The 40,826-nt window shown below is 63.1% G+C and carries 31 protein-coding genes, 1 tRNA gene and 1 pseudogene; 16 read left to right on the forward strand and 17 right to left on the reverse strand.

From position 1 onward, the window contains the following. Positions 1-131: 131 nt before the first annotated feature. Positions 132-1,097: a bile acid:sodium symporter family protein gene (locus ACPZMI_RS22220; protein WP_186719006.1), complete on the reverse strand. Its 966-nt coding sequence runs from the start codon at positions 1,095-1,097 to the stop codon at positions 132-134. Between the two features lie 120 nt (positions 1,098-1,217). Then, complete coding sequence (gene rdgC, locus ACPZMI_RS22225) at positions 1,218-2,138, reverse strand: recombination-associated protein RdgC (protein WP_054890921.1); 921 nt, start codon at positions 2,136-2,138, stop codon at positions 1,218-1,220. A gap of 274 nt (positions 2,139-2,412) precedes the next feature. Between rdgC and ACPZMI_RS22230 the strand changes: the two genes are divergently transcribed. Both ACPZMI_RS22230 and ACPZMI_RS22235 read left to right on the forward strand, forming a co-directional pair. After that, positions 2,413-2,489: transfer RNA gene (locus ACPZMI_RS22230), tRNA-Asp, on the forward strand. A gap of 257 nt (positions 2,490-2,746) precedes the next feature. Further along, the gene (locus ACPZMI_RS22235; protein ID WP_186666771.1) at positions 2,747-3,625 is read left to right on the forward strand and encodes a DUF2242 domain-containing protein; all 879 of its coding nucleotides are present in this window, start codon (positions 2,747-2,749) and stop codon (positions 3,623-3,625) included. Positions 3,626-3,863: 238 nt separating this feature from the next. On the opposite strand, the gene ACPZMI_RS22240 is transcribed toward ACPZMI_RS22235, so the two are convergent. Together ACPZMI_RS22240 and ACPZMI_RS22245 are read right to left on the reverse strand one after the other, a co-directional pair. Continuing rightward, on the reverse strand, positions 3,864-4,904 hold the full coding sequence (locus tag ACPZMI_RS22240; RefSeq protein ID WP_426353088.1) for an AraC family transcriptional regulator: 1,041 nt from the start codon (positions 4,902-4,904) through the stop codon (positions 3,864-3,866). A 4-nt stretch (positions 4,905-4,908) separates the two neighbouring features. After that, positions 4,909-6,027 carry a nitrilase-related carbon-nitrogen hydrolase gene (locus tag ACPZMI_RS22245; protein WP_288375333.1) on the reverse strand — a complete coding sequence of 373 codons (1,119 nt, stop codon included), beginning with the start codon at positions 6,025-6,027 and terminating at the stop codon, positions 4,909-4,911. 186 nt (positions 6,028-6,213) lie between these two features. Here ACPZMI_RS22245 and ACPZMI_RS22250 point away from each other — a divergent pair, with 186 nt between their 5' ends. The 3 genes from ACPZMI_RS22250 to ACPZMI_RS22260 all read left to right on the forward strand — a co-directional run bounded on the left by ACPZMI_RS22250 (position 6,214) and on the right by ACPZMI_RS22260 (position 13,195). Beyond that, complete coding sequence (locus tag ACPZMI_RS22250; protein WP_411384085.1) at positions 6,214-8,250, forward strand: oxidoreductase; 2,037 nt, start codon at positions 6,214-6,216, stop codon at positions 8,248-8,250. 69 nt (positions 8,251-8,319) lie between these two features. Next, positions 8,320-12,261 (forward strand): dermonecrotic toxin domain-containing protein, encoded by a 3,942-nt coding sequence (locus tag ACPZMI_RS22255; protein ID WP_426353089.1) that lies wholly within the window; start codon positions 8,320-8,322, stop codon positions 12,259-12,261. A 34-nt stretch (positions 12,262-12,295) separates the two neighbouring features. Further along, the gene (locus ACPZMI_RS22260) at positions 12,296-13,195 is read left to right on the forward strand and encodes a 1-aminocyclopropane-1-carboxylate deaminase/D-cysteine desulfhydrase (RefSeq protein ID WP_426353104.1); all 900 of its coding nucleotides are present in this window, start codon (positions 12,296-12,298) and stop codon (positions 13,193-13,195) included. Here ACPZMI_RS22260 and ACPZMI_RS22265 read toward each other — a convergent pair. Continuing rightward, on the reverse strand, positions 13,186-13,731 hold the full coding sequence (locus tag ACPZMI_RS22265; protein ID WP_186666766.1) for a cytochrome b: 546 nt from the start codon (positions 13,729-13,731) through the stop codon (positions 13,186-13,188). The two genes, ACPZMI_RS22260 and ACPZMI_RS22265, sit on opposite strands and share 10 nt — an antisense overlap. A 151-nt stretch (positions 13,732-13,882) precedes the next feature. After that, a complete protein-coding gene (locus ACPZMI_RS22270; protein WP_426353090.1) occupies positions 13,883-14,917 on the reverse strand; it encodes a DUF1853 family protein in 1,035 nt (344 codons plus the stop codon). Here ACPZMI_RS22270 and ACPZMI_RS22275 point away from each other — a divergent pair. Genes ACPZMI_RS22275 through pepN form a run of 6 tightly spaced genes read left to right on the forward strand, consistent with a single transcriptional unit; the run spans position 14,916 to position 21,428 of the window. Further along, a complete protein-coding gene (locus tag ACPZMI_RS22275) occupies positions 14,916-15,806 on the forward strand; it encodes an NAD(+) kinase (RefSeq protein ID WP_054893119.1) in 891 nt (296 codons plus the stop codon). The genes ACPZMI_RS22270 and ACPZMI_RS22275 overlap by 2 nt on opposite strands. Beyond that, positions 15,806-16,777 carry a metallophosphoesterase gene (locus ACPZMI_RS22280; protein ID WP_186666765.1) on the forward strand — a complete coding sequence of 324 codons (972 nt, stop codon included), beginning with the start codon at positions 15,806-15,808 and terminating at the stop codon, positions 16,775-16,777. Before ACPZMI_RS22275 ends, ACPZMI_RS22280 begins: the two co-directional genes overlap by 1 nt. Continuing rightward, positions 16,774-17,652 carry a rhomboid family intramembrane serine protease gene (locus ACPZMI_RS22285; RefSeq protein WP_426353091.1) on the forward strand — a complete coding sequence of 293 codons (879 nt, stop codon included), beginning with the start codon at positions 16,774-16,776 and terminating at the stop codon, positions 17,650-17,652. Before ACPZMI_RS22280 ends, ACPZMI_RS22285 begins: the two co-directional genes overlap by 4 nt. Before the next feature lie 14 nt (positions 17,653-17,666). Beyond that, positions 17,667-17,927 carry a YeaC family protein gene (locus ACPZMI_RS22290; protein WP_065861159.1) on the forward strand — a complete coding sequence of 87 codons (261 nt, stop codon included), beginning with the start codon at positions 17,667-17,669 and terminating at the stop codon, positions 17,925-17,927. Further along, on the forward strand, positions 17,924-18,754 hold the full coding sequence (locus ACPZMI_RS22295; protein WP_186666763.1) for a DUF2797 domain-containing protein: 831 nt from the start codon (positions 17,924-17,926) through the stop codon (positions 18,752-18,754). The genes ACPZMI_RS22290 and ACPZMI_RS22295 overlap by 4 nt, the downstream gene beginning before the upstream one ends. Before the next feature lie 13 nt (positions 18,755-18,767). Continuing rightward, the gene (gene pepN, locus ACPZMI_RS22300; protein ID WP_426353092.1) at positions 18,768-21,428 is read left to right on the forward strand and encodes an aminopeptidase N; all 2,661 of its coding nucleotides are present in this window, start codon (positions 18,768-18,770) and stop codon (positions 21,426-21,428) included. A gap of 85 nt (positions 21,429-21,513) precedes the next feature. Here pepN and ACPZMI_RS22305 read toward each other — a convergent pair whose 3' ends face one another. The 6 genes from ACPZMI_RS22305 to ACPZMI_RS22330 all read right to left on the reverse strand — a co-directional run bounded on the left by ACPZMI_RS22305 (position 21,514) and on the right by ACPZMI_RS22330 (position 28,240). Then, positions 21,514-21,783, reverse strand: a complete 270-nt coding sequence (locus ACPZMI_RS22305; RefSeq protein WP_426353093.1) for a PAAR domain-containing protein — start codon at positions 21,781-21,783, stop codon at positions 21,514-21,516. Positions 21,784-21,907: 124 nt separating this feature from the next. Further along, positions 21,908-22,846, reverse strand: a complete 939-nt coding sequence (locus tag ACPZMI_RS22310) for a hypothetical protein (RefSeq protein ID WP_426353094.1) — start codon at positions 22,844-22,846, stop codon at positions 21,908-21,910. A 1-nt stretch (position 22,847) separates the two neighbouring features. Then, positions 22,848-24,731, reverse strand: coding sequence for a hypothetical protein (locus ACPZMI_RS22315; protein WP_426353095.1), 1,884 nt, complete (start codon positions 24,729-24,731; stop codon positions 22,848-22,850). After that, the gene (locus ACPZMI_RS22320) at positions 24,724-25,566 is read right to left on the reverse strand and encodes a hypothetical protein (RefSeq protein WP_411384092.1); all 843 of its coding nucleotides are present in this window, start codon (positions 25,564-25,566) and stop codon (positions 24,724-24,726) included. Before ACPZMI_RS22320 ends, ACPZMI_RS22315 begins: the two co-directional genes overlap by 8 nt. Beyond that, entirely contained in the window at positions 25,563-26,138 is a 576-nt protein-coding gene (locus tag ACPZMI_RS22325) for a DUF4123 domain-containing protein (protein ID WP_426353096.1), read from the reverse strand. The genes ACPZMI_RS22320 and ACPZMI_RS22325 overlap by 4 nt, the downstream gene beginning before the upstream one ends. Then, positions 26,135-28,240: a type VI secretion system Vgr family protein gene (locus ACPZMI_RS22330; RefSeq protein ID WP_426353097.1), complete on the reverse strand. Its 2,106-nt coding sequence runs from the start codon at positions 28,238-28,240 to the stop codon at positions 26,135-26,137. The genes ACPZMI_RS22325 and ACPZMI_RS22330 overlap by 4 nt, the downstream gene beginning before the upstream one ends. A 359-nt stretch (positions 28,241-28,599) precedes the next feature. Between ACPZMI_RS22330 and ACPZMI_RS22335 the strand changes: the two genes are divergently transcribed. The 5 genes from ACPZMI_RS22335 (at position 28,600) to ACPZMI_RS22355 (ending at position 33,829) form a co-directional block, all read left to right on the forward strand. Then, positions 28,600-29,622: a WD40/YVTN/BNR-like repeat-containing protein gene (locus ACPZMI_RS22335; RefSeq protein ID WP_426353098.1), complete on the forward strand. Its 1,023-nt coding sequence runs from the start codon at positions 28,600-28,602 to the stop codon at positions 29,620-29,622. Positions 29,623-29,642: 20 nt separating this feature from the next. Next, the gene (locus ACPZMI_RS22340) at positions 29,643-32,015 is read left to right on the forward strand and encodes an efflux RND transporter permease subunit (RefSeq protein ID WP_411384457.1); all 2,373 of its coding nucleotides are present in this window, start codon (positions 29,643-29,645) and stop codon (positions 32,013-32,015) included. A gap of 126 nt (positions 32,016-32,141) precedes the next feature. Further along, on the forward strand, positions 32,142-32,432 hold the full coding sequence (locus tag ACPZMI_RS22345) for a DUF5629 family protein (protein ID WP_186666759.1): 291 nt from the start codon (positions 32,142-32,144) through the stop codon (positions 32,430-32,432). Next, positions 32,398-33,528: a lactonase family protein gene (locus tag ACPZMI_RS22350; RefSeq protein WP_426353099.1), complete on the forward strand. Its 1,131-nt coding sequence runs from the start codon at positions 32,398-32,400 to the stop codon at positions 33,526-33,528. The genes ACPZMI_RS22345 and ACPZMI_RS22350 overlap by 35 nt, the downstream gene beginning before the upstream one ends. 121 nt (positions 33,529-33,649) lie before the next feature. After that, positions 33,650-33,829 (forward strand): hypothetical protein, encoded by a 180-nt coding sequence (locus ACPZMI_RS22355; protein ID WP_288375321.1) that lies wholly within the window; start codon positions 33,650-33,652, stop codon positions 33,827-33,829. A gap of 126 nt (positions 33,830-33,955) precedes the next feature. Here the strand turns inward: ACPZMI_RS22355 and ACPZMI_RS22360 are convergent. The 5 genes and pseudogenes from ACPZMI_RS22360 to ACPZMI_RS22380 form a co-directional block, all read right to left on the reverse strand. Then, positions 33,956-34,096 (reverse strand): annotated as a pseudogene (locus ACPZMI_RS22360) (glutathione S-transferase family protein); the annotation flags it as partial. Positions 34,097-34,141: 45 nt separating this feature from the next. After that, positions 34,142-34,879 carry a ribonuclease T2 family protein gene (locus ACPZMI_RS22365; protein ID WP_426353100.1) on the reverse strand — a complete coding sequence of 246 codons (738 nt, stop codon included), beginning with the start codon at positions 34,877-34,879 and terminating at the stop codon, positions 34,142-34,144. Between the two features lie 203 nt (positions 34,880-35,082). After that, positions 35,083-35,676, reverse strand: coding sequence for a glutathione S-transferase (locus ACPZMI_RS22370; RefSeq protein ID WP_426353101.1), 594 nt, complete (start codon positions 35,674-35,676; stop codon positions 35,083-35,085). Further along, the gene (locus ACPZMI_RS22375; RefSeq protein ID WP_426353102.1) at positions 35,673-39,317 is read right to left on the reverse strand and encodes an AAA family ATPase; all 3,645 of its coding nucleotides are present in this window, start codon (positions 39,315-39,317) and stop codon (positions 35,673-35,675) included. The genes ACPZMI_RS22370 and ACPZMI_RS22375 overlap by 4 nt, the downstream gene beginning before the upstream one ends. Beyond that, positions 39,314-40,549, reverse strand: a complete 1,236-nt coding sequence (locus ACPZMI_RS22380; RefSeq protein WP_426353103.1) for an exonuclease SbcCD subunit D C-terminal domain-containing protein — start codon at positions 40,547-40,549, stop codon at positions 39,314-39,316. Before ACPZMI_RS22380 ends, ACPZMI_RS22375 begins: the two co-directional genes overlap by 4 nt. Positions 40,550-40,826 lie beyond the last annotated feature (277 nt).

The raw sequence follows: 40,826 nt of genomic DNA on the forward strand, positions 1-40,826 counted from the left end.
CGTGTTCGCGGGACAAGCCCGCTCCCACAGGGATTGGGCTGGCCTTTAGATTTTGAACAAGACAGTTGCTCCTACAAGGTATCCAGCTGTCTTGAGTGTGGGAGCGGGCTTGCCCGCGAAGAGACCCCCGCTCAGTGCCCGACTTGCGCCTGTTCCTCCCCAGCACCGCGGGGCTCTTCCATGCGCCTGAACCAGGTCGAGAGCAAGGCCCCGGAAATGTTGTGCCAGACACTGAACAGCGCGCTGGGCACCGCCGCCAGCGGTGAGAAATGCGCCGCTGCCAGGGCCGCGCCCAGGCCCGAGTTCTGCATCCCCACCTCCAGCGCCAGCGACTTGCGCTGCGCCAGGGGCAGCTTGCACAGCTTGCCGGTCAGATAGCCCAGCAGGAAGCCGAAGCTGTTGTGCAGGATCACTACCGCCATGATCAGCAGGCCGGACTCGGCGATCTTCGCCTGGCTGGCCGCGACCACCGCGCAGACGATCATCACGATGCTCACCACCGACACCAGTGGCAGCACCTGCACCGCCACCTGTACGCGCGCGCCGAGCACCTTCTGCGCCAGCACGCCGAGCACGATCGGCAGCATCACCAACTGCAGGATCGACCAGAACATGTCCATGAACGAGACGGGCAGCCAGGCCGAGGCCAGGAACCAGATCAGTGCCGGGGTCAGCAAGGGGGCGAGCAGGGTGGTGACTGCGGCGATGGCCACAGCCAGTGCCAGGTCGCCCTTGGACAGCCAGACCATCACGTTCGAGGCCGTGCCGCTCGGGCAGCAGCCGACCAGGATCACGCCCACGGCGATTTCCGGTGGCAGGTGAAACAGTTGGCACAGCAGCCAGGCAACGCCCGGCATGATCACGAAATGCGCCACCACTCCCAGCGCCACGCGCCAGGGTTGACGGGCGAGGGCGGCGAAATCGTCGAGCTTGAGCGTAAGCCCCATGCCGAACATCACCAGCCCCAGCAGTGGCACGATCGCCACCTTCAGGGCGATGAACCATTGCGGTTGCAGGTAGGCCAGGCAGGCGAACACCAGGACCCAGAGGGCGAAGGTGTTACCGACGAAACGGCTGAAGGCGGCGAGGGCACGCATGGGGGATTCCTTTTCTATTTATAGCTTTGTGGCATTCACTGGCCTCTTCGCGGGCTTGCCCGCGAAGAGGTCGGTACTGGCGACAACACAACCACCCCAGCACCGGCCCTTCAACTTGAATCAGACCCCCTGCGGAATCTCTTCCCCACCCAGGGCCTCGAACAGCACCGGCAGGAATTCGTTGAGGGTCATCATCATCAACAGGAAGCTTGCGTCGAACTGTTGCGCGGCTTCGTCGCCACCATCCTGCTCGGCCTGCTCCTGCAGCAGTTCCTCGAATTTCAGGCGCTTGATCACCATCTTGTCGTCGAGCACGAACGACAGCTTGTCCTGCCAGGCCAGGGCCAGTTGCGTGACCAGCTTGCCGGTGCTCAGGTGCAACTGGATTTCCTCGCTGGCCAGGTCCTGGCGCTTGCAGCGCACGATGCCACCGTCTTCGGCGGTGTCGCGCAGCTCGCATTCATCCAGTGGATAGAAGCCTTCGGCAGGCTGCTGCGACTTGACCCAGTCGGTCATGGTCGCGGTCGGGGCGATCTTCACGGTGGCCGGGCGCACCGGCAGCGAGCCCATGACTTCACGTAGCGTGGAGAGCAGGTCTTCGGCGCGCTTGGCGCTGGCCGAGTTGACCAGAATCAGGCCCTGGCGCGGGGCGATGGCAGCGAAGATCATCGAGCGGCGGATGAAAGCACGCGGCAGGAAGGCCTGGATGATCTCGTCCTTGATCTGGTCGCGTTCCTTCTTGTAGACCTTGCGCATCTGCTCGGTCTCGATCTCTTCGACCTTCTCCTTGACCGCATCGTTGACCACGCTGCTGGGCAGGATACGTTCTTCCTTGCGTGCGGCAATCAACAGGAATTCACCGCTGACGTGCACCAGGGGAGCGTCTTCGCCCTTGCCGAACGGAGCGACGAAGCCGTAAGTGGTCAGCTCCTGGCTGGCGCAGGGGCGGGCCGGCTTGCTGGCCAAGGCGGTCTCCAGCGCTTCAGGCTCGAACGGGACATCCTGGGTCAGGCGGTAGGTCAGCAGGTTCTTGAACCACATGAGGGGGAATCTCTCCTTAATGCATAAGGCGGGCATTATTCTCCGAGCAGTGGTTGCAGGCCAACCCTGTCAGAGGGCCAGCAGTGACTTATTCATAGGTCTTTGAAAGATCAGATAAAAAATTTGAAAAAAGTGCTTGCCAGGGTACAGGGTCCTCCGTAGAATGCGCGCCACACCGAGACGAACGGTGATTAGCTCAGCCGGGAGAGCATCTGCCTTACAAGCAGAGGGTCGGCGGTTCGATCCCGTCATCACCCACCACTCGATGTATAGCGCAGCGGTAGTTCAGTCGGTTAGAATACCGGCCTGTCACGCCGGGGGTCGCGGGTTCGAGTCCCGTCCGCTGCGCCATATCCGCTTCGAGGTCACTGAACACCTCGAGGCACAAAGAAAGCGACCTTCGGGTCGCTTTTTTTGTTTCTGTGGCCTGGTGAATGGCTAGTACCCGCCTTTATATCAATCACCAGTGCTGTTAGACATCGGCGTGGAGCTGACAGGGTCAGTTTGAACATTTACCTGATGCTGACAGACTCTTCACCGACCAGCGGTTTCAGCGACCCAGCGATGTGTTGCACAATAGGCACCATTCGTTCTTCCCGGAATTGACAATGTCCAGATCTACCGTCTCAGTAGCGCTCGGGCTGGCCCTGGTGCTGGCGGGTGTTTCCGGCTGTTCCTCGAAAAAGGCAGCGATCTACGAACACGAGAACTTCGACGACTCGGGGACGTTCTCGCGCAGTTTCCAGGTCAGCGATGCCGGATCGTGCGAAGCCGCGCGCCGGGCATTGTTGAGCCAGGGCTATATCATCACCAGCAGTGACGCGAGCCAGGTGGCCGGCAACAAGAGCTTCCAGCAGAACGCCGAGAACCACCTGCAGATCAGCTTCAACATCACCTGTGCTCCCGACAGCAGCGACGATCAGCGCTCGACGATCTTTGCCAACGCCTTGCAGGATCGTTACACCCTGAAAAAATCCAATACCTCGGCCAGCCTCGGAGTGGGCATCCTCGGCTCGGTGTCGATGCCGATCGGCTCCACCGACGACTCCATGGTCAAGGTGGCCAGCGAAACCGTGACTTCGCCGCAGTTCTACGAGCGTTATTTCTCCCTGGTCGAAAGCTACCTGCCAAAGCCGAAGAAGCAGAAGAAGGCCACCCCTCAAGTGGAGCCGCCCAAGCCTGAAAAACCGGCGCAGGAGTTGGGCTTGCCCGAGCCTGCAGCATTGGCCCCGGCCGTTCAGCCAGCGGCGGTACCGGTGTCTGGCAGCGCGCCACAGGTCGAGCCGGCAGCGCCGGTGACTCCTTCGGAGCAAGCGCCATCGCCGACCGCTGCAGCACCAGCCGCACCAGCCGCCAGCGAGGCGCCAGCGGCGCCTGTGGTCGACGATAGCCAGGGCTCGCAGCCTATCGCGCCGCCGGTCGAAGCTGCGCCGATCCAGGTGCAGCAAGCAGCACCGACCAGCGAGCCGGCCCCCTCGTCACTCTAGGTAAATGCTTCATCCGCTGTTACACAAGAGCTGCTGTTAACGACTCGAACGCCTGCTACGTTTATTCCTCATGGGGATGTCATGATTCCTTCATCCGGCCCGCATAGCTTGATGGCCAGACCCGTGAAAAAATGAATGCAAGAGGACGCAGGCCAATGGACGATTATCAGGAAGAGCTTCTCGAATTCCAGGCATATGAACTGGACACTCCGGAGCCGGCAGAAGACGCCACCGAGCTCTAGCCCACTTGCCGCTGATGGCGGCGAAACTCCCCCGGTGTCAGCCTCGTCCAGCGCTTGAATGCGCGCTGGAAGGCTTCGGCTGATGCAAACCCCAGCAGATAGGCGATCTCACCGAAGGCCAGCTCCGTGTCACGGATGTAGGTTTCGGCGAGGTCGCGTCGGGTGTCGTTGAGCAGGCCGCGAAAGCTCGAGCCTTCCTCGGCCAGCTTGCGACGCAATGTCCAGGTGGGCAGTTGCAGATGGTGTGACACCTCCTCCAGATCAGGTTCCCGTCCGCCGTTGAGCAACGGGCCGAGCAGATGAGTGATGCGCTCGCCCAGGCTGCGCACACGCGTGCGCTGTGCCAGCTCCGCTTCGCACAGCTGCAGCAGGTGCTGCCAGGTGCTAGGGCAGTGGTGTGGGTTACCCAGCGCGAGTGCGGCCTGGCCGAGGCGTAGCTGGTTGCTGGCAGCGCCGAACTGCACGGGCGTGCTGCACAACCGTTGATACAGGGCACTGTAGGCGGGTGCTTCGAACTCGATCTCCATGCGTTCTGCCAGCACCGGCGTGCCGGCCAGCCCCGACAACTGTGCCAGCCAGCCGGCCAGCAACGAGTCGACCACGAAGCGGTTGTAGGTGTTGTACGGGCTGATCGAGTAAAAGCGCAGCCAGGCTCCTTGGGCGTCTTCGATGAAGGCCGAGCTGCCACGATAGTTGGCAGCGTACAGCGGCTCGAAGCGCAGCAGAGTACGCGCAGCCTCCCGCACGTTCGGGGCCTGTGCTGCCGTCACGCCCGCCAGGCCGGCCTGGGCCAGGCGGCTCAGGCGTCCCATGCGCAGCCCCAGTGCGGGCTCGGCGCTGAGCTCGATGGCTGCGTGCCCCAGGTGCATGTAGCGGGGAATCGACAGGCGGGCACAGGCTTCATTCACACGCGCGGCATCCAACCCATAACGTTGCAACAGCGGCGTCGGGTCATGACCCAGTTCCTGCAGGGCTTCGGTCAGCGGCTGGACGAAACCTACCGAGAGGTCACCCAGGCGCACGCGTGGCTGGCGCATGCCCTTACAGCCACAGGTTAAGCAGGCGGGCGCCCTGGCTGGGATTGCCAGCCAGTTGTGCGCCCGCCTGGTTGACAAAGCCTTGGCCGTCGCTGCCCAGCTCCCAGAACTGGCCGCGCAGGAAGACACTGATGCTTGGCAGCTTGGGGTTGGCGGCAAGGATCAGTTGACGCCAGGCCGCCTCTTCGCTGACTTCGCCTTTGCTCAACGGCAACTGGTTGGCCGCCTGTTGGTGGCGGTTGCCACGCCAGGGTGCCTGCCAACTTCCCTTGCCACTGAGAAACACCGGATTGGCGATCAGTTGCACCGACTGGCGAGCCAACAGCTCATGGTTGCGCGGATACCAGCTGTCGCTGCCCACCAGCACACCCAGGCGTCCGGCCGGGGTCTGCACGACCTGCAGCGGCTGGGCCTGGCCATCCTCGATGAAGCGACGGACCTCGCTGTCGGCGTATTGCTGCAACTGTGGCTGGCCAAGTGGTGTGCCATCGCTGGCGAACACCAGGCTGCTGTTGAACAGCGGTCCTTTGCCGACATGCAACTGACCCTTTTCGACATAGGGCGCCGGCAGCACGATGGAGCCGGCCACCAGGGTGACACCGAACTCGCGGGCCAGGCCGCCAAACAGCTGCTGGTAGTCGGCGGCCATCTGCCGCGCCTTCATGCGCAGGTGCGCGTCGGAACGGCGGTCATCGCCAGTGGCCGCTAGCATGGCCAGGCCGTAGCGCACGGGATTGCTCAGTTCCAGCCACTGCCAGGCTTCACGGAACTGGGTGACCTGGTACAGCTCCTTTTTCTCGCCGCGGGCCCAGAGCCAGGTGCCGATATGCTCGGGCAGCACCACCACCGTTCGCGGGTTGACCAAGCCTTGGGCGCGGGCCTGTTCCAGATAGGCCGAGAGCTTGCGGTGCAGGCGCTCGAGGTTCTGGTAGTCGCTGGGGTAGAGCAGCGGCTCGATGCCCAGCAGGTTGCCGTGTTCGCCGGGAACGCCCTGGTTGAGCGCCAGTTGGATGCGCAAATCGGATAGGTAATGACCTTCCGGGCGCTGCTGGGTCCAGAAGCCATAGCTGAACAGGGCGGCGATCATCACCAGCGCCAGGGCGCTTGCCAGGAGTTTGCGCATGAAACGGTACGGCATCTTTAGGCCAAGGGTGTCCTAGGGTAGTCCCGCTGTGCAGCAGGATCAATAAGTTGTCAGTTTCGATCATTGAGCCGGTTCAAACGCCTGTTTAATGTCGACGGCAGACAAACGACGGGGCCCGTGTGAGGCACCCGCATTCCGTGATCACGCCTCATCTGGAGTCCCTCCATGGCTGCCGAACGCTACCCACACCTGCTGGCCCCGCTCGACCTGGGCTTCACCACCCTGCGTAACCGCACCCTGATGGGCTCCATGCACACCGGGCTCGAAGAGCGCCCGGGGGGCTTCGAGCGGATGGCCGCCTACTTCGCCGAACGTGCCCGTGGCGGTGTCGGCCTGATGGTGACCGGCGGTATTGCACCGAACGACGAGGGTGGCGTGTACTCGGGCGCGGCCAAGCTCAGCACCGAGGAAGAAGCCGACAAGCATCGGATCGTCACCGAGGCGGTGCACGCGGCGGGAGGCAAGATCTGCCTGCAGATCCTGCATGCTGGTCGTTACGCCTACAGCCCGCGGCAGGTGGCGCCCAGTGCCATCCAGGCACCGATCAACCCGTTCAAGCCCAAGGAACTGGACGAGGCGGGTATCGAGAAGCAGATCGACGACTTCGTCAACTGTTCGGTACTGGCCCAGCGTGCCGGCTATGACGGCGTCGAGATCATGGGTTCGGAAGGCTATTTCATCAACCAGTTCCTCGCCGCGCACACCAACCACCGGACTGACCGCTGGGGCGGCAGCTACGAGAACCGCATGCGTCTTGCAGTAGAGATCGTCGGGCGCGTACGCAAAGCGGTGGGCCGCGAGTTCATCATCATCTTCCGCCTGTCGATGCTCGACCTGGTCGAAGGTGGCAGCAACTGGGCGGAGATCGTGCAGTTGGCCAAGGCCATCGAGCAGGCGGGCGCCACCCTGATCAACACCGGCATCGGCTGGCACGAGGCGCGTATCCCGACCATCGCCACCAAGGTGCCGCGCGCGGCGTTCAGCAAGGTCACCGCCAAGCTGCGCGGCGCAGTGCAGATTCCGCTGATCACCACCAACCGCATCAACACGCCCGAAGTGGCCGAAGCGGTGCTGGCCGAAGGCGATGCCGACATGGTGTCGATGGCTCGGCCTTTCCTTGCCGACCCTGACTTCGTCAACAAGGCCGCCGAGGGCCGCGCGGACGAGATCAACACCTGCATCGGCTGCAACCAGGCCTGCCTCGACCACACCTTCGGCGGCAAGTTGACCAGTTGCCTGGTCAACCCGCGTGCCTGCCACGAGACCGAGCTCAACTACCTGCCGGTACGTGCGGTGAAACGCATCGCCGTGGTCGGCGCAGGGCCTGCTGGCCTCGCCGCGGCGACGGTCGCCGCCGAACGTGGGCACGAGGTGACCCTGTTCGATGCCAGCGCCGAGATCGGCGGGCAGTTCAACGTGGCCAAGCGCGTGCCCGGCAAGGAAGAGTTCTTCGAGACCCTGCGCTACTTCGCCAACAAAGTGAAGAGCAGCGGCGTGACGTTGCGCCTGAACACCCGTGTCGGTGTCGACGACCTGACGGCGGGCGGATTCGACGAGATCATCCTGGCGACCGGCATCACCCCGCGTACGCCGACCATCCCCGGCGTCGAGCATGCCAAGGTGCTGAGCTACCTCGACGTGCTGCTCGAGCGCAAGCCAGTAGGGGAGCGAGTTGCCGTGATCGGTGCCGGAGGTATCGGTTTCGACGTCAGTGAGTACCTGGTGCACAAGGGTGTTGCGACCAGCCAGGATCGTGCGGCGTTCTGGAAGGAGTGGGGTATCGATACCCACCTTGAAGCCCGCGGCGGTATCGCGGGGGTCAAGCCTGAGCCCCATGCCCCGGCACGCCAGGTCTATCTGCTGCAGCGCAAGAAAACCAAGGTCGGCGACGGCCTGGGCAAGACCACTGGCTGGATTCACCGCACGGGCCTGAAGAACAAGCAGGTGCAGATGCTCAACAGCGTCGATTACCTGAAGATCGATGACGCTGGTCTGCATGTGCGCATTGGCGAAGGCGAACCGCAGCTGCTGGCGGTGGACAACGTGGTGATATGCGCCGGCCAGGAGCCCCAGCGCGAGTTGTATGAGGGGCTGCTGGCGAACGGGCAATCGGTGCACCTGATCGGTGGTGCGGATGTCGCCGCCGAGCTCGATGCCAAGCGTGCGATCAACCAGGGGTCGCGCCTGGCGGCAGAACTCTAGGCAGACATAGTTAGTACCGTGTGTTCGCACGGTGGCGGCAACCTCTCGGTTTTCAGAGAGATTGCCGCCATGACCAGTACCTCGCAGCCCCAGCCGCTTACCGCCGAACTGCCTGATCAACTACCTGAAATCGACACGCTGCCCACGCTTCGGGCAGCAGCCCTCGCGTTGTTCGAGGAGCACTTGCCGGGCCTGCTGGCGCGTACGCCGCACCTGTTGCAATTCACCGGCGGCGATGGCGCTGCTGAACGCTCGCTTGCCCATGCGCATGCCCTGACAACCTTGGTCGAATCCGCACGATTGGGACAGACGAAAGCCGACCTCTTCGATCCGGCGCAGGCGGTGCTTTCGTCGAGCGCCAGTTCGCTGGCCGAAGATGATCTGCTCGTTGACGTGACCCTGAAGCAGGTGCTCGACGCCTTGCAGCTTATCGACGCCAAGGCTGTGCTCAGCCGTTTCGAGGACGATGCGCAAACCTACTGGGAGGTGCCCCCGCAGTTGTCTTCGGCTCCTCGAAAATTGGCCATGGAGCAGCAGGTGCGCTCGAGCCTGGCGGACGATGTACAGCTGCTGGAGAGCGTCGGAACGCTCACTGCCGAAGCCAGGGCACTGATCGAAGACATCGTCGAACACCCTCGTTTCTCCGACCGCAGCCTGGCACGTGGCGTCTACGACCTGACAGTCCACACCGGTGGCGCGGCGAAGTCCTTCTCCCTGCCAGGTATGTTGGTTCTCACCGAAATCCCGGCCGGCTACGATCCGGCACTTTCCTATGTGACCGAGCGGCAGGCCCTGACCGGCGAAGCTGTGTTGTATTGCAGCGGATATCTTGGGTTTGTCCTTCGTCACGACAACCTCCAGGCCACCCTGGATGAGGTGCGCAAGGCGCTGTTGGAGGACCGCGCCTGGGGCCTGGCCTTGTTGATGCGCCTGACACCGCAGGCGCAACGGGACTTGCTCGAGGAGTGGGAGCGTGAAGGTGCAAGCTTCGAGGTACGAGCCGGGTTGATCGAGGGCAATCCGTTCGAGCATCTGGCCAAACAGCAACGTGACTCCTGGTATGCCAGCGCGACCAGCGAACATTCTGGTGTATGGGATGACCGCAACGGTCTGGATGTGTCACGCGCACGCTCCACGCGGGTGTTGCTAGCGTTCGAAGCCGAGCGCCAATTGCTGCGGGCACAGTTGCCGGAAGGGCTGCGCAACCTCGCTCAAGCGCAGCAGAAGGTACTGGATGGTATGTTGCTCGACATTGCCCGGCAGCAGAGCCTCGCCGAAGGCTATTGGAAGGAGTTGCCCGCGTTCGAGGATTTCGCCCGTGATCGGATCCGCGCCGAGTTGCGCGAGGAAGGGCAGGATCTGGACCCCCGGGCAGTCACCGTCGAGATCGAAATCGTTGAATACAGCCCTGAATTGCCGGAGGTGGAACTTGCACCGGGTGTCACCCCTGATCTTGCACAGTCGCAAAGCGTGCAGAGCGAGTGCTCGCTGGTCGAATACATTGCCATGCGCATGGACGCCAGGGCCGACGCCAGTTGGACGGTCGGTTTCAGTGGCGTGACGCAGGCACAGTCGCGCTATCTCTCCAGCACGCGGCTGACGGCCCTGAGCCGTCGACTGGACCTGCAGAAGCACTATCAGCAAGCAATCAACAAGGCGTTGACGACACCCGCTGCTGGCGAGACCAAGGATCTGCACCAACGGCGCCGCGATGCCGCGACAGCCCTGTTCGAGAAACGCCTGCGGCTCGATGCGTTTCTGGCCCATGCCACGGGTGATCTGGACGATTCCGGGTATCAGGCTATCCAGGATGTTCTGGATCATCCATCGCCTGGCAAGCGGCCTCTGCGCGAAGGACAACGCGCTGAGTTGCAAGTACTCAAGCTGGGTGGCAACTCTTTGCGTGACGTGCTGATCTTCCATGAAACCGGCGAGTCGTCGCTGGTTTGCTACACCCCCGGCCATCCGTCCGGCAAGCCGTTCAGGCGCCACAGCTCCCGCAGTACCCTGCGCGCCGTGATGACCCGGGAGCTCGAAGGCATCCGAGATCCGGCGCAGTGGAGCGCAAGCACCGAGTACTGGGTGTCGCGGTTCGGGCGTCATCAGCTTGGGCAGGCCTTTCCTTTGTTGCTTCGCATCGCGGATGGCAAGGCCGGCGCAGACCTGGACACGCAAACCCTCAGCCAATCGGTGGGCATGGCTGTTTTCGATTATCGGATCGCTTATCTGCTGGCCGAAGGTAACAGCCTGGCGGTATCCGATGCCGAGTTGCGACTGGAGCGTGGGCTGGACATCGCTGTCACCGTGTTCCGCGTGTTGAGTACGTTGATTCCCGCGCGGGTCATGACCATGCTCGACCTCGCAGAGCTTGGTTATTACCTGTTCAACAGTTACGCGGCGCTAGCCAGTGGGGAGCGTGAGCAGGCCGGAGCCTATGCCATCGAGTTCTTGAGCAGCATGAGCGGACTGGCCAATGCCAAGTTCTACAGGTTCAGGGCACCCGTCGCCTCGGGAGTGCCGCTGCGCCTGGCGGGAGGCAGTGGTACGCGGACGGTCGCTGCGATCAGCGAGGCGCCCAAGCCACAGGGCTCACCCTTTGCCATTTCTGAGGGGCCGCGGCAGGGGTTGCTGGTCTTCGACGGCCGGTTGAACGTGTCTTTGCAGGGCCGTTACTACCCTGTCTATGAGGTGCGTGACCCGCTGCAACGGACCTCGAGTTTCCATATCGGATCAGGCGGCGACACTCAGAGCCGCTCGCTGTTTTCCAATCCCGATCCGAGGATCGAACGTGATCCGCGCACAGGTGACTGGCTGATCGTGCGCCGTCCGGGGCTGCTGGGGGGGATGGACCAGCCACTGCCGGTTCGGACGATGCCGGTGAACGCGCTGCGTGGGGTCAGTGAAAGCGCCGATGGCAGTGGCCGGGTTTTCCGCATCATGGACGGCGCCCAGGAACTGAAGGTGATGTTCGATCTGGAGTACTGCTGTTGGTACTCGTCGTCCAAACGCTTGTACTACCGGTGGGATGAACAGACAAGCCGCTATGTGGGCGCTGCCGATCCTGGCCCGAAGGCGTCTCGAATGGTGCGCCAGCAGGCGCGTCTGGAGCTGGAGTGTCCCCAGCGGCCAGTGCTGCCGGAGCAGCCGCCGAGCAGTGGGCTGGAGCCGCTACCCAAGGATATCCACCAGATCTGGATCGGAAGTGCAGACGCTCTGATAGAGGCGCACGACGCTACGCTCAAGGCCAACATCGAGATGGCACAACAGGGCGGTTACAAATTGCATCTGCACTTCCTGGGCCTCAGTAGGTGGGGGTTGGGCAATGTGGTGCAGTTGCGCAAGCTGCGCTCGCGCTACCCGGGAGCGACCTGCACGGCGGTGAGGCAGGAGGTGTTCTTCAAACCTTTCGAAGATAGCCCGCAGGGCGAAGTGTTCAAGTTCTTCCTCCGGCCGGAAACCCGTAACTACGCAGCGGCCTGCGACGCCTTGCGCTACAGGTTGATACACGAACTGGGCGGTGTGTACATGGACATGGACGATGTACTGCTCAGCCCGCTGCCAGGCTTCATGCTGCAGCCCGGGCAACTGGCGGTAGGCGGGGTGGTGAGCAACATGACCCTGCAGCTCTACGGCCCCAACAACAGCCATTTCGCCTCGCTCAAGGGCAACCCGTTGCTCGATGCGGTGTTGCGTGAAATGTCCAAGCGTTTCAGCGAGAGCCAGAAGCTTGGCTATCGCCCGAAGTTCTCCGACCCGGGTTTCACCGCGTACATGCGCGAGATATCCAGGGTGACCGGCCCCGATCTGCTCAATTCCGTGCGGCATCGGGCCAGTGCGATCGATAAGGCCTTGACCGAAGCGAAGATGTATATCTTCGAACTACAGGACAACGGTGTGCGTCCCGAGATTTCGGTATCAGCATGGGTGAAACGCGTCTCTGCACTGCTGACGCCGCTGGAGGACTTCATCGATACCGGCAATGCCCACAGTTGGAAGACGGGGCGCCGTTGACCTGCTAACGTGCAGGTTTTTCGGGATGCTGCAGATGTTCGATGGATTTCCCGGCTCCACCGCCGCGCCCCTGCAAAGCCTGCACCTGCCCTGGCTGGTGCAGGCTGGCGTGGCGTGCGCAGTATTGCGCCTGGACCTGATCGACCCACTGGTCAGTGGCAACAAGTGGTTCAAGCTGCAGCACCACCTGCGTGCTGCCCAGAAGGCAGGTGCACCCGGCTTGATCAGCCTGGGCGGCAACCACTCCAATCATTTGCATGCCTTGGCCGCTGCGGGCAGGCGCTTCGGCTTCGCCACCGCTGGGTTGTTGCGTGGTCAGCGGCAAGACACCCCGACCGTCCGTGACCTGGAGGCGCTGGGCATGACCTTGCACTGGTTGGGCTACGGTGGTTACCGGGCGCGAAATGAGCAGGGCTTCTGGCAACCCTGGCAGGCGCGCTATCCAGGCTGGCATTGCATCCCCGAGGGAGGGGGCGGCGTGGAGGGCGCCTTGGGGTGTGGGCAGATCGTCGAGCAGGCGCGGGCGCAACTGGCGTCTATCGGTTGGGACGATTACCACGCCTGGTGGCTGGCGGTGGGCACCGGCACCACGCTGGCAGGCCTGGTGCTGGCCGAGCAGGGCGCGCATCCGGTGCATGGCGCCCTGGCGGTGCCGCGCGACCATGGTGTGGAGCAGGGCATTGCGCAGTTGGCGGGTACAGCTGGCTATTGCCTGCACGACGCCAGCCGCGCTGGATTCGCCCGGCGCGATGACGCGTTGCTGGCATTCATTGCAGACAGCGAGCGTTACAGCGGTCTGCCGCTCGAGGCGATCTACACGGGGAAGGCGCTGCTGGCCCTGCGTGAGCAGGTCGAGGCCGGGCGATTTTCGCCCGGCACCCGCCTGATCTTCGTTCATACCGGTGGCCTGCAGGGGCGGCGCGGTTACTTGTAGGGCAGCATGCGCAGCAGTGTGTTGTCCCGGCGTATGTAGTGGTGGTAAAGCCCGGCAATGGCATGCAGCCCGATCAGCCAGTAGCCCCAGGTGCCGATGCGTTCATGCCAGCCCTTGATGAACTTCGCTTGGTCCGGATCCTGGCCGATCAGTGCAGGCAGCTCCAGCCCAAAGAATGGTATCGGCTTGCCCGCAGCGCTGAGGATCAGCCAGCCGGCCAACGGCATGCCGATCATCAGCAGGTAAAGCAGCACGTGAACCAGATGGGAGAGGCCGGTCTGCCAGGCGGGTGGCTTGGGCACGATCGGCGGTGTCGGGCGTGTCAGGCGCATGGCCAGGCGTAGCCATACCAGCACAAACACTGTGAGCCCGAGCATGAAGTGCAGGCTCTTCATCAGGTCGCGCTCGGCACTGTCCTTGGGGAATAGCCCGCGTAGCTCGATGCAGGCATAGACGGCGGCGAGCAGCACCAGCATCAACCAGTGCAGGGTGATGGACAGGCGCGCATAGTGGGGCTCGGGAGTGGATGAAACCATGGTCGGTCCTCGTCATCAGGTTGGGTGGGCGCTCTTGCTGGCGCCTGGTGTGGACTTTAGCGCGTCGATTGGTAATTTTTCGTTGTTTCAGGTCGGTTGTTTCGATGATTTTTGGGCTCGGAACGGCATTTTCTCGAGCACTGGTCCTGGGTCATCCCGATAAGTTTGGCCAGCTGTCACGCACCAGAAACACTCGCTCCGCCTCTTGCCAGGCGCCTTCACCATCCTCCTCCAACCTCACCAGCAATTGTGCCGCGGCTCCTTCCTCCAGGCGCCACAGCCAGGCTGCAAAACCCGCCGCCCCCCAGCGATCCCCAGCCTCGACCCGTGCAGGTGCCAGCCAGGCATGGCGTTGCAGCGGTTGCCAGAGTGCCGTCGGGTGAGCGCTGGCATACTGCGCCCACTCGCGTCGATGCAGCCAGCGCCCGCGCAGGTGCGCAGGGTTGGCCCCGAAGGGGGATGTGGTTTGTCCCGGCCATGGATGAAAAAGATAGCCGCCCAGCCACAGGTGCGACTGCACATCGCCCACCTGCAGTTGATTCAGGGCTTCGCGGCTTTCGGCCCGAGCCGAGATCGGCAACTGATGTGCGACCAGATGCGCCAGCTTGCTGCCCAGCCGGTCGTGGCAACCTGGACCCAGCCACTGCGCCGGGTCGCGGGCATCAGCCTGATCCGGCCCGAGGTAGAGCTTGATCGCCAGTTCCAGGTGATGGTCGCCCGTGCGATCGCGCAGCAGGATATCCAGCTCACCCAAGGTTTGCCGGCCCTGGCGGATTGCCAGGTTGGCGGCCAGCAGCTCGACGCCGGGTGCCTGCTGCAGGGCGAATTGCCAGAGGCTTTCGTAGTACAGCCCCAAGCGCCGGCTGGTGAGGCGCGCCAGCCACGCCTGCAAGGGCTGCGGATCGCGGTCGAGGGCGAGCAGCCAGTCGCGCAACTGCCCGGGATCGTCCGCCCAGCCGCTGGCCGCCAGCGGATGGCGTTGCGGGCAGGGCGGTTCGCTCAGCAGCGGCGACGACAGCAGCGTCCACGCCAGATCGCGCACGCCAGAGTGGCGTAGCTGGCGGGGCAGGGCATGGAGGTCGGTGAAGGGCGTCATCCTGCGAGCATAGCCGGTTTGCCGCTGGCCGGTCGTTTCGCCCATAATCCAGGCATTGTCACCCGCCGCAGAGCCTTGCAGGAGCCCCATGGAGCAATTTCGCAATATCGGTATCATCGGACGCCTCGGTAGCTCGCAGGTGCTCGACACCATTCGCCGACTGAAGAAGTTCCTGCTCGAGCGCCACCTGCACGTGATCCTCGAGGACACTATCGCCGAAGTGCTGCCCGGCCACGGCCTGCAGACCTCCACGCGCAAGCTGCTGGGCGAGGTCTGCGACCTGGTCATCGTCGTCGGTGGCGACGGCAGCCTGTTGGGCGCCGCCCGAGCGCTGGCCCGGCACAACATCCCGGTGCTGGGTATCAACCGCGGCAACCTGGGCTTTCTCACCGACATTCGCCCCGACGAGCTGGAAACCAAGGTCGCCGAGGTGCTCGACGGCCACTATCTGGTCGAGAACCGCTTCCTGCTGCAGGCCGAGGTTCGCCGCCACAACGAAGCCATTGGCCAGGGCGACGCGCTCAACGATGTGGTGCTGCACCCGGGCAAGTCGACGCGGATGATCGAGTTCGAGATCTACATCGACGGCCAGTTCGTCTGCAGCCAGAAGGCCGACGGCCTGATCGTCGCCACGCCCACGGGCTCCACCGCCTACGCGCTGTCGGCCGGCGGCCCGATCATGCACCCCAAGCTCGATGCCATCGTCATCGTGCCGATGTACCCGCACACCCTGTCTGGCCGGCCGATCGTGGTCGATGGCAACAGCGAGCTGAAGATCGTGGTCGCCAAGGACCTGCAGATCTACCCGCAGGTCTCCTGCGACGGGCAGAACCACTTCACCTGCGCTCCAGGCGACACCATCACGGTGAGCAAGAAGCCACAGAAGCTGCGCTTGATCCATCCGCTGGATCATAACTACTACGAAGTCTGCCGCACCAAGCTTGGCTGGGGCAGTCGTCTGGGGGGCAGGGACGACTGATGCTCGATCCGGCACGCAGTTTCGACATCATCGGCGACGTTCACGGTTGTGCGTTGACCCTCGAACGCCTGCTCGACACCCTTGGCTACACGCGCACGGGTGGTGTCTGGCGCCATGCGCGGCGCCAGGCACTGTTCCTCGGCGACATCGTCGATCGAGGCCCGCGCATCCGCGAGGCGCTGCACATCGTCCATGACATGGTCGAAGCCGGCCAGGCCCACTGCATCATGGGCAATCACGAGTACAACGCCCTGGGCTGGGTCACGCCGGCGCTTCCCGGCAGCGGCAAGGCCTTCGTGCGCGAGCACACGCCGCGCCATGCCCGCCTCATCGACGAGACCCTCACCCAATTCGCCCAGCATCCCGGCGACTGGCATGATTTCATCCAGTGGTTCTACACCCTGCCGCTGTTCGTCGACGCCGGGCGTTTCCGCCTGGTGCATGCCTGCTGGGACCACCAACTGATCGCACAACTGCGCGCCCAATACCCGAACGGCCGTATCGACGAGCACTTCGTGCAGGCCTCTGCGGTCTCGGGAAGCTTTGCCTCGACCGTGTGCAACCGCCTGCTGCGCGGCACCGACATGCGCCTGCCAGACGGCCTCACGCTGACCGGCGGCGACGGCCTGACCCGCGCCTTCTTCCGCACCAAATTCTGGGAGGAAGACCCGCAAACCTATGGCGACATCGTGTTCCAGCCCGATGCGCTGCCCGAGGAAGTGGCCCGCGCGCCGCTCAGCCACAGCCAGAAGAACGCGCTGCTGCGTTATTCGGAGGATGAACCACTGCTGTTCGTCGGTCACTACTGGCGCAGCGGCCACCCCGCGCCGATCCGCGCCAACCTGGCCTGCCTGGACTACAGCGCGGTGCTCTACGGCAAGCTGGCCGCCTACCGGCTGGACGACGAAACCCGCATCGATCCGCACAAGTTCGTCTGGGTCGATGTCGACCGACCGCAGGCCAGCCAATGAACGTGATCGAAGTGATGCGTCTGCCGCTGGGTGTCGACCTCAGTGGCTTCGTCACCTTGTTGCGGCGCCTCGAGGTGCCGCACCGGGTAGTCGAGGAGGGCAGTGAGCAAGTGCTCTGGGTGCCGCCCGCCATGGCCGCGCAGGTGCTCGAGCTCTATCGCCGCTACCCTGACGGTAATGCCGATGCGGATTCGCTCGTGGGTGCGCAAACGCCCGCGAGCGAGCCGACCCGGCCCCCGCTGAAGGAGCAGTTGCGCGCCTGCAAGGTCACCGCTGCGATCCTGCTGCTGTGCATTGCCGTGGTCGGCTTGACCGGCCTTGGCGAAAACCTTTCGACCCTGAGCTGGTTCACCTTCCAGGACTACCAGGTACAGGGCGACTACCTCTACTTCGTGCCGCTGGCCCAAAGCCTGGGTGAGGGCCAGTGGTGGCGCCTGGTGTCGCCCATGCTGCTGCACTTCGGCGTCCTGCACCTGGCCATGAACGGGCTGTGGTACTGGGAGCTGGGGCGGCGCATCGAGTTGCGCCAAGGGCCTTGGGCGTTGCTGGCGCTGACCCTGGTGTTCAGCCTGGTGTCGAACCTGGCCCAGCATTTCATCGGCGGCCCAAACCTGTTCGGTGGCCTGTCCGGAGTGCTCTACGGCTTGCTCGGTTACCTCTGGCTCTACCAGTGGCTGGCGCCCAACCCCTTGTTCAGCCTGCCCCGCGGCGTGCTGGTGATGATGCTCATCTGGCTGGTGATCTGCCTGAGTGGCGTGGTCGGCCAGCTCGGCTTCGGCCAGATCGCCAATGCCGCCCATGTCGGCGGGTTGCTCATCGGATGCCCGACAAGCCTCTTGGGTGGACTGCTGGCCCGGCGTAAACTGTCGGCTTGATTTAGGAGACGCTCATGTCCACTTTCGCGCAAATGATCGAAAACATCACCCCCGAGATCTACCAGAGCCTGAAGACGGCGGTGGAACTCGGCAAATGGTCCGATGGCCGCAAGCTCACCGCCGAGCAGAAGGAGCTGTCGCTGCAGGCAGTGATCGCCTGGGAAATCCAGAACCTGCCCGAGGAAGAGCGCACCGGCTACATGGGGCCGCAGGAATGCGCCTCCAAATCCGCGCCGATCCCCAACATTCTGTTCAAGTCGGACTCGGTACATTGATCGAACTCGCTCGTGGCTCCTTGAGCAAGATGGCGGTGCGTCTCGAAGCACCGGTCGTGCAGTACAGCTTTCGCCTCGGTGAAGAGCAGGTGCCGGTCAACCCGTTGATCGGCCAGTCGCTGCGTCTGGAATACCTCGGTGCGATCCACTGCACCCATTGCGGCAAGCGCACCAAGACCAGTTTCAGCCAGGGCTACTGCTACCCCTGCATGACCAAACTGGCCCAGTGCGATGTGTGCATCATGGCCCCGGAACGTTGCCACTACGATGCCGGCACCTGCCGCGAGCCGTCGTGGGGCGAGCAGTTCTGCATGACCGACCATGTGGTGTACCTGGCCAACTCGTCGGGCATCAAGGTGGGAATCACCCGTGCCACGCAATTGCCCACCCGCTGGCTCGACCAGGGCGCCAGCCAGGCACTGCCGATCATGCGCGTGGCCACCCGCCAACAGTCGGGCCTGGTCGAAGACCTGTTGCGCAGCCAGGTACCGGATCGCACCAACTGGCGCACCCTGCTCAAGGGCGATGCCGAAGCGCTGGACCTGGTCGCGGTGCGCGAGCAGATCTTCGATGCCTGCGCCGAAGGCTTGCGCGAGCTGCAAGGCCGCTTCGGCCTGCAGGCGATCCAGCCACTGCCCGATGCCGAAGTGGTCGAGATGCGCTACCCGGTCCAGGCCTACCCGAAGAAGATCGTCAGCTTCAACCTGGACAAGGACCCGGTGGTGGAAGGCACGCTGCTGGGCATCAAGGGCCAGTACCTGATCTTCGACACCGGCGTGATCAATATTCGCAAGTACACGGCCTACCAGCTGGCCGTGCTCCAGTAAAAGGATCGTCACCATGCGTACCGAACAACCGCAAGTGATCTACCTCAAGGACTATCAGGCGCCCGAGTATCTGATCGACGAGACGCACCTAACCTTCGAGCTGTTCGAGGACCACACCCTGGTCCATGCGCAACTGGTCATGCGCCGCAACCCCGAGCGCGGTGCCGGCTTGCCGCCACTGGTGCTCGATGGCCAGCAACTGGCGCTGCAGCGCGCCGCGCTGGACGACCAGGAGCTGCACGCCGATGAGTACCAGCTCGATGACAGCAGCCTGACCCTCCACCCCAAATCTGAGCGCTTCATCCTCGACACCAGCGTGAAGATCCATCCGGAAAGCAACACCGCGCTGGAAGGCCTGTACAAGTCCGGCAAGATGTTCTGCACTCAGTGCGAAGCCGAAGGTTTCCGCAAGATCACCTACTACCTCGACCGCCCGGATGTGATGAGCACCTTCACCACCACGGTGATCGCCGAGCAGCACCGCTACCCGGTGTTGCTGTCCAACGGCAACCCGGTCGGCAGCGGCCCGGCAGAAGACGGCCGCCACTGGGCAACCTGGGAAGACCCGTTCAAGAAGCCGGCCTACCTGTTCGCGCTGGTGGCGGGCGATCTCTGGTGCGTCGAGGACAGCTTCACCCGCCAGTCGGGTCGCGATGTGACCCTGCGCATCTACGTCGAGCCCGAGAACATCGACAAGTGCGACCACGCGATGGTCAGCCTGAAGAAGTCCATGCGCTGGGACGAGGAGGTCTACGGCCGTAAGTACGACCTGGACATCTTCATGATCGTCGCGGTCAACGACTTCAACATGGGCGCCATGGAAAACAAGGGCCTGAACATCTTCAACTCCAGTTGCGTGCTGGCCCGCGCCGAAACCGCCACCGATGCTGCCCACCAGCGCGTCGAAGGGGTGGTCGCCCATGAGTACTTCCACAACTGGTCGGGCAACCGCGTGACCTGCCGCGACTGGTTCCAGCTGTCGCTCAAGGAAGGCTTCACGGTGTTCCGCGACGCCGAGTTCAGCGCCGACATGAACTCGCGCACGGTCAAGCGCATCGAGGACGTCGCCTACCTGCGCACCCACCAGTTCGCCGAAGACGCCGGCCCCATGGCCCATCCGGTGCGCCCGGACAGCTTCATCGAGATCTCCAACTTCTACACCCTGACCGTGTACGAAAAGGGCGCCGAAGTGGTTGGCATGGTCCGTACCCTGCTGGGCGCCGAGGGCTTCCGCAAGGGCAGCGACCTGTACTTCGAGCGTCACGATGGCCAGGCGGTGACTACCGACGACTTCATCAAGGCCATGGAAGACGCCAACGGCGTCGACCTGACCCAGTTCAAGCGCTGGTACAGCCAGGCCGGCACGCCGCGCCTCGAGGTCAGCGAAGCCTATGATGGCGCGGCGCAGACCTACAGCCTGACCTTCCGCCAGAGCTGCCCGCAGACGCCGGACAAGCTCGACAAACTGCCGTTCGTGATCCCGGTAGCATTGGGCCTGCTCGATGCCCAGGGCAATGACCTGCCGCTGCAACTGGCCGGTGAAGCGGCTGCCAACGCCGCGACCCAACGCGTACTTTCGGTGACCGAAGCCGAGCAGACCTTCACCTTCCAGGGCATCGTCGCCAAGCCGCTGCCGTCGTTGCTGCGTGGCTTCAGTGCACCGGTCAAGCTGAGCTTCCCCTATGACCGCGACCAACTGATGTTCCTCATGCAGCACGACAGCGATGGCTTCAACCGCTGGGAAGCGGGCCAGCAGCTGGCCGTGCAGGTGCTGCAGGAGCTGATCGGCCAGCATCAGCGCGGCGAAGCGCTGAAACTCGACCCTCGGCTGACCACTGCCCTGGGTACGGTACTGGGCAACGAGTCGCTGGACCCGGCCATGGTCGCCGAAATGCTGTCGCTGCCAGGCGAGGCCTACCTCACCGAAATCAGCCAGGTGGCGGATGTCGACGCGATTCATGCGGCCCGCGAGTTCGCCCGCAAGCAGATCGCCGAGCAGCTGTTCGATGCGCTGTGGGCGCGCTACCAGGCCAACCGCGAAGTGTCGCGCAACACCGCTTATGTAGCCGCAGCCGAGCACTTCGCCCGCCGCAGCCTGCAGAACATCGCGCTGTCGTACCTGATGCTCAGCGGCAAGGCGCAGGTGCTGGAGGCTACGCTGGAGCAGTTCGAGCACGCCGACAACATGACCGAGCGCCTGACCGCGCTGGCCGTGCTGGTCAATTCGCCGTTCGAAGCCGAGCGCGCCAAGGCGCTGGAGGCCTTCGCCGAGCACTTCAAGGACAATCCCCTGGTCATGGACCAGTGGTTCAGCGTGCAGGCGGCAAGCAGCCTGCCGGGCGGGCTGGCGCGGGTCAAGGCGCTGATGCAGCACCCGGCCTTCACCCTGAAGAACCCGAACAAGGTGCGTGCGCTGGTCGGCGCCTTTGCCGGGCAGAACCTGGTCAACTTCCATGCCGCCGACGGCTCGGGTTATCGCTTCCTGGCGGACCTTGTGATCGAGCTCAACGCGCTCAATCCGCAGATCGCCTCGCGCCAACTGGCGCCGCTGACCCGCTGGCGCAAGTACGATGCCGCGCGTCAGGCACTGATGAAGGGCGAGCTCGAGCGGATCCTCGCCTCCGGGGCGCTGTCCAGTGATGTGTATGAGGTGGTGAGCAAGAGCCTGGCTTGATCACATGGACCTTATCGTCGACCAACCTGAGTCCAGTCGAGCAGGTAGGTCGGCGATGAGGCGGACACTCGCGCCAATGCTCCGTTCAGCGCTTGGCATATCCCGCCGAGCAACTGGACCTGACCTGGCAGCCACAGTCCAGCTTGGCTGGCTCGAACATCAAGGGTCTGCCGTTGGACTTGATGCTGTCCTCCCCGCCCGAAACAAGTGCGAACACCCCGTTGTGAAGTGGGCATTCTGCTCGATCCCCGAGTACACACTGCGCACGACCGTTGATCAGCATACCGCTGGCCTCGATCATCCTGCCTCCTCCTGCGTGGACGTCATCCATGCGAATGGCACCGCGTCTGCTCATGCTTCAGATCTCCTTTGGTTCTTGGAACCCTCTCCTCGGTGCAAGCGCCGCTGAACCGTTGGCCATGATGCTCGGATCCTCGACAGCACCGAGGGCGCTGCCACTGCTTCAGAGCAAGCATGTGTCAACGTATCGCGCCCGTTTCGCGCACAGCTTCATACAACCCCTCAGGAACGGCTTCAGGGTTGTAGCGGCAGGCAGCTTTCATGAATTGCTCCAACAGTTCGTCGTGCTCCAACGGTGTGTTTGGCGGCAAGGTCAACATGGCGTAGGGGCTTTTCATCAACGGATGATCGATGGAGGGAGTCTCCAGGCCGAGCGAGCGGCGCAGGTTTTTGATGGCGAGGATTTCGGCGGGGTAGACGGCCTCGAAGGGTGAGCCGAACTCGAAATTGCCGGAGTCGACTTCGCGTGAGTTCAGGGCAATGCGTTCGACGTGGGTATCGCAAGCGGCTAGCAGGATTGGGAGGAGCTTTTCGGGATCGGGTTCGCGCCAGTGTGCGACCAGTTGGCCCCAGGCAGGGTCGCGGGGGAGCGCGTGTTTGTCGAGGTCGAGAGGTTTGCCGAGCCAATCACCGATGATGGTGAGGCCAAAGGCGGCATAGCGTAGGGTGGTGCCTATGGGCAGATTGTGGCCGTCGTGAACGCCGTAACCACCGTTTAAACCGAAAAAAACAGTTTGATGGAAGGGCTCGATCCGACTGAGTTGGCCGGTGGAAATCGCACAAAACATGACATGGGTAATGCCGTCCAAGTCATCAAAACTCGTTGTATTGGTTTTCCGTAAGCGCTCAATCATTATCGCGTCTGATACAAGTAGTTCTAGAGCTCCAAGGGCGAGTTGTACTGTTTTGGTTCTGCACCCATAGTGTGGGGTGTTATGCATGGCATCTGCAATTTTCGCCATTCCTCTCGAGAAAAACTCATCGGCGGCCATGCTAAATGAATCGTTGCTCTCCAAATATCTTGTGATGTGATCGATGTTTAAGGTTGGCTTGTTTTTGGCCCAGAAGTCTATTAATTTTAAACTTTTTGTTAATCGTAAGCTTGTTTCTATTTTCATGTTAGTTCCAGTGGTTTAGTTGGATGCCGTTAGCATTTTTTATCAGCGTACTTGGTTGGCCTTTAGGGTCAAAGAAGACCTGGGCGTGTATGTGAAGTGTCTTGCCTTCGAGCGTGCTCTTTCGGATGGCAGTCAATTTTGATGTGAAGTCAGGATCCATTGCTTTCAAGGAAGCTTCTTCCCATCCCTGACGCTGTTTTCTTATGAGGCTTTCGATTCGCTGCATGTTTTGTTTGCCTCCTCTTGCCTGCGTTTTTAAAAAACCAGGCGTCCTACTCTTCCCCAGCGTCGTCTTCACCTCGATCACCAACAACGTCCCTTCCTCGAACCTCAACTCTTCCACCGGTGCCGTCCCTTTGATCCCATCGATGTGATGGCGCATGGCCCCGGTAGTGGGATTCCTCACGGTCATCGACGGCGGTGGCGGCACGTATACCAGCATGTCGATGCCTTGATCGCTCCTGTTCTTCAGCCCGAACTGGCTGGCCTTGCCGGGTTGGGTGCTGAGCCCGAGGATGTTCTCGGGCTTGACCTTCCAGTGACTGACCAACGCCGCTGCCAGGGCTTCTTCGCCGGCATCGGCGACCACCCGGGTCAGGCTGCCGCCCATGCGCACCGGCCCGACGCTGTGCTGGATCAACGCCACCAGGCGGTCGCGCAGGGTGGTGGCCATGTACTGGTAGTCGGCCTTGCCGCCGGTGACGTCCAGGCCTACCAGGCTGGCGTTGCGCTCCACTGAATGGAGCTCGCTGGCGCGCACTGGCAGGCCGCCGTCAACCACGCGTCGGTCGATACGGGTTTCCAGTACGTTGATTTCGCCCGCCGTGCGCCTGCCCAGCCGTCGGACCGCGTCTTCGCTCAAGGCGGTGTCGTCCAGGCGCACAGTGGTCACGCTGCCGGGGCGGACCTTGTGCATGAGCCAACGGGCGCCACCGTAGGCCGCGGGCAGCAACAGCGCGAGATTGATGGCCATGAACACCTGCTTGCCGCGGGCTTCGGCGGTGTCAGGGTTGGCCAGGCGGGCCAGGTCGGTGAAGAATCGCTCGCCGATGCTCAAGCCCTCGCCGGTGATCATGCGGCTGCTGCCATCGACGATGGCATCGGCGGCCAGCGCGGCTTCGATGGCGGCGAAGGCATAACGGCCCACGGTCACACCACCGGTGATGCCACGTACTACCGGTATCATCGCCAACACGCCGAGGGCGGCTTCGCCAGCGCCTGCCACGCTTGCCCAAAAGCGCGCGCTGGCCTTGGCCTCGATGAAATGCCGTGCCAATTGCTCGCACGCGTCGGCGATGGGATACAGGCCGGTGGGGCTATGCCAGGTATACGGCGGGCTGATCCGACGCTCGCCGTTGTCGTCGAGGTATTCCTCGCGCGCAGCTTCAGCCCAGCTGGCGTGGGTGAATGTGGCGAAATAGAGCTTGCCGGCCAGGAACAGGAAGTTGCGCTGCAGTTCGAAGCCGAGCCCGTCATGGGTACGGACACCCATGTGGTCGAGCACCGGCGGCGCCAGGTCGTTGTCCCGGATCTGCTCATCGACGCACAGCAGTTCGAATTTTTCGCGGCTGACGAACGCATGGAACTCGGCGAGCCAGGCATCGCCCAGGGTCGTGCCGGCGTGTTCCAGCACTTGTTGCAGAAACGTATCGCGGTAGTTGCGGGCGTGGTCGCGGATCCACGGGTTGTTGCGGAACCAGCCTGGGCCGACGCCATCGCCGGAGGGGATGCCCAGCAGCGAGTCGCAACCGTCCATGCCATCGAGCGAAAACAGTGCGCCGGGGAGCGAGCAGGGAATGCAGACACTGGCTGGAGCGGGCAGGGCGCCGTTGCGCACATCCTGGCGCAACCGTTCCAGGCCAGAGTTCGGGAGGGGTTCAGGCATGCGAGAAGTTGTCCTTGAGTGCTTGCTGGTGAGCGATCAGTTCCCGGGCCAACTGCCGGCCTCTTTCGCGCGGGCATTGCAGTTCATCCAGCGGCTTGACCCATGAACTGAACAAAGGGTTATGGTGGAAATAGCGGCCGAACGTGATCGCTAGCGCGATGTGCAACAACACGTGATGGCGTGAGAGGGGGGCAAGCTTTCGCAGGTCGTCGGATGGCTGCGGAATCCGTATGCCGTAATGCTGGTAGCCCAGTAGTTGGTTGCCGCTGAGTTCCTGGGGCGAGGGGCGGGCCAGCGCGTACCTGGCGTAGGCATCTGCCTCGTACAGGCGATAACTGGCCTGCTGCGTTTCGCATGCGATACCACGCAGCGTCATCAGTTGCTCGAGGGCGTACCAGAGGTGGTTGGGATCTTCGCTTTGCGCTGGGGCCTCGAGCATGGACAGGGTGATGTCATGCATGCGCGATAGCTGCTTCTCCAACTGCTGGCGATGGTTGATCGTGTGCTCGGTCAACAGGGCCAGCCGCTCCTGCTGGCGCATGCCGGGGGCTTGATCGACGTGTGCCAGCAGCTCGCAGGCCGGGTCTTTCCACCACCCCAGCCCCAGGAGGAAATGAGGCAGGACCAGGATGCTGTAGTCACCAGGGTGGTAGGCCTCGGTATGCTCGAGTAGCTCGGTTACGCAGGCGACCAGCAGCGGCACGCGTTCGGGACGGGTATGCAGTGTGGCCAGCGAAGGCCCGAGCGTTGCCAGCAGGCTTCGAGAAAGGCGGCGGTTGTTGGCATGCAGCATGGCTTTGCGTACAGCCTCGAGTTCCAGAGGCGGCAGCTTCATGGTGTGTCCTTCGCTCGAGGAAACCGCCAGGCCAGACAGCCCATCTGCTCGCACGTGTCCGCTGCTTGCTCGAACAATGGTTGTGCAGCCATTGCCAGCTCGGTTTTCGGGTCATGGAAATAAAGCGTGCGCAGACGCCCATGATCGAACAACTGCGCGAGTGCACTCGGCTGCCTTGCCAGTGACGCGACATAGAAGCTCAGCGATCCGGGGTCACCCAGACGCAGGAAATAGCGTTTTTTGCCCTGCTGGATCTTGCTGAACCGGCGCAGGTGCCGCCCCAGTGCTGCAATCGCTGCATCGGTCTCGATCACCGTGCAGCCCAGGCCGCCGTGCGCGGAACCTAGCCAGGTATCAAGGGCGCTGTCGGGGGTAAGCTGGAACAGCCATGGGGCATGTTTTTCCAGCCCGCTCCCCGGTTCCAGATGCCAGAGGCACAGGTGGCTTGCGCCCTGGAACTCCAGGTGCCCTATCAACCCTGGGTGGGCGGAGGCTTCTGCGAGCAGGTACAGATGGCCGCTGGCAGGCTCTGTTCCGAGCCCGCATTCGCGCAACTGCGCAATAAAACTCATGCGCCCCCCTTCTCGCTGAAGGGGCATTCCTCGATCAGTGGAGAACCCTCGCGGATCGCCGCTTCGATCGCGTCGGTCTGGGCGTTTGCAGGCGTCTGGTAGGTGACGTTGCCGTTGAAGCGGATATTCGTCGCTTCGATCGTGATGCCGTCGGCATCGAAGACAATCTTGCCGCTGGGGCCACGAATATGGATGCGCTCGGTGCCCTGGAGCATGTAGGAGGGGGTCAGCAAGCGTTGGCCGGTGCGGATCTCGAGGGTGCGAGTACCTTCGACGATGAGTGTCTGGTTTCGCCCTACCGTGAAATGCTGGTCTGTGCCGACGGTTTCCTTGCTGGCATTGCCGATGTCGCGCACCGCGTTGCGGTCGATGGTGGTGAAACTGTCCTGATGCACATGATCGCGGCGGTCACGCCCTGTGCTGGTCGTCTCGTCCCGGGCAATGCTGGACTGCGCATCACGGCCAGTCTTGGTGGTCCGGTCGTTGCCGACGATGCGCTGGTCGTCATGAAGCACCTTGGTGTTCATATTCCTCTGGGCATGAATGAACACTTCTTCGCAGCCCAGTTCATCCTCGAAACGCAGTTCATTGAAGCCGTTGCCTTTGTGGGTCTGGCTCTTGATGGTCATGCGCGTCTTGTGGTCGGGCAGGTCGTAGGGCGGCAGCTGGGTGCCGCAGTAGGTGCGGCCGGTGATCATGGGCTGATCGGGGTCGCCATTGACGTAGTGGATGATCACGTCATTGCCGATGCGCGGGATGGCCATAGATCCCCAACTGCCCCCGGCCCAACCCTGCGAGACGCGTACCCAGCAGGAACTGAACTCGTTGTCGTGGCTTTCACGGTCCCACGGGAAGCTGACTTTGACGCGTCCCCATTGGTCGCAATAGATCTCCTCGCCAGGTGGTCCGACGACGGTAGCCATGTGCGGGCCGTCGATGCGAGGTTTGTCCAGCGGGGCAGGGCGCCACTCGTCCAGCCCCGGGACCAGCACTGCGGTGTGCTGGTAATGCGTGCCCTGGTCCGCGCGGCTTGCTTCCTCCTGCAGGCTGGTGAACTGCTTGCCCGTGTGGGTCAGGCCGATGACTCGCCAGTGGACGTTGAAGTCGTCTCGCGGATGATCGGTGAGCGTGAAGCCCAGGCCTGGTTGCAGGCGTATGTCATCACCTTCGACTTCGGCGATGCGGGCGTCGTGCCGCAGGGCGCTGATGCGGGTTTCGGTGAATGGCTTGCCGACCTTGTAACGCTTGTAGCGACCGGGGTAGTCGAAGCGTTCGTAGTTCGACGATTGGTGGGCCAGATGACTGGCGGGCGCGCACGCCCTGTGCTCCTGGCGGTAGGCCGGGTGTGTGAAGGTATGGTCGCGTTGCACCTGCCGTGCGGTACGGACCTGCTCGCTGTAGCGAAGCTTGCGCAGGCATGGTTGTTCCGGATCGCCACCGCCGGTGCAATGGTAGAGCACTGTATAGGCGGCGCCGGGTGTGTCGTCATCGAATGGATCCTGGTCATCGGCCTGGATGGCGCTGCGGGTGAGCGTTCCCATCGACAGCAGACGATCAGTGATGAGCAACGTGTGGTGCTTGGCGCTGTGGGCGAAGCGGTAGACCAAGCCCTCTTCGGCCGCGAGGCGAGCCATGAAGTCGAGGTCCGTCTCCCCTGCCTGTACACAGAACTCACGGACCTGGTGGTCGAGCACGGTGCTGATTTCGAATCGCGTGATGCCCTGGCGTTCGAGCATCAGTTGGAGAATCTGCGGGACCGTCTTGTGCTGGAAGATGCGCCAGTTCGAGCGCAGCCTTGCGCGGGCCAGCTGTGGCTCTACCCGAGCGTGATAGAAGGTGCGCTGAAAGCCGCTTTCACCCTGACTGAAGCTGCTGACCAGGCCGTGGACATAACGTACCGGTCGTGCGCCTTGCCAGAGGGTGAACAATGCGGGTTTATCGAGTAGATGGCCGAAGTCGATGTCGTTTTCGTGGCTGACCAGATCGAGTGTCAACTGAAATGGCGTGCTGACGGTTTCATCGAGCGTGAACGACACCACCTCGAATTCAGCGCTGCCTGCCAGGGGCGTGAAGGTGAAGCGCAAGTCGGATTGGCTTGGCATAAACGGTCCTTGTCGGGTTCTGCATGTCTCTGTGAACGGGTAAAGCGTTCGGAGGCAGTCAGAAAAGACCGTAATGCGATGGGGAATAAGCGTCTTGCCAGCGGCTTCCTTTAGTGTTGTGGGAGATTTCCCGGATGCGTAGCGGCGCGGAGGGCACGGCACAGCACTCGTTCGCGGGGAAAGCATCCCAGTATCCCGTGCAGCGATGGGGCGGTTAACAAAACATAACGTCCCGCCCGTTGTGTTCGCGCGATCTTCCCCGATAGGATGGCCCAAAGCTATTGCAGGGCTCTGGATCAAGGGTTTTCGCAGTACCTGCAAGGCATTGACCCACTACAAGAACACAACAGGGGGCGGTCATGAGGGAATGGCTGAGGGCGGATGCCAGGCGCGGAGCCTTGGCGTTGACGGCCAGCGCGTTACTGGCGCTGGGCACATGGACAGGCACCGCACAGGCCGCGGCCGTCGCTGAATACTCGGTGGAATCGGCCAAGGCCAGCCAGAGCCTGCTGATCGACGCCGTACACGCCGGCAAACGCCTGGTGGTGGTCGGCGATCGCGGCCATATCCTGTTCTCCGACGACCAGGGCAAGACCTGGACCCAGGCCCGGGTACCCACCCGTCAACTGCTCACTGCCGTGTTCTTCCTCGACGACAAGCGTGGCTGGGCGGTCGGTCATGACGCGCAGATTCTCGCCAGCAGCGACGGCGGTGCGACCTGGAGCAAGCAGTTCGAAGACCTCTCCCGTGAAGCCCCGCTGCTCGATGTGCGTTTCATCGATGCCCAGCACGGCTTCGCCGTCGGCGCCTATGGCGCGCTGCTGGAAACCACCGACGGTGGGCAGAACTGGCAGGACGTCGCCGAGCGTCTCGACAACCCCGACCAGTTGCACCTCAATGGCATCACCCAGGTGAAGGATGCCGGCCTGTTCATCGTGGGCGAGCAGGGCAGCATGTTCCGCTCCAGCGACGACGGCCAGACCTGGTCGCATGTCGAAAGCCCCTACGAGGGCTCGCTGTTCGGCGTGACCGGCACCGGGCAAGCGCGCACGCTGCTGGCCTACGGACTGCGCGGCAACCTGTTGCGCTCCACCGACTTTGGCGACACCTGGCAAGCCATCCCGCTGGAGGCCGGGCGGGGTCCGCTCGAATTCGGCCTGGCTAACGCTACGCTTCTCGAAGATGGCAGCCTCGTCGTGGTCGGCAATGGTGGCAGCGTGCTGCGCAGCCGCGACGATGGCCAGACGTTCACGGTGTACAACCGCGCCGACCGCATCGCGCTGGCCGGTGTCAGCGGCCTGGTCGATGGCGGCCTGCTGCTGGTGGGGCAGGGTGGCATACACCTGGCCACTGCTGAAGGCGCCGAGGAGGCTCGGCCATGACCCGTCCGGAGAATTTCAACATGCCCCACCACAAGGACAAGGCCACCCTGCTCGAGCGGCTGATCTTCAACAACCGCCCCGTGGTCATCGCCCTGTGCGTGCTGGTGAGCATCTTCCTGTTCTGGCAGGCCACGCAGATTCGCCCCTCCACCAGCTTCGAGAAGATGATCCCGCTGCAGCATCCGTTCATCGAACAGATGATGGAGCACCGCAATGACCTGGCCAACCTCGGCAACACCGTGCGCATCTCGGTCGAGGCGGTCAATGGCGACATCTTCGACAAGGACTACATGGAGACCCTGCGCCAGATCCACGACGAGGTGTTCTACATCCCCGGCGTCGACCGTGCCGGGTTGAAGTCGCTGTGGAGCCCGAGCGTGCGCTGGAGCGAAGTGACCGAGGAAGGTTTCTCCGGCGGCGAAGTCATCCCCAACACCTACAACGGCTCGCAGGACAGCCTCGACACCTTGCGTGACAACGTGCTCAAGTCTGGCCAGGTCGGGCGGCTGGTGGCCAACAACTTCAAGTCGAGCATCGTCGACATTCCGCTGCTGGAAAACTTCCCCGACCCGCAGGACCCGGGCAAGCTGACCAAGCTGGACTACCAGAAATTCTCCCACCAGCTGGAAGAGAAGATCCGCGACAAGTTCCAGGCGCAGAACCCGAACGTGAAGATCCATATCGTCGGTTTCGCCAAGAAGGTCGGTGACCTGATCGACGGCCTGGTGATGGTGGCGATGTTCTTCGGGGTGGCGCTGGTCATCACCTGGGCGTTGCTGTACTGGTTCACCTGGTGCATCCGCAGCACCATCGCCGTGCTCATCACCACCCTGGTGGCGGTGGTGTGGCAGCTTGGGCTGATGCACGCGGTCGGCTTCGGTCTCGATCCGTACTCGATGCTGGTGCCGTTCCTGATCTTCGCCATCGGCATTTCCCACGGGGTGCAGAAGATCAACGGTATCGCCTTGCAGTCCAGCGATGCCGACAACGCCCTGACCGCCGCGCGGCGCACCTTCCGCCAGCTGTTCCTGCCGGGGATGATCGCCATTCTCGCCGATGCAGTGGGCTTCATTACCCTGCTGATCATCGACATTGGCGTGATCCGTGAGCTGGCCATCGGGGCCTCGATCGGTGTGGCGGTGATCGTCTTCACCAACCTGATCCTGCTGCCGGTCGCGATCAGCTATGTCGGCATCAGCCAGAAGGCCATCGCCCGCAGCAAGAAGGATGCGGTCTGCGAGCATCCGTTCTGGCGCCTGTTGTCGAACTTCGCCAGCCCCAAGGTGGCGCCGGTGTCGATCGCACTCGCGCTGGTCGCCTTTGCCGGCGGGCTCTGGTACAGCCAGAACCTGAAGATCGGCGACCTCGACCAAGGCGCGCCGGAGCTGCGTCCGGATTCGCGCTACAACCAGGACAACAGCTTCATCATCAACAACTACTCGACCAGTTCGGATGTACTGGTGATCATGGTCAAGACCCCGGCCGAGAGCTGCTCGATCCACTCGACCATGGCGCCGATCGACGAACTGATGTGGACCATGGACAACACCCCGGGGGTGCAGTCGACCATCTCCCTGGTGACCGTGTCCAAGCAGGTGATCAAGGGCATGAACGAGGGCAGCCTGAAGTGGGAGACCCTCTCGCGCAACCCGGACATCCTCAACAACTCCATCGCCCGTGCCGATGGCCTGTACAACGCCGACTGCTCGCTGGCGCCGGTGCTGGTGTTCCTCAACGACCACAAGGCCGAGACCCTCGAGCGCGTCACCGCTGCAGCCAAGACCTTCGCCGATGCGCACAACAAGGAAGGCCTGCAGTTCCTCATGGCGGCCGGTAACGCCGGCATCGAGGCGGCCACCAACGAGGTGATCAAGTCGGCCGAGCTGACCATCCTGATCCTGGTCTATATCTGCGTGGCGGTGATGTGCATGATCACCTTCCGCTCCTTCGCCGCCACCTTGTGCATCGTCCTGCCGCTGGTCCTGACCTCGGTGCTGGGCAACGCCCTGATGGCGTTCATGGGCATTGGCGTGAAGGTTGCGACGCTGCCGGTGGTCGCCCTGGGCGTGGGCATCGGTGTGGACTACGGCATCTACATCTACAGCCGCCTGGAAAGCTTCCTGCGCGCGGGCCTGCCGCTGCAGGAAGCCTATTACGAGACCCTGCGCTCCACCGGCAAGGCGGTGCTGTTCACTGGCCTGTGCCTGGCGATCGGCGTGTGCACCTGGATCTTCTCGGCGATCAAGTTTCAGGCCGACATGGGCCTGATGCTGACCTTCATGCTGCTGTGGAACATGTTCGGCGCGCTGTGGCTGCTGCCGGCCCTGGCGCGGTTCCTGATCAAGCCCGAGAAGATGGTGGGCAAGGAGGGTGGCTCGATCTTCGCCCATTGAGGAAACCGACGCTATTGGTGCAGGAGCGGCGCAAGGCCGCTCCTGCACGGTTTCAAGGCCTCTTGCAGTGATCCGAAGAAGTGATCCGAAGATATAATGGCCACCTTCCTAGCCCAAGGTGCCCCCATGCCCCCTCTCGCGACCGCACTGCAAACCTGCGACATGCTCCTGATCGATGGCCTGCACGCCTTCGAGTTCACCTGCGACACTTCCGGCCTCATGATTGAATGCATGGACGGCCGCCAGTTGCGCCGCTGGAGTTTCACCCCCGAGCAAATGGCTGCCGCCCGCGCAGAAGGGAACGATTGGTTGCTCCACGACGCCCAAGCAGAACACCGTCTAGTCTTGATGAGTGCGTTTCGCGCCCCGGAAGATGACGAAGATGAAGCTGACCTGGAAGCGCCTGCTGACCGCTAGTCTGATGAGCCTGTCGATCCACACCCACGCTGCCACCTTGCTGGTCGGCAGTTACACCGAGGGTGCCAGCCAAGGCATCTACCGTTATCAATTCGACCCGCGCAGTGGTCAGATCGCCACGCCAGCCCGGCAGGTGGTCAAGGCTGTCAGCCCGTCGTGGCTGGTGCTGTCGGCCGACCAGCGGCAACTGTTCGCGGTGAACGAAACGCCCATGGGGCACCTCAGCAGCTTCGCGGTGAGTGCCAATGGCGAGATCACGCCGCTGAACCAGGTCGCCAGTCTGGGTGACGAACCGACCCACGCCAGCCTCAGTCACGACCAGCGCTACCTGTTCGTCGCCAACTACGCCGTGGCGCCCGATCCTGGCGGTAGCCTGGTGGTGGTCCCGGTGGCGCGTGACGGCAAGCTCAAGGCGGCGCTACAGCAGTTGCGCCATGCCCCTAGCAAGGTCAACCCCGAGCGCCAGGCCGGTGCTCATGTGCATTCGGTGGTCCAGTCGCCCGATGGCCGCCACCTGTATGCCAGTGACTTGGGGGCCGACAAGGTGTTCATCTACCGCTACGACGGCGCCAGTGCCGACCTGCCGTTGAGCCCGGCGATACCCGCATTCGTCAGCTTGCCGCCAGGCAGCGGGCCACGGCACCTGCTGTTCGATGCCAAGGGCCGGCATGCTTACCTCACGCTGGAAATGAGTGCCGAGGTGGTGACCTTCGATGTTCTGGACGGTGCGTTGCATGAGCGTCAGCGCCTGCCGTTGACCGACAGCAGCGATCCTGCCGCCAAGGCCGCGGGTGGCCTGCACTTGTCCGCCGACGGACGTTTCCTGTACGTCAGCAACCGCGGCAGCGCCAATCAGATCGTGGTCTACGCCGTGGGCAAGGACGACGGTCAGTTGACCTTGTTGCAGCGTCGCTCGGTGGAAGGCGATCACCCACGCGAATTCACTCTGGACCCAAGCGGCAACTTCCTGTTGGTGGCCAACCAGAAGAGCAGCCAGATCGTGGTCATGCGCTGCGATCCGCGTACTGGCAAGCTTGGCGAAACGGTGCAGACACTGCCCCAGGACGCGCCTTCGGACCTGAAGTTTCTCGATTGACTATCAATCGGCGTGATAATCGCTACTGCTGCAATGAATTTCAGCCAAGCGCCTCGTCGGCGTAAGTTTGACCCAAGGCCCAAGAGGGCCACTGTCAAACACCGAAGACGAGGACACTCCGATGAACTTCAATCTCTTCCCGGTCATTGCCGCTTCCGCCATTTCCGCTTCCGTCGTGCTGCCGGTCCATGCCCAGTCGGAAAGCCGCAGCAAGGCTGCCGAAACCCACAGCTACACCGAGCAGTACCTGCGCCAGAGTGCCCACTTCCACGCAGCCCTGAGTGTCAAGCACAGCAACTGATCGACCCCTGACAGGTTCTTGTGGGAGCGGGCTTGCTGGCGAAGCAGTCACCACGGTGCCATGGCACCGACTCCGCCGGTGTTCGCGAGCAAGCCTACTCCCACAGGAACCTGGTCAATTGGTTTTTCAGCGGACCATGATCGCCTTGAACAGGTCCGATGCCAGCCATCCCTGCAACCAGCTCCGCACCCGCGGATAAGCCGCCTCGGCGAACCACTGAGGTTCGACCCCGGCGAACTGGCGCAGCAATGGCAGCAACGCGGTGTTCAGCCCAGTAATGCGTGAAAGGTGTTCGCCGTTGGCAGAGACCTTTCAGATTTCATGCGGCTTGCCGCCAGGAATATGGGTAGGTGCCTTGTCGTTGCAAGCGACACCGATTTGCAGGTTCTTTTCGCCGTTGTAGGGGTTTCCTTGGCGATCAATCAAGTAGAAGACTTCATGCAGGTATTGCTTACCCTGCTCTTGGTAGCAGCGGAATGAGGTGTTCTCTGGGAAAGCGGATTTGATCTCGGCGAAAGGCGTGTCTTTCCCGATCATTTGATTGAACTTGGATTGGTCGTACTTCACCACGGTGCGCAAATTCACGAAGTCCGCGAAATAGCTATGCAATTCCTGGCCCGAGCAACTGCCATGCTTGCTCCACTCATGGCGAAACATACCTTCTGGTCGCTGCGTGACCATGTTGGCCAGCTTGGGAATCTTCAGGACTGCTTGCATCTGCTCGTCGGAGATCGTGCATTCCTTGCCCGTACATTTGGACAGGGCCTCACAGAATTGTGGGTGGCGATTGTTCTTGGGCTCAATGCTTTTGCTGTAAGGCCAGATTCCATGGGTGAGGAAGGCCTGTGGCGCGTTCTCACAACCCGCAGCCCATTTGTCCTGGGGCTTCCTGAGTTTTTCCATTTCACAGAAAGAGGGTTGCCAAGTCACCGAATACACCAGGAAATCGGTGGGAAATTCAGAGGGTGATGGGCCGGCTTCTTCGTTGGCATCCATTGCCCAAGCGTTGGTGGCAGCGAGAAGTGTCAGGCTGGCGAGTAGTTTTTTCATCGGATCCATCCTCAGATAACACCGCATGTTGATGCGGTTTACGAGGAATCTACTGCGCTATGCGCGTTATTGACCACTGGCAAAAATGACAGGTCATGGGCATGTCAACTTGGACGGTGCCGAACTGACATGGGTTTATTCCCTATCGGTTCAGGCCGCCGGACGGCTGGAAACAAGTCCGACCTGGCACAGAAAAGGTTGTTTCACCGAGCCATGACTGCCTTGAACAGGCTTGAGTCCAGCCATCCCTGCAACCAGCTCCGCACCCGCGGATAAGCCGCCTCGGCGAACCACTGAGGTTCGACCCCGGCGAACTGGCGCAGCAGTGGCAGCAACGCGGAATCGACCAGGCTTGGGTGGTCTGCCAGCAGGAAAGGCCTGTTCTCGAGCAGGCCTTCGAGCTCCGCCAGCCAGGCCTCGGCCTGCTGGCGGTAGTGTTCGCGTGAATGCTCCGGGTAGCGCTCGGCGTACTTGTACAGGTTGACCTGTGCCTTGAAATCCCGGTCATTGCGCGCGATCAACGCCTCGCCTCGTTCAGCCGCCAGCGGATCGGCCAGCAGCCGCCAGTCCTGCGGATCGCCATGCGCCAGTGCCCAGCGCATGATATCCAGACTTTCTTCCAGCACCCGCTCCCCGGTATCGAGCACCGGCACCGTACCCTTGGGCGACAGAGCCAGCAGCTCGGCCGGCTTGTCCTTGAGCGCCACCTCGCGAATTTCCACGTCACAACCTGCATAGCGCAGGGCCAGGCGCGCACGCATGGCCCAGGGGCAACGGCGGAACGAATAGAGAATCACCCGCAGACCTCGACATCGCTCAGGCCGTTGCCCTGGCGACGCACCTGGATCTGTACCGGAATACGCTCATGCATTTCCTGCACGTGGGAAATCACCGCGACCTTGCGACCCTGGGCCTGCAGGCCGTCGAGCGCATCCATGGCCAGTTGCAGTGACTCGGGGTCCAGGCTGCCGAAGCCTTCGTCGATGAACAGCGATTCGATGCGCAGGGTGCTGGAGGCCATCGATGCCAGCCCCAAGGCCAATGCCAGCGAGACCAGGAAGGTCTCGCCGCCCGACAGCGAGTGCACCGAGCGCAGTTCATCGCCCATCTCGGTATCCAGCACCAGCAGGCCGAGGGCGCTGCCGCCGCGTTTGAGGCGGTAGCGCCGGGCCAGCTGGCGCAACTGGTTGTTGGCGTGGTGCAGTAGCAGGTCGAGGTTGTAGCCCTGGGCGATCTTGCGAAACACATCGCCTGAGGCCGAGCCGATCAGGTCATTGAGCCGACCCCAGCGCTGGCGCTCGCCACGGGCCTTGTCGATGTCCTCGGCGAGTGCCTGGTGCGCCTCTTGGCGACGCTGGTCGTCGGCCTGCTGGGCACGCAGCTCGGCGCAGTGCTGTTCGTGGATGGCCAGTTGCTCGCGCAGTTCGTCAAGGCTCTGCTGCAGGTCTTGGGCCGAAGCCTGGACGGCGGACTCGGCGCTGTGCTGTTGCAGACGCTGTTCGCGCTCGTGCAACAGCACCTGCGCTTGCTCGACGGCCTTGTCGGCATCTTGCAGGTGCTGGCGCAGCGCGCTGACGGCGGCCTTATCGATGGCCAGCAGGCGCTCCAGGCCGACGTCGTCCAGTTCAGGGTGTTCGGCGCGCCATTGGGCGATGTCGCCGTGCAGTTGCTGGTGTTCCTGTTCCAGTGCCTGCTGGCGATTGCCGTTGGCCTTGAGCTCACTGGCCAACTGCACGCCTTGGGTGCGCAGCGTCTGCAGGTGTTGTGCGGTATCGGCGTCGAGCGCCCGTGCCTGCTCCAGTTGCGCATCCATATGCTGTTGCCAGGCTTCGGCGCTGGGCTGTTCGCCGAGCAACTCGGCCAGCGCGGCCTGGGCCTGCTGTCGCTGGGCCTCGAGGGCGGCGAGTTGCTGGCGCAGTTGCTCCTGGGTGTCCAGCCGTGCTTGATGCTGATCGCGCAGCTTGTCCAACTGGCGTTGGCGCGCCTGCTGTTCTTCCTGTTCGTCCTTGCGCTGTTCGAGCTGCTGCAGGCGCTGGCTGATCTGCTGGTCGAGGGCGACGAAAGCGTGGGTCGGATCGTCGCTCAGGGCCTTGAGCACGTCGCCCGGCAGCACGCTGGCGAGGTCCTTCAGCCCTTGCTCCAGTTGCTGCTCGTCGTTGGCCAAGGCTTGGTGTTGTTGGTCCAGATGGCGCTGGGCCTGTTGCTGGGCTTCTTGTGCCGCCTGCAATTGCTGGGTGAGGCGTGCGGCGTCCTTCTGCAGGGCGAGCAGGGCGCTCTGGCGTTTCTCGTCCTTGCCGATTTCCTCGTCCAGGCGCCGCAGCTGGCTGTCGAGCCAGACGCTGCGTGCCTTGTCGTCCTGTGGTGCCAGGGCTTGCCACAGACTGTGGGCCTGCACCTGTGCCACCAAGGGTTGCAACTGTTCGCCGAGTTGCTGTTGCTGCTGCTGGAAATCCTTGAGCTGGGCGTTGACCACGCCCAATTGGGTGCGCAGTTCCACCAGTTGGCCGTTGAGGGTCTCGACCTGTTTCTGCGCGGCTTCTTCTTCGGCCTGGTCATGGCGGCCAAGGCTCTGCAGCAGCGCTTCGGGCTGGTGGAACGGATGCTCGGCGCTGCCGCAGACCGGGCAGGGTTCGCCGTCGCGCAATTGGCCGCGCAATTCTTCGACGCTGGTGTTGCGCGCCAGGCGCTGGCGATCGAGCAACTGGCGGGTGAGGGCGAGTGCCTGTTCTGCCGTTTCCAGCCTGGCCTTGGCCGATGTACCTTCGCCGATCAGTTGCTGGCGCTGCTGCATGGCCTGTTGCTGCCGCTCACGCAGGGCGTCGAGCTGCTGGCGCAGTTCCATCTCGCGACCGTGCAGGCGCGACAGTTCCTCGACTGCGCGCTGCTGCTTGCGGTTGTCCTGCAGCATGCCGCCGAGCAGGTCGATCTGTTCGGCCAGGGCCTGGGGCTCGGCCTTGGCTTCGCGGAACAGCAACTCGAAACTGTCGCGCTGGGTTTGCAGCTGGGTATTGGCCTGGCTGGCCTGTGCCTGCAAGCCTGGCAGTTCTTCGCGACCCTTGGCCAGGCGGCTGCCGATCAGCATCACCTGCTTGAGTTGCGGGAGGTAGGCCTGCCAGGCATTGGCCAGGCCCGCCAGGTGTTGGCTGTCGGCCAGTGCGGTGTCGATCAGGGCCAGTTGTTCCAGGCTGCGCTGCTGGTTCTGTTCCAGCTGCTGCAGGTGCTGCTGGCTTTCGGCAAGGTCCTGCTCAGCCTGCTGGCAGGCCGAGTGCTGTTTCGCCAGGTCCTGGTCGAGGCGGGCGAGGCCGTCCTGGGCGGCAAAGGCCTGCCGCAGGCGGGGGGCGTTCTCGCTGTGCTGCGCCTGGCTTTGTGCGAGCGCATCGCGTGCGCTGAGCTGCGCCTGCTCCAGTTCGCCGATACGGGTGTGCAGTTCGGTCTGCTGGCGTACCTGCTCGGCGATTTCGGCGGCCAGCGGCGTGAGCTGGGCGGCCAGGGTCAACTGGCGGTGGAACTGATGGCGCTGGGGGGCCAGGCGCTCCAGGCGTTGCAAATCGATACGCTGCTCGCTGAGCTGGGCGCTGGTGTGCTCGGCGGCCTTGAGCGCTTCACTGGCTTCGGTGTGTTGGGCCAGCAGGCGCTGCTGTTCGCTGAGCCAGATGCACTGTTGTTCAAGCTGCCGCTCGCGCGCCTGTTCGCCCTTGAAGTGCTGTTGCGCCTGCTCCAGGCGCTGGTCAAGTTCGGCACGGGCCTCAGCGGCCAGCGGCAGCAAGTGGCTGGCGCGCTCCTCAAGTGCCTTGAGCGCCTCGGCGGCCTCGCGCGAGCGGGTGAAGGCGCGCTGCCCCAGGCGGGTATAGATGGCCGTGTTGGTGAGCTTTTCCAGCAGTTCGCTACGTTCGCGATCGTCCGCCTTGAGGAAGGCACCGAACTCACTCTGGGCCAGCATCACCGCACGGGTGAACTGCTCGAAATTCAGCCCCAGGCGGGCTTCGGCCAGTTGCTTGTATTCGTTCTTGCCACTGGCCAGCAGTTGTTCGCCGTCCAGGTCGTAGAAGCTCTGGCGGCTGTGTTGCAATTTGCCGTTGGCCTTGTCCCGCGCGCGGTTGGCCTCCCAGCGGGCGCGGTAGCGCTTGCCATCGATGCCGACGAAATCGACCTCGGCAAAGCCGCTGCCGGTGCCCCGGCGCAGCAGGTTGCGCGGATCGGAGGTGGGGATGTCGCCATCGGCGTCCGGCACCTTGGCTTCGCGGCCGATCTCGTTCAGACGTGGCACCGTGCCGAACAGCGCCAGGCACAGGGCGTCGAGCAGGGTGCTCTTGCCTGCGCCGGTCGGCCCGGTGATGGCGAACAACCCGGCGCTGGCCAAGGGCTCGGCAGTGAAGTCGATATCGATGGGACCGGCCAGGGAGGCAAGGTTCTTCAGGCGGATGGCCAGGATCTTCATGGCTGCTCCTCCAGTTGCACGTCCTGCAGCAGCAGGGCGAAGTCGCTCAGGATCTGTTCATCGACGGGGCTGCCGTAGGCCTGCTCCCAGGCGCGGCCGAACAGGTCCTGCGGGGTCATCTGCGACAGCTCGACGAAGGCCTGTTCGTCCTCGTCCTGAGCATTGCGCCCGGCATATTCGGCGCTGATGCGCACCAGGCGCACCGCCTTGCCCTGCAGTGCGCTTTCTACCTGCTGGCGCAGGTCGGGCTGCGGCTCGTCCAGGCGTACCCGCACTTCCAGCCATGGCTGGCGATTGGGGTCTTCGAGAAGGTCGATCACTGGCAGGTCGGCAAGCTGCTCGAGCAGTTCGCCGAGCGGTGCCGGGCCCATGCGCTGCAGGGCCACGGCGCGCGGCACCAGGCGCGGTTCGACGCTGAGCAGCTCGGTGCCGTCCAGCTCGATCTCCAGTACCTGGTGCGGATAGTTGATCTCGGCGAACGACAGCGGGATAGGCGCGCCGCTGTAGCGGATGCGGTTCTCCCGGTTGACCTTCTGTGGCTTGTGCAGGTGGCCCAGGGCGACATAGCTGATGGCCTTGTCGAACAACCGCGCCGGCAGGGCTTCGGCGTTGCCGATGATCAGGCTGCGCTCGGAGTCTTCGGAAATCGAGCCACCGGCCATGTGGGCGTGGCTGATGGCGATCAGCGCCTGGTCCTTCTTGCGCTTGCCAAGGGCGGCGGCGATCAGCTGCTGGTGCACCTGGGTGATGCCCTGCAGGTAGTCATCGCCCAGTTGCGGACCGGTGACTTCTGCCGGGCGCAGGAAGGGCAGGGCCAGGCACCAGGCACAGACCTTGCCGCGGGCGTTGGTCAGCGGGATCAGCAGGCGCTCGGCGTCGAGCTGGCCTTCGTCCAGCCAGTGCACCCGGCCCAGGGCGTGGGTGCGCAGGCGGCGCATCAGGGCGGCGGGCAATTCGATGCGCGAGCCGGAGTCGTGGTTGCCGGCGATCATCACGATGTCCAGCTTGGGCTGCTGTTCGTGGGCCTGGACGATGAAGTCGTAGAGGCGCTCCTGGGCTTTGACCGGTGGGTTGACCGTGTCGAAGATATCCCCGGCGATCAGCAGCGCGTCGGGTTGGCGCAGGCGTAGCTGGCCGAGCAGCCAGTCGAGGAAGCAGGCGTGTTCGAAGTCGCGTTCCTGGCCGTGGAGGCTCTGGCCCAGGTGCCAGTCGGAGGTGTGAAACAGACGCATGGAGGACCTGTTGGTGTCGAATCAAGCGACCGGTCGGGGCTGCGCTTGAGATGGGGTCTCGGAGGGCGGGTATGGTAACCCAAGTGGCTGTGCAGGTTCGCTTTGCTGTTGCTGCCGAAGTCGTCAGGCGAAGTGGTTGTGTAGAGGCTGACAGGTGCTTGCCGAAAGATTTTGGGTGCCTATGAGATCGAGCGCCGCCCGCGGGCGCGTTGCGGGAAAAACCACTCCTCCAATTTTTTTCTGGCCCATTGTTCCTTTTTCCCCGGCGCGCGACCAC

It is taken from the genome of Pseudomonas wayambapalatensis (genome assembly GCF_049942315.1).
Taxonomy (GTDB): Bacteria; Pseudomonadota; Gammaproteobacteria; order Pseudomonadales; family Pseudomonadaceae; genus Aquipseudomonas; species Aquipseudomonas wayambapalatensis.

Excerpts from the sequence above, each read along its gene's own strand:
- ACPZMI_RS22220 (WP_186719006.1), bottom strand. The coding sequence starts at position 1,097 with ATGCGTGCCCTCGCCGCCTTCAGCCGTTTCGTCGGTAACACCTTCGCC.
- rdgC (WP_054890921.1), bottom strand. The coding sequence starts at position 2,138 with ATGTGGTTCAAGAACCTGCTGACCTACCGCCTGACCCAGGATGTCCCG.
- ACPZMI_RS22235 (WP_186666771.1), top strand. The coding sequence starts at position 2,747 with ATGTCCAGATCTACCGTCTCAGTAGCGCTCGGGCTGGCCCTGGTGCTG.
- ACPZMI_RS22240 (WP_426353088.1), bottom strand. The coding sequence starts at position 4,904 with ATGCGCCAGCCACGCGTGCGCCTGGGTGACCTCTCGGTAGGTTTCGTC.
- ACPZMI_RS22245 (WP_288375333.1), bottom strand. The coding sequence starts at position 6,027 with ATGCGCAAACTCCTGGCAAGCGCCCTGGCGCTGGTGATGATCGCCGCC.
- ACPZMI_RS22250 (WP_411384085.1), top strand. The coding sequence starts at position 6,214 with ATGGCTGCCGAACGCTACCCACACCTGCTGGCCCCGCTCGACCTGGGC.
- ACPZMI_RS22255 (WP_426353089.1), top strand. The coding sequence starts at position 8,320 with ATGACCAGTACCTCGCAGCCCCAGCCGCTTACCGCCGAACTGCCTGAT.
- ACPZMI_RS22260 (WP_426353104.1), top strand. The coding sequence starts at position 12,296 with ATGTTCGATGGATTTCCCGGCTCCACCGCCGCGCCCCTGCAAAGCCTG.
- ACPZMI_RS22265 (WP_186666766.1), bottom strand. The coding sequence starts at position 13,731 with ATGGTTTCATCCACTCCCGAGCCCCACTATGCGCGCCTGTCCATCACC.
- ACPZMI_RS22275 (WP_054893119.1), top strand. The coding sequence starts at position 14,916 with ATGGAGCAATTTCGCAATATCGGTATCATCGGACGCCTCGGTAGCTCG.
- ACPZMI_RS22270 (WP_426353090.1), bottom strand. The coding sequence starts at position 14,917 with ATGGGGCTCCTGCAAGGCTCTGCGGCGGGTGACAATGCCTGGATTATG.
- ACPZMI_RS22280 (WP_186666765.1), top strand. The coding sequence starts at position 15,806 with ATGCTCGATCCGGCACGCAGTTTCGACATCATCGGCGACGTTCACGGT.
- ACPZMI_RS22285 (WP_426353091.1), top strand. The coding sequence starts at position 16,774 with ATGAACGTGATCGAAGTGATGCGTCTGCCGCTGGGTGTCGACCTCAGT.
- ACPZMI_RS22290 (WP_065861159.1), top strand. The coding sequence starts at position 17,667 with ATGTCCACTTTCGCGCAAATGATCGAAAACATCACCCCCGAGATCTAC.
- pepN (WP_426353092.1), top strand. The coding sequence starts at position 18,768 with ATGCGTACCGAACAACCGCAAGTGATCTACCTCAAGGACTATCAGGCG.
- ACPZMI_RS22305 (WP_426353093.1), bottom strand. The coding sequence starts at position 21,783 with ATGAGCAGACGCGGTGCCATTCGCATGGATGACGTCCACGCAGGAGGA.
- ACPZMI_RS22310 (WP_426353094.1), bottom strand. The coding sequence starts at position 22,846 with ATGAAAATAGAAACAAGCTTACGATTAACAAAAAGTTTAAAATTAATA.
- ACPZMI_RS22315 (WP_426353095.1), bottom strand. The coding sequence starts at position 24,731 with ATGCCTGAACCCCTCCCGAACTCTGGCCTGGAACGGTTGCGCCAGGAT.
- ACPZMI_RS22320 (WP_411384092.1), bottom strand. The coding sequence starts at position 25,566 with ATGAAGCTGCCGCCTCTGGAACTCGAGGCTGTACGCAAAGCCATGCTG.
- ACPZMI_RS22325 (WP_426353096.1), bottom strand. The coding sequence starts at position 26,138 with ATGAGTTTTATTGCGCAGTTGCGCGAATGCGGGCTCGGAACAGAGCCT.
- ACPZMI_RS22330 (WP_426353097.1), bottom strand. The coding sequence starts at position 28,240 with ATGCCAAGCCAATCCGACTTGCGCTTCACCTTCACGCCCCTGGCAGGC.
- ACPZMI_RS22335 (WP_426353098.1), top strand. The coding sequence starts at position 28,600 with ATGAGGGAATGGCTGAGGGCGGATGCCAGGCGCGGAGCCTTGGCGTTG.
- ACPZMI_RS22340 (WP_411384457.1), top strand. The coding sequence starts at position 29,643 with ATGCCCCACCACAAGGACAAGGCCACCCTGCTCGAGCGGCTGATCTTC.
- ACPZMI_RS22345 (WP_186666759.1), top strand. The coding sequence starts at position 32,142 with ATGCCCCCTCTCGCGACCGCACTGCAAACCTGCGACATGCTCCTGATC.
- ACPZMI_RS22350 (WP_426353099.1), top strand. The coding sequence starts at position 32,398 with ATGAAGCTGACCTGGAAGCGCCTGCTGACCGCTAGTCTGATGAGCCTG.
- ACPZMI_RS22355 (WP_288375321.1), top strand. The coding sequence starts at position 33,650 with ATGAACTTCAATCTCTTCCCGGTCATTGCCGCTTCCGCCATTTCCGCT.
- ACPZMI_RS22365 (WP_426353100.1), bottom strand. The coding sequence starts at position 34,879 with ATGAAAAAACTACTCGCCAGCCTGACACTTCTCGCTGCCACCAACGCT.
- ACPZMI_RS22375 (WP_426353102.1), bottom strand. The coding sequence starts at position 39,317 with ATGAAGATCCTGGCCATCCGCCTGAAGAACCTTGCCTCCCTGGCCGGT.
- ACPZMI_RS22380 (WP_426353103.1), bottom strand. The coding sequence starts at position 40,549 with ATGCGTCTGTTTCACACCTCCGACTGGCACCTGGGCCAGAGCCTCCAC.